Below are 50,730 nucleotides of genomic sequence, written 5' to 3'. Positions count from 1 at the left end.
AGGAGAGACTTGAACTCTCACACCTTGCGGCGCCAGAACCTAAATCTGGTGCGTCTACCAATTCCGCCACTTCCGCATCTATTCCTAACTGCTCTGATAAAAAGAACATTTAGGAATGGTGGCTACGACGGGATTCGAACCTGTGACCCCATCATTATGAGTGATGTGCTCTAACCAGCTGAGCTACGTAGCCAAAACCATATTTTTTGTTCTCAACGCTTTGTTGCCTTGTCGTTGGGAACGGCGCGCATTATGCGAAGTTGAGTGAGATCCGTCAACAGTTTTTTTTAATAAATTTCGGAAAAAACCTCGTTCGCTTCCTTTTTAAACAAAGAGGCGTGTTTATGATCTAAAACTGGAAATAAATTAGCTTGCAGTTGCGTAATTTATTTTTGTTCATTTACTTAAGGTATTAAAAAAGCCAGCTTAACAGCTGGCTTTTAGTGTAAATGAAGTGTTTAGAATTCATTCATTTAATTAAACATTGAAGCGGAAGTGTACAACATCGCCATCTTTTACGATGTAGTCTTTACCTTCTAGACGCCATTTACCTGCGTCTTTTGCGCCATTTTCACCATTGAATTGGATGAAATCGTCGTAACCAACTACTTCTGCACGAATAAAGCCTTTCTCGAAGTCAGTGTGGATCTTACCTGCCGCCTGAGGCGCAGTTGCACCAACAGGGATTGTCCAAGCACGTACTTCTTTAACACCTGCTGTGAAGTAGGTGTGTAGAGTCAGTAGTTCGTAACCAGAGCGAATTACACGGTTCAGGCCCGGCTCTTCGATCCCCATATCTGCTAGGAATTCTTCGCGATCTTCATCTTCTAGTTCAGATAGTTCAGATTCGATAGCTGCACATACAGGTACAACGACATTGTTTTCTTTTTCTGCGAACTCACGAACCGCATCTAGATATGGGTTATTTTCGAAGCCATCTTCGTTTACGTTTGCAATGTACATAGTTGGCTTCAGTGTTAGGAAGTTTAGGTAGCCGATTGCTGCTAACTCTTCTTTAGATAGCTCAACTGTGCGTGCCATGCCGCCTTCAGTTAGTACTGGTAACAGTTTTTCTAGTACGGTTAGTTCAAATTTTGCGTCTTTATCGCCGCCTTTTGCCTTCTTCGCGTTACGTTGAATCGCTCGCTCACAAGAATCAAGGTCAGCCATTGCAAGTTCAAGGTTGATCACTTCGATATCTTCGATAGGTGAAACTTTACCTGAAACGTGAACAATGTTTTCGTTTTCAAAACAGCGTACAACGTGGCCAATCGCGTCTGTTTCACGGATGTTAGCTAGGAATTTGTTACCTAAACCTTCACCACGTGATGCACCAGCAACAAGACCAGCGATGTCCACGAACTCCATCGTCGTTGGAAGAACTCTCTGTGGGTTAACGATCTTAGCTAGTGCGTCTAGACGTAGATCTGGCACAGGAACCACACCAGTGTTTGGTTCAATGGTACAGAACGGGAAGTTTGCTGCTTCGATACCCGCTTTAGTTAGTGCGTTGAACAGAGTTGATTTACCTACGTTAGGTAGACCAACGATGCCACATTTAAAACCCATGATAGTAACCTTATTCAGCTTTGAACGTGTGGAGGCGATTTTGTGCTTTAGATAGGCCATCCTTAATCAGGATATCTAGACAACGAACAGCCTCATCAGCTGCTGCATCTAAAAGCTCTTGCTCTTTAGCTGGCGCTTTACCTAATACAAAACCCGCCACTTTATCTTTGTGTCCCGGATGACCAATGCCAATACGAAGACGATAAAAATCTTTGTTATTGCCCAGTTTGCTAATGGTGTCACGCAGACCGTTGTGTCCACCGTGACCCCCACCTTTTTTAAACTTAGCGACACCTGGCGGTAAGTCTAGCTCGTCATGAGCAACCATGATCTCTTCAGGTTTAATTTGATAAAATTTCGCAAGCGCTGCGATCGATTTACCTGATAGATTCATGAAGGTGGTTGGGATAAGCAAACGGAGATCCTGGCCATTGACCATAATGCGTCCTGTTAGACCAAAAAACTTTGGTTCGTTCTTCAGTGTAACGTTGTGAACGCGTGCTAATTCTTCTACAACCCAAGCGCCCGCATTGTGACGAGTTCTGGCGTATTCTGGTCCTGGATTAGCAAGACCAACAAGAAGTTTGATTTGTTGACTCAAGGTTAGGATCTCTCTGGAATCTCAAAAAGCGCAGTATGATAGCACAGAAAACTCGCGGTGGGCGACCAAGGGATTTTCTAGTTATCAGTACAAATAAAAAAACACCCCAAAGAGGGGTGCTTTTGAAATCAGTGTAACTGAAATGTTCGTATTAGTTGAACATTGCAGAGATTGACTCTTCGTTACTGATACGACGAATCGCTTCAGCCAGCATGCGAGATAGGCTTAGTGTTGTCACTTTACCTGTTGCAGCCATCTCTTTAGACAGAGAGATAGAGTCAGTTACGATAACTTGGTCAAGAACTGAGTTCTTGATGTTATCCGCAGCGTTGCCTGAGAATACTGCGTGAGTAGCGTAAGCGAATACACGCTTAGCACCGCGCTCTTTTAGTGCTTCAGCTGCTTTACATAGTGTGCCACCTGTGTCGATCATGTCATCAACGATCACACAGTCACGACCTTCAACATCACCGATTAGGTTCATTACTTCAGAAACGTTTGCACGTGGACGACGCTTATCTACGATTGCGATGTCGATGTCGCCTAGTGCTTTTGCTGTTGCACGAGCACGAACAACGCCACCTAGGTCAGGAGATACCACTACAGGGTTATCTAGACCGCGAGCCTGCATATCTTCAAGTAGCACTGGCGTGCCGAAGATGTTGTCTACAGGTACATCGAAGAAGCCTTGAATTTGCTCTGCGTGTAGGTCGATAGTTAGAACGCGGTCAACACCAACGTTAGATAGGAAATCAGCAACAACTTTTGCAGTAATTGGCACACGCGCAGAACGTACACGACGGTCTTGGCGAGCGTAGCCGAAGTAAGGGATAACTGCAGTGATACGGCCTGCTGAAGCACGGCGCATTGCATCAATCATAACAACCAATTCCATTAGGTTGTCGTTAGTCGGTGCACAAGTGGATTGAATGATGAAAACATCGCTACCACGAACATTCTCATTGATTTGAACTGCAACTTCGCCATCAGAAAAGCGAGAAACAGATGCATCACCAAGAGAGATGTAAAGACGATCAGCAATACGTTGGGCTAGTTCAGGTGTTGCGTTACCAGCAAATAGCTTCATATCAGGCACGGTGGAAACCTCGGGTTTGCGTCCAGTTTAAATAGGTCGGTGTGAGGCTGATTGGTATTCAGCCAAAGTCTCTTTTAATGGCGAAATATTGCGCCCTTGAGCGACAAATGCCGAGACTTTATCAGAGAGTTGTGCAAGGATAGTTTCTGCTTCAGATTTGCTCGAAAATTCAGCAAAAACGCAAGATCCTGTCCCCGTCAATCTTGACGGCGCGTATTGTAGCAGCCAAGAAAGTTGCTTATCAACCTCTGGGTAGAGCATTCGTACAATTTTTTCGCAATCGTTTACGCTTGGCGTATTTGAAAGTGTTTCTAGATCTCGTTTTGGGGTGTTTCGCGTCAGATCTGGATGACAAAAAACGTCGACGGTTGCGATAGATACATTCGGTCTGACGACTAAATACCATTTTTCTTCGGGATAAGCAGGAGAGAGTTTTTCACCAACACCTTCAGCAAAAGCTGCAAATCCGCGCACAAATACGGGCACGTCTGCGCCTAGTTTTAAACCTATTTCAGCCAGTTCGTCGTCAGTTAGATTCAGTTGCCATAAGTAATTCAGTGCCACTAATGCTGTAGCTGCATTCGATGAGCCCCCACCAATGCCTCCACCCATAGGCAGCACTTTCTGTAGCTCAATATGCGCGCCAAAAGGGCAGTTTGAGTAAGTTTGAAGCGCGGTTGCAGCTTTCCAAATTAAATTGTCTTGAAGAGGCACACCTTCTATCTCTGGAGAAATCGTAATATCACCAGAATGGTTCGCTTGAATGGTGAGCTCATCGCCGTGATCGACGAATTGGAATAACGTTTGTAACTCGTGATAGCCATTCTCTGTACGGCCGTTGATATGTAGAAAGAGATTCAATTTCGCTGGTGATGGCCAGCGTGTTGAAAGTTCAATCATTGGGTGATGTTCCATTTTGTGATCACTAGATTTATTTTGACATCAGCAGTGGTGAGTTTCAGCTTATTTGGCAGAGGGAGAGACTGTTCATGCCATTGAACGTCGCCATATCGTTGATATGCAATACTCCAATCATTTAAACCAATTTGTTTGTTTAACGCTTGCAGTGTATTGGTTGGAGACAGTTGGAATTTGTCGGCATCGGTAGGTAGACCTAATAGCCAGTCAGGCATGTGATCGACGGGCATCATTAACCCTGTAAGACGGTAAATCAGCTGGTTAGCACTGCGAGAAGAAAGGACCTGATCGTCGTAAGTTTCTACTGTGGCGCCTTGTGGGGTGATGGTGAGCTTTAATGCCGTTTGTCCGAGAATCGTAGTTAAACGCAACTGGCTTAGTGCTGAAGAATGTTTCCAGTAGAAATTTAAATTTTGTCTTTGGTCTGGGCCGATATAACCAAGTTTTCCCGTTGCTTGAAAATCTTGGATGGTCTCGAGTCGTTGCTCATGAGCTTGCCATTCAACGCTGGTAACACTTTCAGGAACGGAGGAACAACCGGCGAGCAGTAAGCTCGACAAGAAAAAAAGAATAAAGGAGCGTAACGTCATGTTTGATGGCTTATTAATCAGTTTCGTCGGGAATCGCTCACAACTATAGCATTGAAAAGTCGCAGTTAGGAAAACAAATCCGGCTTACCCTTTCAATAAATGCGTGCTTACAGTAAAATTCTGGACCTATTTTATAACCTATCCCAGAGATACCACGTTAGATGTCCTTGCTTGCTATTGGAATTAATCACAATACAGCGTCTGTCGACTTGCGAGAGAAGGTGGCGTTTGGTCCGGATAAACTCGGCCCTGCACTCGAGCAACTTAGAGAGCACGAAGCGGTTAACGGCAGTGTGATTGTTTCAACCTGTAACCGAACCGAGTTGTACTGCGATGTTAAGCAAGGAGCGCGAAACAAGTTGATCGATTGGCTTGCTCAATTTCATCAAGTGAGCCGCGAAGATTTAATGCCGAGTTTGTATGTTCATGAAGAACAAGCTGCAATAAAGCATTTGATGCGCGTATCGTGCGGTCTTGACTCTCTGGTGTTGGGTGAGCCTCAAATTTTGGGGCAGGTAAAGCAAGCATTTTCTGACTCGCGAGATCATCAAGCTGTCGATGCCTCGATTGATAAACTGTTTCAAAAGACGTTCTCAGTCGCCAAACGGGTAAGAACAGAGACAGATATTGGTGGTAATGCCGTGTCCGTGGCTTATGCGGCATGTACACTGGCAAAACATATTTTTGAGTCGTTATCAGATTCAACCGTGCTTTTAGTTGGTGCGGGCGAGACGATTGAATTGGTCGCGAAGCATTTAGCGTCCAACGGTTGCACAAAAATGATTGTCGCGAACCGCACTAAAGAGCGCGCGCAAGGCTTAGCGGACCAATTTGGCGCAGAAGTGATCAGTTTGAACGAAATTCCTGAACATTTGGCGAAAGCGGATATTGTGATTAGCTCAACGGCGAGCCCATTGCCTATTATTGGCAAAGGTATGGTCGAAACGGCTCTAAAGCAGCGCCGACATCAACCTATCTTGTTAGTCGATATTGCGGTGCCGCGAGATGTAGAGTCGGAAGTCGGTGAACTGAACGACGCATATCTGTATTCTGTTGATGACTTGCAATCTATCATCGACAGCAACATTGAGCAGCGTAAAGTCGAAGCGATTCAAGCTGAAGCGATTGTTAGTGAAGAAAGCGCTGCATTTATGACATGGTTGCGTTCACTGCAAGCCGTCGATAGTATTCGCGACTATCGCAAATCAGCCAACGAAATTCGTGAAGAGTTACTAAGCAAAAGTTTGCAATCTTTAGCGGCAGGCGCAGATCCGGAGAAAGTGCTGCGCGAGCTGAGTAATAAACTCACCAACAAACTGATTCACGCTCCAACTCGCGCATTGCAAAGTGCAGCAGAGCAAGGCGAACCAGCAAAATTAACGATTATCCGCCAAACACTTGGCTTGGATGATCTATAACTCACGCTTTTTATTAAGAAAACGACACTATGAAAGCCTCTATTCTGACTAAGCTAGAAACGCTAGTAGAACGTTACGAAGAAGTTCAACATCTTCTTGGTGATCCTGATGTAATTGGAAATCAGGACAAATTCCGTGCTCTATCAAGAGAGTACTCTCAGCTAGAAGAAGTAACCAAGTGCTTCCAAGCTTATCAACAAGCACAAGAAGATCTTGTCGCCGCTGAAGAGATGGCAAACGAAGACGACGAAGAAATGCGTGAAATGGCGCAAGAAGAAATCAAAGAAGCGAAAGCGACGATTGAGCGTCTTACTGATGAGTTACAGATCCTTCTTCTGCCAAAAGATCCGAACGATGATCGTAACTGTTTCCTAGAAATTCGTGCAGGTGCGGGTGGCGACGAAGCGGGTATCTTCGCGGGTGATCTATTCCGTATGTACAGCAAGTACGCAGAAAAGCGTGGCTGGCGCATCGAAGTCATGTCTTCAAACGAGGCTGAGCACGGTGGTTACAAAGAGATGATCGCGAAAGTAAGCGGCGACGGTGCATACGGCGTGTTGAAATTTGAGTCAGGCGGTCACCGTGTACAGCGTGTTCCAGCAACAGAGTCTCAAGGCCGTGTGCATACTTCTGCTTGTACAGTAGCAGTAATGGCGGAAATCCCAGAAGCGGATCTGCCAGAAATCAAAGCAGCAGACCTGAAAATCGATACGTTCCGTGCATCTGGCGCGGGTGGTCAGCACGTTAACACCACGGATTCTGCAATCCGTATTACCCACTTACCAACGGGTACGGTAGTAGAGTGTCAGGATGAGCGTTCACAGCACAAGAACAAAGCGAAAGCAATGGCGGTTCTTGCTGCTCGTATCGTTCAAGCGGAAGAAGAGCGTCGTGCCGCAGAAGTGTCTGATACACGTCGTAACCTTCTAGGTTCTGGTGACCGTAGTGACCGTATTCGTACATACAACTACCCACAAGGTCGTGTGTCTGATCACCGTATCAACCTGACCATCTATCGTTTGAACGAAGTGATGGAAGGTGACCTGCAGAGCTTGATTGATCCTGTGATTCAAGAGCACCAAGCAGACCAACTTGCGGCGCTCGCAGAGAACGGCTAATCGATGAGCCAAGTTCAATCGATTGAGCAAGCACTGAAAAGTGCGACGGCGAAACTGGCAGAAGGCGGCAAAGAGTCGCCTTCTCTCGATGCAGCTGTACTCCTTTGCCATGTCCTTGGCAAACCACGAACTTACCTGCTGACCTGGCCAGAAAAAGCGTTAGAAGCAGAGCAAAAATCTCAGTTTGACGCTCTACTTGAACGACGTTTAACTGGTGAACCCGTCGCTTATATTATTGGTGAGCGAGAGTTTTGGTCTTTACCGTTTAAAGTTTCTCCTTCTACCCTGATACCTAGACCGGATACAGAACGTTTGGTCGAAGTTGCACTCGATAAGACCTACGAGCAAACTGGGCCTATTTTAGATCTTGGAACGGGGACGGGAGCTATCGCCATCGCGCTTGCATCTGAAATGCCAAAGCGTCAAGTGATGGGCGTAGACCTTAAGCAAGAAGCGAAAGCACTTGCAGAGTACAATGCTGAGCAGCTAAACATCAAAAATGTGACCTTTGCTCAAGGCAGTTGGTTTGAGCCTATTACAGAAGGTACGAAGTTTGCTTTAATTGTCTCCAACCCGCCATATATTGATGAAAAAGATCCACATTTATCCCAAGGCGATGTGCGCTTTGAGCCAAAATCTGCATTAGTTGCTAAAGAGAATGGCTTAGCTGATATTCGTCATATCTCGGATCTTGCTCGTCAGTATCTTGAAGTGGGCGGTTGGCTGGCATTTGAACATGGTTATGATCAAGGTGAGGCGGTGCGTGAGATAATGCGTGGCTTTGGTTACCAACAGGTCGCTACGGAAAAAGATTATGGCGGTAACGATCGAGTAACACTTGGTTGTCTGGCCAGTTAATCATGGAAGTCAGCAAACACTAACTAAAAAGAGAAGAAAAATGTACGTAGCTCTAAAACACATACACTTAGTGACGATCGCTCTCAGCGCGACGCTACTATCGATCCGATTCGTGTTAATGATGATGAACTCACCGAAGCGAAATAATCGCTTTTTGAAAGTGTTTCCCCACATCGTTGATACTGCATTGCTAGTGTCAGGTATCGCGCTTATTTTCATTACTGGTTTCATCCCGTTTACCGATGCCGCACCGTGGTTAACAAACAAAATCACCTGCGTACTGGCGTACATTGCGCTTGGCTTCTTCTCATTGAAACTTGCGAAAAACAACCTACTGAAGATATTTGGCTTTTTCGGCGCATTAGGTTGGTTGGTCATGGCTGCAAACATTGCTGTGTCTAAGAGCCCTACGTTATTTGGATAAGACGTCATGTTAGAGTTTTTTGACGAAGATTTTGACAATATACCGTTGGTGGAAGGTGCGCTTGAGCTCAACAAAGCGATTAACCCAGAAACCAAAGTACATTGGGCGAAACAAGAGTTAGAGCGTCTTTACAAAGATGCAGAAGCCACGCTTGTTCATGAAACCGATGAAGAGCAACGATTTGATGCATTCCTACGACTGTTTTTCCACGAGTGGGGATTCAAAGGCGACGAGCAGGAATACTTTATTTCGGACAACAGCTTCATCGATAAAGTGTTGGAGCGCAGAAAAGGTATTCCTGTGAGCTTAGGTTCGATTTTGTTATACCTAGGCAAAAAGCTGGGGTTCCCGTTGAAGGGAGTTACTTTCCCTACTCAGTTCCTGTTAAAAGTCGACTGGATGCATAAGAAGCCAGACTACATCAACCCATTTAATGGTGAGTATGTAGGTGAAAGGATTCTTCAAGCTTGGCTTATTGGCCAGGAAGGACCGCTAGCTCAGCTAAAGGCTGAACATTTTGAGGAAGCTGACAACCCAACAATTATTGGTCGCTGGTTGGCATTGATTAAAAGTGCGATGTTGCGTGAAGAGCATTATACGCTGGCATTACGTTGTACAAATCTTGCTCTAACGTTTGTGCCAGATGACCCATACGAAATTCGTGACCGTGGTTTTATTTTCCAACAGCTAGAGTGCCCTCAAGTAGCGGTATCAGATTTTCAGTACTTTATTGACCAATGCCCTGACGATCCGGCTTCCGAGCTACTAAAATCACAAGTTAATGTGATGAGTGAAACGCACGTCACACTTCACTAATTTTATCGATGTGCCGAACTGTGGCGTATCGTGGACAGAAAAAGAGAATCAAAATGGAACAGAAAATCGTTAATATCGGCGACATTCAGGTTGCTAACGACAAGCCATTCACCCTATTTGCAGGTATGAACGTTCTTGAGTCTCGTGATCTTGCGATGCAGATCTGTGAGCACTACGTAAAAGTAACGGAAAAACTTGGTATTCCTTACGTATTTAAGGCATCGTTTGACAAAGCAAACCGCAGTTCTGTTCATTCATACCGTGGTCCAGGTCTGGAAGAAGGTATGAAAATCTTTCAGGAGCTGAAAGACACTTTTGGTGTAAAGATCATCACGGACGTTCACACTGAAGCACAAGCTCAACCTGTTGCTGACGTGGTAGACGTTATTCAGCTTCCTGCATTCCTAGCTCGTCAAACTGACCTTGTTGAAGCTATGGCTAAAACAGGTGCGGTTATCAACGTGAAGAAACCTCAATTTATGAGCCCTGGTCAAGTGGGTAACATCGTTGAGAAGTTCGCAGAATGCGGTAACGACAAGATCATCCTATGTGAGCGCGGTTCTTGCCACGGTTACGATAACCTAGTTGTAGACATGCTTGGTTTTGGTGTGATGAAAAATGCTTCGAAAGGTAGCCCAATCATCTTTGACGTAACGCACTCACTACAAATGCGTGACCCATCAGGCGCAGCATCTGGCGGCCGTCGTGAGCAGACAGTTGAGCTTGCAAAAGCGGGTCTAGCGACAGGCATCGCAGGTCTATTTATCGAAGCGCACCCAAACCCAGACCAAGCGCGTTGTGATGGCCCATCTGCACTGCCTCTAGACAAGTTAGAGCCATTCTTAGCACAAATGAAATCGCTTGATGATCTGATCAAGAGCTTTGCAGATATAGATATCAAGTAAACGCCAGATGACTGGTGGTAACAAATACTATAGCCAACCGAGTGTTGGCTATTTTTTTATCTGAAAAGCCGTGAATTCTCAAACTTGTTACTGATGAATTTGTTATTGCTAAACAATGCATCATAATTATTAAATCAATGTGTTAGGGTGCACGTGGTTTTCAAATAGATCGAATGCTTAAAATGTGCTTCAGTAATCCCAATAAGAAAAAGGTAAATAAATGAATCAGCGTCTGATGATCAAAACTGTTTTGAGTGCCGCTATCTTGGCCTCGTTAGCTGGGTGTGCTACGCAACCTGCACCAGAATGGAATGCCGATACAACCTATAAATTGACCGTGTTGCACACTAACGATCATCATGGTCGCTTTTGGCAAAATCGATACGGTGAATATGGCATGGCGGCGCGTAAAACGTTAATCGATGATTTGCGCGAAGAAATACAGGCTGAGGGGGGCAGCGTGTTACTGCTTTCTGGTGGTGACATCAACACAGGAGTACCTGAGTCTGATTTACAAGATGCCGAGCCGGATTTTAAAGGCATGAGCAAAATTGGTTACGATGCGATGGCTCTAGGTAATCATGAGTTTGATAATCCATTGGACGTGCTATTCAAGCAGCAAGAGTGGGCAAACTTTCCGATGTTGTCTGCCAATATTTACGATAAAAATACTGGCAAGCGTTTATTCCAACCATATGCGATGTTTAAAAAGCAGGGCATTAAAATTGCGGTCATTGGCCTTACAACCGAAGACACAGCGAAACTTGGCAACCCTGAATTCATTGAACAAATTGACTTCCGTGACCCAAAAGAAGAAGCCAAGAAGCTGATTGCAGAACTGAAAGAAACAGAGTATCCAGATCTGATTTTTGCTGTCACGCATATGGGACACTATGAAAATGGTAATAGAGGCATCAATGCTCCTGGCGATGTGGCGTTAGCTCGTTATTTGAATGACGGCGATCTCGACATGATCGTTGGAGGACACTCACAAGAACCTGTGTGCATGGAAGGTCCAAACGTTATCAAAAAGAACTTTAAACCAGGTGATGAATGTCAGCCCGATAAACAAAATGGTACCTTTATTGTTCAGGCACATGAGTGGGGGAAATATGTGGGACGCGCCGATTACGAGTTTCGTAATGGCGAACTCTCGATGGTGAGCTACGATCTAATCCCTGTAAACTTGAAAAAGAAAGTTAAAGTTGATGGTCAGTCGCAACGAGTCTTGATCCAAGATGAGATTAAACAAGACGAAATGATGCTTGAGTTTCTTCGTCCTTATCAAGAAAAAGGTCAGGGCAAACTAAACGTGAAGATTGCAGAATCTAACGGTAAGCTTGAGGGTGACCGCAATGTGGTTCGTTACCAGCAAACAAACTTAGGTCGATTAATTGCAACGGCTCACATGGAACGTGCGAAAGCAGATTTCGCCGTAATGAATTCTGGCGGCGTTCGCGATTCGATTGCAGCAGGTGAGATTACCTACAAAGATGTGCTGACTGTTCAGCCATTTGGCAATATGGTCTCTTACGTTGATATGACGGGCAAAGAAGTATTGGATTACCTAAATGTCGTTGCAACTAAACCTGTCGACTCTGGAGCTTACGCGCAGTTTGCCGGCATTGCGATGAGTATCAATAATGGTGAGGTAACCAATGTGTTCATTGGTAATAAGCAACTTCGCTTAGATGGTAATTACCGCTTTACCGTACCAAGCTATAATGCTGCTGGTGGAGATGGTTACCCTAAAATCGACGATCATCCAGGGTATGTACATACAGGTTTTACCGATGCTGAGGTTTTGAAGGATTATTTAGAAACACATAGCCCTATTGATGTTAATGAGTATGCCCCTTCAGGTGAAATCACGTATTTAGTTGATACGGCGATTGATCAGTAACCCAACAGATAAAAAGCGATTGACTCAAACTCGCTGATATCATTAACTAAAAGCGCAGATCCAATTCAATCTGCGCTTTTTGTTTTTATGAGGAGAATCTTGATGACTCCGGCCATTAATCTTGCGAAAAAGAAAAAAATTCCACACACGATTCATCAGTATGAGCATGACCCTAGAGCCGATAGTTATGGCTTGGAGGCTGCTGAAGTACTGGGGCAGGATCCGAAAACAGTATTTAAAACCTTGCTGTTCTGCTTGAACGGGGAGCCAAAGAACCTTGCGGTTGCGATTATCCCTGTTGATCAAAAGCTGAACCTAAAACTGGCGGCGAAAGCAGCGAAGGGCAAAAAGGCCGATATGGCTGATCCGGAAATCGCCCAAAAGACCACAGGTTATGTCGTTGGTGGAATTAGCCCACTAGGGCAGAAGAAAGCCTTACCTACTTTTTTGCACGAAAGCGCAGCAGAGCAAGACACAATCTGTGTGAGTGCTGGTAAACGTGGTTTAGAAATTGAGTTAGCCCCGAGAGATTTGCTGAGCTTAACTCGCGGTCAGTTTGCACCTCTTTGTTTGTAAACTCATGACAAATAAAAAGGACGCTCATGAGCGTCCTTTTTTGATCTTGCCTGTCAGTGAAGCGTTACTTCTTCAGACTCAATGTACCACCAGTGCGTTTAGCTGGTTTACTTGGTTTCGCGGCATTTGGGTTCATGTAATGCTGCTTGGGCTTACTCGGTGATTGAGGCTTGTTTACTGAATGCGTATTGCTTGATGCATCTGGTTTACGGTGTGATTTACCATGCTCGCCTTGCGGTCTGCTGCGTTCACCTTGTGGTTTCGCTTTGTAATGTTCTTTAGCTGGACGTCCGCCTTCATCATCACACTGACGACGCTTTTGTTGACCTTTTTTCGAGTTTGGTGCATGACGGAATTCATCAGCATTGTTACCACGGAAAGTTCGTGTCTTCTGGTTACGACGAGCAGTAGAATCTTGGTTTTCTTCACGGCTATCAAACAGCTTCGCGTCGGTCGCTTTACGAATGTTGCGACCTCTAGAGTCTGTTTTTGATGCTTCTTCTGTACCTACCGAGCCTTCACACATTGCTAGGATCTCTGCCACTTCTTCGTCACTTAGATAACGCCATTTCCCATTGGGAATACCATCAAGAGAGATATTCATGATGCGTACGCGACGCAGCTTGAATACTTCATAGCCCAGCGCTTCACACATGCGACGGATCTGACGGTTAAGTCCTTGAGTGAGCACAATACGGAAAGAGAATTTAGTTTCTTTCGTTACCTTACAAGGTAGGGTGACTGTGTCGAGAATCTTAACGCCACTCGACATCTGTTTGAGAAACTCGCCTGTAATTGGCTTGTCCACGCGTACGACGTACTCTTTTTCGTGGCTGTTGCCTGCGCGAAGGATTTTGTTCACGATGTCGCCATCGTTGGTCAAAAAGATCAGACCATCAGAGGGTTTGTCTAAGCGGCCGATCGGAAAGATACGTTTTTGGTGGCCGATGAAATCAACGATGTTTCCAGGGACGTCTCTCTCAGTTGTACAGGTGATGCCTGTTGGTTTATTGAGAGCGATATAAATCGGCTTCTCTTTTGCTGCCACTGGCTTACCATCCACACAAACATCATCACCAGGTAGCACTTTTGTCCCCATTTCAGGTTTGTTGCCATTAATGGTGACACGGCCTTGCTCAATCAGTCTGTCTGCTTCACGGCGTGAGCAAAACCCCGTTTCACTGATGAATTTATTTAATCGTTTAGCGTTGTCTTGTGACATTTTGTCTCCTAACGTTTCACAACGGCGAATGAAGCTCCCTTCCTTTAAGGGGAAGGAAGAATAAGGGCGGGCATTCTAGCATTAGGGTGAAATTTAGCCTAACCGTTTTTGGTGACGTTCGCGGGTTTCTAATTTCTTTTCCGCACTTTTTCTAAGTAGGACGTAAACGGCTCCAGTTCCACCGTGAAAGCGTTGCGCACTATGGACGCATTGGACTTCCTTTATTTGTCGTAGCCAACTGCTAACAAAGCTTTTCATCATTGCAGGTGGATTTGAGCGTTCTCCTCGACCATGGACGATAACGACCGTTCTAATGTCCATTGATAGGCATTGCTTTAAAAACGTCACGACTTCATCGCGTGCTTCTTTCAATGTTTTACGGTGCAAATCCAAGCGAGCTTGGATTGGATACTTACCAAGGCGAAGTTTGCGGTAAACCCCGTCCTGTACACCATCACGTTTGAACTCAACAAAGTCCTCTGGCTTGAGCATTTCAGCGTGATCAAGTGATAGGTATTCTGGGTCATCTTCCGTTAACCAGATTGCTGCTTCGCGTTTTGCGAGCTGTGCTTCTGTTACTTGGTGTACTTTTTTGTGTTCGGTGGTGTCTTGAGTGATTGGCTTTACATCGCCCATCATCTGTTGAAATAGATCAAAATCGTCGTCGTGAGACATAGCAGTAATCTCATTAAGAACAGGGAAGAATAATAGGATTATATCAATGAGTGGTGCATTGAGATCAAATAAAAAACCGGAGTAGGCAAGTAACCGACTCCGGTGCAAAGCGTTTCTAGAGCTAAGCGAGATCTAGTGAGGAGATTTGTCGTTCATGATCTTGTATATGAAGAAACCGCCGTAAAATAACATCAGACCAATTGCCCCAAAAATTACTATCATTGACGATAGACCCACTGCATTACCAAATAGGAGATCAAGCCAAAAGTCCATACGTTTCCTCCAAGATGTTCCCGACAGGAATAAACTAAATGGCGGTGTCTTGTTGCACACTGATCTGGATCAATTATGTTGCTAAGGTTAATAAACTGTATTTTGTTGTGAGTTATCAGTCACATTTTACGTGCTAGTGTTCAGTTATTCATCAAACGAATTAAGACCTAAGGTTTTTTTGTAAAAAGCACTTGCGCCACAGTTCAGAATCCGTAATATACGCATTCGTTGACGGGGACAATTCCTCAGTTAAACATCTCGGTGAATAGCGCAGCTTGGTAGCGCATCTGGTTTGGGACCAGAGGGTCGGGGGTTCGAATCCCTCTTCACCGACCACTTTCAGAAAGCCTGCTCAATGAGCAGGCTTTCGTCGTTTTTAGTGCTAGTAATTTTAGACTTCAATAGTATCGAACCAAATGGGGTTCGCTTGAAGTTAGAACATGGCTCTTCACCGACACGTATTGAGAGGAAGGCTCTACAGAAATGTAGGGCCTTTTCATTTTTTAAGAGCGAGTAAATTTATTACTTGATGTCACACGAGATAGTATTGATAGGAGTTTCAGAAGTAGTGAAACAGACATAAGCGGTCTTTGGGTGATTTGGCCCAATCTTGACGTAACCCGCTTTTAAATCGTCTTCATCAAACGTTACTGAGTGAGATTTGCTTGTATTTCCATCATAGTAAACCGCTTCAAAGCCTTGGTTCATCATATGTGCAACGCGATTTCGAGTGTGGGCTGTTGAAAACGTGATGTTCGCGCAACGCATCATTGGTTTTTCGGTAATAAGAAATTGACCACTCTCTTTATCTAAAACACCGCCTTTTACTTCCGGAGTTATATCAATAGCTTGAAAAGCTTCTACGTTGCATGGCGGTTTAGCATAAGACAGCGAAGAAGTGAGCATAATTCCAATCGTGTATAGGAATAAATATTTAAATTTCATATGAGTTGTTTTGTATCCACTTAGCTTAACGGCGTTTTATAAGAAAGTTTGAATGAATTTTAAATGGTTGTATTTAAATAATTGTATTTAAATGGCATTTTTCAAACAATCACTAGATATCACAATTTGCTTGGCGCGTCTTACCCAGTGGTTTGATGTTAAATCCCCGATTTTTAAGCAGTTCAATCAGGTTATCTTTACCTACTAAATGCAAGCCACCAACAACAACGGTGTAACGACCCGATTGCTGAGGTAGAACACTGCCAGTGTCGAGTTTTTTAGCCCAATCTCGATTACGCTCGTATAAAAAGGCTTGGTTAAACTCTTCTGTTGTATGATCGGTCAAAGAGGCTTCGACCAACATGCTACCATCACCACTCTTCCAACTCTCTATCAAGCATTGAACCAACTCTTCTCCGCCATCATATTCTTCAATTGATGAGAGAAGTATCTCTTTACCGCCTTCTGATTGACCTGCGATTAAATCGATTTGGAATTGCACGGACTCTAGTGGAATGACCGGGATTTGCTTTTTATCAGCGAGTCCTATTAAGTGCATGTCGACCCCTTTATCAGAGACATACCCCAGTTTGTTGACTAAAGCGAGTTGGATGGTGAATGCGGCCATCCAAGGTGGGGAATTTAGGAGTTGAGTTTCTGGCAAACCTAAATCTTGGGCAATTTCAATTAAGTGGCGACGTTGAGCTCTGTCTAAAACATCTTTAGAAAGAATGGTTGTTTGTGGGTAAACCAAGCCTTCAGAATTCCTGACGTCTGCTTCAATAATCAACCCTGCGCTTTGGCTTAAATGCTGGATGACCGTTCTAGGGAGTGGGTACATCGTTTTATCCCCCACATGTACCGAGCCAATAATCATAAGTTCGGTTTCCCCTTTTTTTGCTAACCAATGCTGTGGCTCTGCATAAGATGAAAAAGGAGTCAAAGTAACAAGTAGAGATGATATGAGCGTCAAGAGACGAAACATAGAATGGTCCTCAGATAAGATACCTTTAAACTTTATACGCAAAATAGCGTGAGGTTAAGTGCAATTTCTCCAGTGGGGTATTCGACAAAATCGTCATTTCTAAAAATATTGACGAGTTTTGACGACGAATAAATGAGAGTCACTTCACGAAAGGTAAATAGGTAATTCGCTTACTAATGGCTCACAAAATAATTAGGCGTGATCCAAATCTTACAAAATCAGTCGTAACTCATGAATATAAGTGACCTAGATCGCAGCAAACTCGTCAAAACAAGTTGTTCGATTTTGACGTGTATTGTAACTCCATGAAAATTAGGTTTTTATTATTTTTTCTGAGTGTCATTTTTTGAACTGGATCACTTCCTATTTCTATTTATTTTACGCTTAGAAATAACAGGTTGTATGTTGAATGTAACGGTTAGGCACCTCGCATTTGAGGGGCCGAGATTTTTATCATTGTCGTTTTGAACCACTGACTTTTTTGGGGAAGTAAGATGTTTAAACCTAGTCTGATTGCTGTTTCTGTTATCACTACATTAGCAGGTTGCTCTGCGCTGCAAAGCTCTGAACAACAAGTTGTAAATTCGTTGGCTAATAATCTTGATATTCAATACCAAGTGTTGACTAACCACGGTGCAAACGAAGGTCTTGCTTGTCAGGACTTAGGGGCTGAGTGGGCGTCTTGTAACAAGGTAAACATGACGCTGGTTAACCAAGGTGAAGCGGTTGACTCAAAAGATTGGGCTATTTACTTCCATAGCATTCGTCTGATTCTGGATGTTGAAAACGAACAGTTTAAAATCTCTCGCGTAACGGGTGATCTACACAAACTAGAACCAACAGATAAGTTTGATGGTTTTGCTGCGGGTGAAGAGGTTGTGCTTCCTCTTGTTGCTGAATACTGGCAGCTATTTGAAACTGACTTCATGCCAGGCGCTTTCGTTGCTGCACCAAATGCAGAGCCTAAGATGATCGCTTCTCTTAACACAGAAGACGTTGCATCTTTCGTGACTGGCCTTGAGGGTAACAACCTAAAACGTACGCCAGATGACAACAACGTATTTGCGAGCGCTGTGTCTCGTTTCGAGAAGAACGAAGATCTAGCAAAACAAGACGTATCAACCACGTTACTACCAACGCCAATGTCTGTTGAAGCAGGTAAAGGTACGGTAGATATCGCGGCGGGTATTGCGCTGCCTAAAGACGCATTCGATGCGGCTCAATACGCAGCAATTCAAGGTCGTGCAGAAGTGGTAGGTGTGGATGTTCGTGGTGATCTTCCTGTAAGCATCACTGTTGTTCCTGCAGACTTCACCGGTGAATTGGCAAAATCTGGTGCTTACGAAATGAGCATCAAAGGCGACGGTATTGCGATTAAAGCGTTTGACCAAGCAGGTGCTTTCTACGCAGTACAATCTATCTTTGGCCTGGTAGATAGCCAAAATGCTGATTCTCTACCACAACTGTCTATTAAAGATGCGCCGCGTTTTGATTACCGTGGTGTGATGGTGGACGTGGCTCGTAACTTCCACTCTAAAGACGCAATTCTTGCAACGCTTGACCAAATGGCCGCGTACAAGATGAACAAACTACACCTTCACCTAACGGATGATGAAGGCTGGCGTTTAGAAATCCCGGGTCTGCCTGAGCTGACTGAAGTGGGTGCTAACCGTTGTTTCGATTTGGAAGAGAAAAGCTGTTTACTGCCTCAGCTTGGCTCAGGCGCAACGACAGACAACTTTGGCTCTGGCTTCTTCAGCAAAGCAGACTACGTGGACATCTTGAAGTACGCGAAAGCGCGTAACATCGAAGTGATTCCTGAAATCGATATGCCAGCGCACGCACGTGCAGCAGTGATATCAATGGAAGCACGTTACGACCGTCTGATGGAAGAAGGCAAAGAAGCCGAAGCGAACGAGTACCGCCTGATGGACCCTCAAGATACATCGAACGTAACGACGGTTCAGTTCTACAACAAGCAAAGCTTCATCAATCCATGTATGGAATCTTCCACTCGCTTTGTTGATAAAGTGATTTCAGAAGTAGCAGCAATGCACCAAGAAGCGGGCACGCCGCTAACAACATGGCACTTTGGTGGTGACGAAGCGAAGAACATCAAGCTAGGCGCTGGTCTGCAAGACATCAACGCAGAAGACAAAGTAAGCTGGAAGGGTAACATTGATTTGTCTAAGCAAGACAAGCCATTTGCACAATCTCCACAATGTCAGACGCTAATTGCAGACGGTACGGTAAGCGATTTTGCTCATCTACCAAGCCACTTTGCAGAAGAAGTGTCGAAGATGGTGGCAGAGAAAGGCATTCCAAACTTCCAAGCTTGGCAAGATGGCCTTAAGTACAGCGAAGGTGAGAAAGCGTTCGCAACAGAAAACACACGTGTTAACTTCTGGGACGTTCTTTACTGGGGGGGCACATCATCAGTGTACGAATGGTCTAAGAAAGGTTACGACGTTATCGTTTCTAACCCAGACTACGTGTACATGGACATGCCGTACGAAGTTGACCCGAAAGAGCGTGGTTACTACTGGGCAACACGTGCAACAGATACTCGTAAGATGTTTGGTTTTGCACCAGAGAACATGCCTCAAAACGCAGAAACTTCTGTAGACCGCGATGGTAACGGCTTCACTGGTAAAGGTGAAATCGAAGCGAAACCTTTCTACGGTCTATCAGCACAGCTTTGGTCTGAGACAGTACGTAACGATGAGCAATACGAGTACATGGTATTCCCTCGCGTACTAGCAGCCGCTGAGCGTGCATGGCACCGTGCTGATTGGGAAAACGACTACAAAGTGGGTGTTGAATACTCGCAAAACTCTAACCTAGTAGACAAAGCTGCGCTAAACCAAGACTACAACCGCTTTGCGAACGTTCTTGGTCAACGTGAACTGGCTAAGCTAGAAAAATCAGGTATCGACTACCGCCTGCCTGTACCAGGTGCGAAAGTAGAAGATGGCAAGCTAGCAATGAACGTTCAGTTCCCAGGGGTGAAGCTTCAATACTCTCTAGACGGCAAGAACTGGCTAACTTACGCAGATAATGCTCGTCCAAATGTGAAAGGTGAAGTGTTTATCCGTTCTGTGTCAGCAACCGGTGAGAAAGCAAGTCGAGTGACCAGCGTGAAATAACTCGATTCTTGTAAGTTAATTTTTTGGCAAAGCCTCAACATCATGTTGGGGCTTTCTTTATTTTTTTAGGAAATTAAGCGTGATCGATGTCTAATTATTTTTCATTGATAAATAAGTTTTGGGTTGTAATGGTCAAGGTTATTGTGAACCGGATCGACTTAATCTGATAAATATCAATAAATTATCTGTTTACGATCACACTTCTATTTTTTGATAATTTTATAAAAATACGGTAAGTGCCTGTATTTTCCATGTTTTTATCAGGGTTGTTGAGCTTCGTTTTGAACAAGATCACTTTTTAAAATGTTTTATTTTCCATCGCGAATTAATTGAAACAATATTGCGAACGCCAAGGAGGCACATTCCAAAGTTTGCGATAAAAGGGAAGAGATGCCCTCTAAAACTATCGCATAACGTGAATAAATAAAGGCAGTAATTATGAAAAACATTTTTGCACTGAGTGCTCTTTCTCTCGCTTTCGCTTCTAGCGCTTTTGCTGGTTCTTCTTACGTAACAGGTAATGTTCAATTCCACGATGATGGTCGAATTCATGGTTCGGACGTTACGTCTACACTGGAAGCTGGTCATACTTTTGATAACCAATTCGGCGGCTTTACGGTTTACACCGAATTTGATGGTATTCAGTTGGGTAAACTGGAAACAGAAAACGGTGGCGCAGGTAACACAACACCAGCAATCACTGTGGGTGGTGAGCAGTCATTTAATATTACCGATCATTTATGGGTTGCCGCGGGTTACCAACACCTGTTCTCTGCTGGCGAGAATGTACAGTACCGTCCATTGGTTAAGATCGGTTACAACTTCGATAACGGCATCTCCTTAAGTAACCGTACTCGTGCGCACATTGATGCGACAGACGCAGATGCGGATACAGATTACCGCATGGACAACCGCATCGGTTACGTGATGAATGAGGATGTGACGCTAAGCTACAACAACGTCTACATGATTGAAGCGGAAACCATGGACCACGAGCTTCGTGCAACGTGGACTCGTAAAGGTGTTCAACCTTACTTTGAGTTCCGTAGTCAAGCACACGGTGCAGAAAACGCGAGTGGTGACAGCCTAGTGAATAACGCTTTTGTATTTGGTGCCTCTTACGGCTTCTAATTTTATATTTGTCTTAATTGTCCATTAAGAAAAAGCCCAGCGGTTTGTCTCGCTGGGCTTTGTTTTTATTTGCCGTTGCCTTCGTGGTGGCTATATTCGAACACTTGTCCTTTTTCGTTAAAGGCGTAAACGGTGTAGCTGTCTTTTTTGTCGCCATATTCCATACCAGGGGAGCCTATTGGCATGCCCGGTACTGATAAGCCTTTTGCGTTACGTGGTGGATTTTTCAAAAACGCTTTAATGTCTTCGGCTGGAATGTGACCTTCAAACAGATAGCCGTTGATCTCTGCCGTGTGGCAAGAGTAAAGCTGTTCATTCTTGATGCCTAGATCGCGTTTGATGGCGTTCATGTCATCGTGCAATTTTTCTTCGACCGTAAAGCCGTTCTCTTCCATGTGTTTTGTCCATTCTCCACAACAGCCACAGTATGGCGATTTATGGTTAATGACATCGGCTGCCAATACGTTGGCGGACACGGTCGCAAGCATTGCAAAGGTCAATAGTTTCAACTTCATAATACCCTCAAAAAGAAGTGGTTATTTTACTGAAAACAGTCGTAGTCGATTTGCATTACTAACGACAGTAATTGAAGACAGTGCCATTGCCGCTCCTGCGACAACAGGACTGAGCAAAAATCCAAACGCTGGATAAAGCACACCAGCGGCAACTGGAATACCCAACGAGTTGTAAACAAAGGCACCAAATAGGTTTTGCTTCATGTTCTTAAGTGTAGCGCGAGAGAGTTCAATCGCATGTACTACCGCCATTGGTGACGTGTTCAGGATGGTCATTTGCGAACTTTCAATGGCGACATCACTGCCGCTACCCATAGCAATACCGAGGTTGGATAACGCGAGAGCAGGGGCGTCGTTAATGCCATCCCCCACCATTGCCACGACATGTCCTTGAGATTGAAGTTGCTCAATGTGCTGAGCTTTCTCATCTGGCATTACTTGGGCAATCACTTCATCAATACCAAGTTCTTGGCCGATAGCATTGGCAACGTGTTGGTTATCGCCTGTCAGCATTACCGTTTTGATGCCTTGCGATTTTAATGCAGAGAGCGCTTGTTTCGCATCTGATTTGATCGGGTCGGCAATGGCGATCAGACCGATCAGTTCGCCGTTCAATGCCACAGCTACCGGAGTCCACGCATTTTTTGCGCATTCATCGATGGCAGATTTTAGTGCGCTAGTCTCGACGTTCTCTGCTTGCATAAATTGAAGCGAACCAATGAGCAGCGGTTTATCTTGATACGTCGCCAAAATGCCGCGCCCGCGAACGTTCTCAAACTTGTCTAATGAGACATCCTTTGCGTCGTGTCGTTTGGCGTAATCACATACCGCTTTTGCCAGTGGGTGCTCAGACTGACGCTCTGCCGCATACGCTAAAGCCAATAGATCTTCTTGGCTGGTGGCGTGAGTAAACACTTGCTGAACGCTAGGTTTACCTTGGGTAAGCGTGCCAGTTTTGTCGAATACAACCGTGTCGACTTTGCTTGCCAATTGCAGGGCGTCGGCGTCTTTGATCAGAATGCCGAGCTCTGCGGCTTTACCCACTCCCACCGTGACAGAAAGTGGGGTTGCTAAGCCTAGAGCGCAAGGGCAGGCGATGATCAGGACGGTTGTGGTGACCACCAGCATATAACTCGCTTTTGGCTCTGGGCCAACGGCAAACCAAACGAGCGCGGCCAGTATTGCTATGCCAACAACGACAGGGACAAACACCGATGAAATCTGGTCTGCCAGTTTCGCGATGGCTGGCTTACTGCTTTGCGCTGTGCGCACCATGCGGATGATACGAGCCAGCATGGTATTTGCGCCAATGCCCGTTGCCTCAATGACTAATCCACCATCGGTATTTAATGTCCCGGCAGACACTTGAGCCTCTTGTGCTTTTAACACTGGTACTGGTTCACCAGTGAGCATCGACTCATCAATGTATGATTCACCTTGAATCACAACACCATCAACAGGCACTTTCTCGCCTGGTTTGATACGCAGCTTCATGCCTAGCGTGATTTGCTCAACCGTTATTTGTTGATCGCCTTGTTCCGTGATTACCGTAGCTTGCTGAGGTTGCAGGTTAATCAGAGCTTGCAATGAGCGTGTTGTGTTTGCTTTGGCTTTTGCTTCTATATAGTGACCAAGAGAAATTAAGCCGATGATCATTGCACTCGCTTCAAAGTACACGTGGCGTGAAGCAAGAGGGAACCAGTCTGGGAAAATCACCACAAGCATCGAATAGAACCACGCTGCGCCAGTACCGAGCGCGACTAACGTGTCCATGGTGGCTCGCTTGTGAGTAGCCGCTAACCAAGCGTTACTGAAGAAGTGTTTCCCTGCTGTGGCAAGAAGGAGTAAACATCCGATACCGATCGCGCCCCAAGCTAATTGGTCGTTGGTGCTGCGAATCATCATATTGCCGCCAGCAACGCCCCAAATCATTAAGGGGGCACCGACGACAAGGCCAACAATAGCATCCAGTTTAAAGCGTTTTTGTTGCTGACGTTGTTGCTGCGCTTGCTTTTCTTGCTGGGTTGCGGCGTCTTGTAGGATCTCTGCTTGGTAACCGGCTTGTTTTACCGATTCAACAATTGCGTTAAGGAGGTCATCAGAGTCTTGGCTTGCGAATACTAGTGCGCTTTGTTCTGCAAGGTTGACCTGTGCTTTCTCAACGCCTTCTACGTTAGTAAGTGCTTTCTCTACTGAAGATACGCAACTCGCACACGTCATGCCTTGAATCAGCATTTGCAATTGAATACTCGCTGGTGGCACCTGCGTATCTTTAATATTGCTTTGCTTTTCTACCTGTTCGGTCTCTGGTGAGCTTTCGTTCTCTACCTCAACAGAATCAAGGTTGGCGGTATAGCCAAGTGTTGCTATTAAGTCGATCACTTGTCGCTCGGAGAGGAGGGTACGAATCTCTAAGTGCGTTGTTGAAGCCTCAAAAGAAATAACGTCTTGATTAGATTCTAATAAAGATGAAAGTTTTTTGACGCAGCCGCCACAGCTTAAGCCTGAAAGGTTTAGTTCGTAGTGATTTCCTGCTTGGTAACCAAGAGATTCAATCGACGAGACGAGCTCTTTAAGAGAAGACTCGGTTTTGACCTCTACTTGCGTCGGGGACAAATTGAGGATCTCCACATCGTGATTCGCATGTAAAGCATTCTCAACTTTTCTCGCACAGCCCATGCAGTTGAGCCCTGATAAAGGTATAACTAACTGATACATAATCTGCACCTCAATAGTAGTGATGCTATGAGCTTAAACCTTCCTGCAAGGGTAAGGTCAATACCCATTTGCTACTCACAACAATTTCGTCAAAATCTCTCGAATCCCACAAGTGCACGGTCATTTTACTTGCGAGTGATCTCAAGGTTTTTTCTCTTTGAATATAAAGTTCCGTTAAAACACCTAAAAGATGAATGAAGTCGCTCACGTTTTTTAGATGCTCTCAATGTCAGTTCAGTGTCAAAACGTACTTTTAACGTTTTTTATTTTTTATATTTGATGTTAACTAATTGTTTTTTATTGATTTATTTTATTTTTGATCTTCTCATTTTGAAGTCGCTCAGATTGCTGTAGGGAAAGTTTTTTAGTGCGAAAAAAGTTTGTCATATTTGCCCCGTCCAAACACTGTTTCAAGTTCCTGCCATGTCCTAGTTAGTGAATTTGAAAATGGAAAAAACTAAAAATATAGGGGTTTATAATGTCTTACCTAAAGAAAAGCCTACTTGCCACGGCAATTACCGGCATGATGTTCAGTGGTGCTGCATTTGCTGATGGTGCAAACAGTGACGCAGCAAAAGAGTTTCTAACCAAAGATTCATTTTCTTATGAAGTTTACGGGATCATCGCGATGCAGGCCGCGTACCGCGATTACGATTCTGGCAGCAAAGCAACGGACGATGATTTGGGTGGCATGCAGCTAAACAACGAATCTCGTATCGGTTTCCGTGGTAAAAAACAATTTGCTAACTTCGACCCTACTTTTATTTGGCAAATCGAAGGCGGTTATGTAGACCCTAGCTTTGGTGGCGAGGGCGCAGGTCTTGGTGAACGTGACACATTCGTCGGTTTTGAAAGTGCATCTTGGGGTCAAATTCGTCTGGGTCGCGTTTTGACACCTATGTACGAATTGGTTGACTGGCCAGCATCTAACCCTGGTCTCGGCGATGTATACGACTGGGGTGGTGCTATTGGTGGTGCCAAGTACCAAGACCGTCAATCAAACACTATCCGCTGGGACTCTCCAATGTTTGCTGACAAATTCTCCCTAGATATCGCAGCTGGTGCAGGTGATAAAGCAGGTCTAGGTGAAGGGGATGACTACTGGGGTGGTATCGCAGCACACTACAAAATTGGTCCTATCCAGTTAGATGCGGCATATGAAGGTAACCGTAATATCAAGATGGAAAGCCAAACGTGGGAAAACAACACGTACTTGGTAGGGGCACAAGGCTGGTTTGATAACGGGATCTCTTTCTTTGCGCAATACAAATACATGGAAGCGGACGCAAGCAATGGTGTGAGTGAAAAGCAAGATGCAATGTCTGCCGCTATCATGTACACCACGGGTGATTGGCAATACAAACTGGCTTACGCCGCTAACTTTGATCTAGAGCGTGATGGTAAGAAAATTAACGATACAGCGGACGATGTGTTATCAGCACAAGTTATGTATTTCGTAGACCCATCGGCAGTGCTGTACGTACGTGCTCGTACTCTAGACTTTGGCGACGGTGCGTCTCAATTAGATAAACCAACAGAAGCACGTTGGAAGTCTGCTGACTACGACGAGTTCTCTGTAGGTGTTGAATACTACTTCTAATTAAAGAAGCAGCTAAAAGGGCGGAAACGCCCTTTTTATCTTGATACTTATTCAAATAAGCCTTTGAAATGACTGGCCTGTAAATTTTAGAGGCTTATCTAAATTGGTATAAAGTGAGAAACCATGATGAAAAAAACAACGACACTTCTCGGACTTTGCGCAATGCTTTCGGCGCCAGCTTTTGCTGCTCAACTCACTCTGCAATCTGAATTAGTTCCTCGCGTTCTCAACGGCGAGTTCGTCTACCCTGAGTGGATATCCAAGAACAACAGCATCGAGTTAAAAGATGGGGAAAACCAATTAGCGGTAACGGTTGGACAAATCGTATTTGAAGATGGAAAGCGCCGTAAATTCGATTCGCAGCCGCTGGTATTAGAGTTTGATGCAGAAAAAGACACCGAGCTTTCTCTGACTTATCAAACATTCCGTACTATTGAAGAGGCGAGAGCCTTCGAACTCGATCCTAAAGTGGTATTGAAAGACAAAAACGGAAAAGAAGTGGCATTCTCTATGGTTCAACTTCGTAAAGGTGGTTTGCAAGGTTTTCGTGATTACGAACGAGAAGTTGCCGACTATAATAACGCAATGAATAAAGAATCGACTAAGGCAAGCATTGCGTCTTCTCCAGCGGAAACCAAAACAATCAAAGCATCGTTTAATGAATTGAGCCGTGAAGAGCAGCAAGAATTTATGCAATGGGCAATGCGTAACCTGAAGTAATTTCGTCTCGTGCTTTAACAGTAAATAGCAGGGCTGTGCCTTTTTGGTTCTGCCCCGTTTTTATTTCTGTTGTCAAACCGATTGTAGAATTGACTTACGGTGGTAAAATGTCGCCACTTTTATCCTTGACATTACAACGAGAGATCTCTCGTTGCTCATTACCCCTAAGGAACTCAAATGACGGTTAAAACTCGTTTTGCTCCTAGCCCAACTGGCTATCTACACGTTGGTGGTGCGCGTACTGCACTTTACTCTTGGCTATACGCTAAAAACCAAGGTGGTGAATTCGTTCTACGTATCGAAGATACAGACCTTGAGCGTAACTCTCAGGAAGCGGTTGATGCAATTCTTGAAGGCATGGAATGGCTAGGCTTGGAGTGGGATGAAGGTCCTTACTACCAAACTCAACGTTTTGACCGTTACAACGAAATGGTTGATAAGCTTCTTGCTGAAGACAAAGCTTACAAATGTTACGCGTCTAAAGAGCTGCTAGATGAAATCCGTGCAGAGCAAGAAGCAAATAAAGAAATGCCTCGCTACGATGCTAACCATCCAAAAATCAAAGCAGCAAACGAAGCGGCAAAAGATGGCGATCCATGTGTTATCCGTTTCCGTAACCCGAAAGAAGGCAGCGTAGTATTTGATGATCAAATCCGTGGTCGCATTGAAATCCGCAACGATCAAATGGATGACCTAATCATTCGTCGTACTGACGGTTCACCTACTTACAACTTCTGTGTAGTAGTGGATGACTGGGACATGGGTATCACTCACGTTGTTCGTGGCGAAGACCACATCAACAACACCCCTCGTCAAATCAACATCTACGAAGCACTAGGTGCGCCAGTACCTACATTTGCACACTGTGCAATGATCCTGGGTGATGACGGCGCGAAACTGTCTAAACGTCACGGCGCTGTATCAGTCATGCAATACCGCGATATGGGTTACCTGCCTGCGGCACTAAACAACTACCTAGTGCGCCTTGGTTGGTCTCATGGTGACCAAGAAATCTTCTCTCAAGAAGAGATGATCAATCTATTTAGCCTAAACGCAGTATCTAAGTCAGCGTCTGCTTTTAACACTGATAAACTGCAATGGTTGAACAACCACTACATCAAGAACTCAGACCCTGCGTACGTTGCTGAGCATCTACAATGGCATCTAGATCAACAAAAACTAGACGTAACGAATGGTCCTGCTATCACTGACGTGATCAAGCTAGTGGGTGAGCGTTGCAACACGCTAGTTGAGCTAGCTGAGCAAATCCGTTACTTCTATGAAGATTTCTCTGAGTTTGAAGCGGGCGCAGCGAAGAAACATCTACGTGGCGTGGCTAAAGAGCCTCTAGAACTTGCATTAGCGAAAGTGGAAGCACTAACTGAGTGGACGACAGCTAACATCAAAGATGGCGTTATCGCAGCAGTATGTGAAGAGTTGGAAATCGGCATGGGCAAAATCGGTATGCCATTACGTGTTGCTGTAACAGGAGGCGGTCAGTCTCCTTCTGTCGATGCAGTCATGGAGCTGGTTGGAAAAGAGCGTTGTATTGCTCGCATTAAGATGGCGCTTGAGTTCATTGCTGAGCGTGAAGCAAACGCATAATTGCTTTGAACTGAACGTTCTTTTTGAATAAATAGTCACAAAGCCGCGGTGAGCAACCGCGGCTTTTTTGTATCTTCAATTTAGATAACGAGAAACTTTCTCTCATATTGGTGAATGAAGAGATGGTTTCACCTGTAATATTACCTCAATATGGATAAGATTTTTTAATCCAAACATCGTTGGCGTGAATAAAAAACGAGCGATTATATATCAAATATCTGATTGATTTTTATCCATGTTCCTTAAAGTTCCATTTTGTTTGTCTCATTTTTAAGAAAAACCTTTGCTTTAGCTATGTTGTTCCAAAAATTAAAGCAAACGTTTGCGTGGTGATTGCGTGGGGATTTTTTTGCTTAAGATCACATGTTGTCGAGATTTATGATGACAATAAATTGACAGAATTGGGATTTTTCTCGCGATTTCTTAGCGTTATAGTTCATCCCGTCAGCGATACCGAGATGGCGATATGTATCACTGAACAGGAAATGTACGTAAGTTGCTTCCATAAAAAAAATGCATGTGCATAAAAAGAAGCTGACTAAGTATCTCACTCAAGGAATGAATAAAAAGAATTGAAATACAACGTCAGTCAGACGGCGCATTTCGGCATCTAACAAAAGAACTTCTTTAGAGGAATCAATAATGAAAAAATTAGCAGCGGTAATTTCAGCGTCTCTACTTATGGCTTCAGCAGCACAAGCAGAAGTATACGTTGGTGGTAAGATGGGTAAGTCATGGATGGAAGACGCGTGTGTAGCGGGCCAGGCTTGTGACAAAGACGATTCTACTCTTGGCGCTTTTGTTGGTTACGAAATGAATAAATACTTCGCAGTAGAAGCGGGTTTCGACAACATCGGTGATTTTAACCAAACTTCTTTCGGTGGCCACGTAGAAGCAATCACTCTTGCTCCTAAATTTAGCCTACCAATCACTGAAGACATCGCACTTTACGGTAAAGTGGGTGGCGCTTACGTAATGTTTGATGGCAAAGATGATTACTCTTACCTAGGCGCGGCTGGTCTTGAATTCAACCTAAGCCAAAACGTAACAGCTCGTGCGGAATACCAAACACTGACTGACATCAGCAACGATGTAACTCGTGCGACAGGTAACACTGCAACACTAGGTGTTTCTTTCAAATTCGGCGGCAACGATGAGCCAGTAATCGTAGAAGAGCCAGTTGTTGTTGAAGAAGTGGTTGTAGAAGAAGTGGTAGAAGAGCCAGTTGTAGTTACGAAAACATTCGAAACTCAAACAATTGGCACAGGTAGCTTCGATCTAAACAGCACAACTCTAAAACCAGAGAGCGCTGCAAAACTTGATAACCTAGTTGCTTTCCTAAACGAGCACCCACAAGCGAACGTTGAAGTTGTAGGTTACACAGATACGTCTGGTCCAGCAGCTTACAACCTAAAGGTTTCTGAAAAACGTGCTGAGTCTGTTGCTAACGCGCTCGTTGAAAAAGGTATTGATTCATCACGTATCCAAGCTCGTGGCGAAGGTGAAAACAACCCAATCGCTTCAAACGACACTCGTGAAGGTCGTCAACAAAACCGTCGCGTAGAAATCGTTGTTCCAGAATTTGAATACCAAGTTCAGCAATAAGCTCCTATTCGACCGTAGTATAGAAGACTGAAGCTGAAAGCCCCAAAGAGTTCGCTCTTTGGGGCTTTTTATTTCTCTTTAAAAACTGACTGAAATGTTCAAAGTGGCTAGGTATTACTTAAGATCAATGCTGTTTAAACGCCCCATAAATGTCAGGATCTCCAAGTTATCTTTATGTGCTTCTAACAACGCTTTTTTGGTTTGCATGTAGGCGGCAAGTTTGCCGTACTTACTAATAGAGCGAACCACCGTTTTATATTTATACTCACCGTCATCATTGAACTCTCGCCACTTGGCGATGTAACACGTATCTCGGTTGTCAGGGTTTTCAAGAGTAGGGTTAGGCTTGTGAACGATTTTAGGCTCAACGCTATGTGGAAGCCTGGTCATTAAGTAAGGGTCTTTCAAAAGACGTCGCCAGAATTTGCCCCACATTTGCCGGCCTAACTCGTTTCTCAGCTTAATGGCTTTTTGTAAGCCTTTCTTTTCTCCAATACGAACAAATCCTACCGAGCGGTGTAGTACCGTATCCTCGGGGGTATGGATATGTATCTTAAAGGCTGTCTTGCCTTTAGAAATAAAGCGGTGTCCAGTGTTAGTTATTAAATTGCTCTTAGACATAGTGCTAACTAATAATTTTATTAATAGCTAAAAGGGTAAGCAAAACTCATAGATAATTAAAGTAATAAAATACAAAACTGTAAATAGGGCTTGTTGAAATGATTTCAAGGGGAAGAAGTCAGATCAGTAGAAGGGTTTATCCCGTAACCGAAACACCCGATCCGATCATATTGATTACTGGGAAGATTATCTAACACGGTGTACTAGGGGGAGCAGTGCGAGGCTTGAAATTGAAGATACAAAAAAGCCTTAGCTCAAGTGGGAGCTAAGGCTATGATATGGCGCCCCCAGTAGGATTCGAACCTACGACCTGTCCCTTAGGAGGGGACTGCGCTATCCAGCTGTGCCATGGGGGCGTAATACCAATAGTTGCAGTTCATTGCACTGTTTTACTGAGTTCAAATCTAGCAATCTACCAGATCTGTATCAGCATCACGTTGAACGATTCGCTACGGTCATTGGTATAATCAAATAAGATGCGCTGCCTATGATATTCAAAAGTGAGCATATCTCAAGACTTAATGTTTGCTTTTATAGGATCTTGTTCATTACGTCGCCAATTTGAACGCTAGATGCTAAATTTGGCTGATCAATCGTCAGTTCCGCTTCGTGTTCGTATATGCGTGATACCGTTAATGTAATTTCGCTTTGCGAGACTTTGTTTCTTGGCAATCCATTTTGGTCGATAAACGACGCGGTGTGCCAAAGCTGCAATTTGTCTCCCTCTTTTACGCCGTGCATACGGCCGAGATCCATCGTTACGGTATTACCGAAGACTGCCACAACCTCTGGCAATGTAATTTTGCAAGACAGCTCCGACTCCAGATCCAACATAATATTGCGACTAACGCGAAGCATCATCTCGCCATAGGTCGATGCCCAAAAACGTGCACTACGAGTGTCCACTTGACTCGTCTTAGCAAATGGCCAACGCGCGACCTCACGGTAGGCTTTGTTGAAGATTTCATGGCCAGTTTTACCATCAAATACTTTCATTTCTAACGCAAACTGACGATTGATGATGTCATCTTGCAATAGTTGAGATTCGACCGTTGCAGTGAGATCGGTTATGACCCCTCCAATGATGTATTGTGCGCCATTGTCTTGTGCGATCATTTGAGTGCGAGCAGGATAGTTGCTGCTTATTGAGTAGTCCGTTGTACCAACAGACACAAAGCTGCGTGAGGTTTGATCAAGTTGACGGTTCACTACGTGGCTAAAATCGTCACCAACTTGATAAATTTGTCCCATCACTGCTTGTTGTGGTGATGCGACCTCAATATTGCCGACCAGCATTGTCTTTTTGTATTGATCGGTGTGGCAACCCGTTGCCGATGGATAAATATCAACGCGGATTTTTACCTCGACTTTACCGCGACGTTTGCGTTCAGACTCGACCAAAATGTAACGGACTTCATGATTGGTAAACTGGTATTCGTTGCGGCTTTCTTCTAACAGCGGCATCAAGTTGCTAATACTGCCAATATCTGCGCCCGAAAAATTGACGGCTTTGAACAGCGCGTCTTCCAACGCATGGAGCCTTGCCGTCTCTTCTGAAGAAACGATGGTGGCAACGCCTGTGACTTCATACCAAGATGCCATTACCTTAAAAGGCACAAGCATCACTAAAGTGATTGAAAACAGACTGTTTAATATTTTTTTCATTGGTTACAACCGTTCGGGTATAAATATTGCTTTAACAAATTCAGTGAAGTTTGGTGGGTTTTTCTTCGTTAGGCAAACAAAGAAAAGCAAAGACTGTTCCAATATTCACTTTCTTGGAAAGGAATTAATAAAGAACGGTATCACCTAAGATTATCTGGAGAATCAAACCATGAAAAAGTGGCTTGTCGCCGCATCGATGATGACGCTTCTGACATCGTGCGCGTACTCACCGATTTACAATGGTAAAGAACCGTACTCGGGAAGCCAGTTCATGCTGATGGATAGTCCGCGTCATACGATGGACTTTTTCATTGAGAGCATGACAGAAGACCTGATGGTTTCTAATGTGGCAGTATCAGCGCGGACACCGATTGCGATTACCTCGTTTGTTGATCTACAAAATATGGATGCAACAAACTGGTTAGGTAACTCGGTCTCTGAAGGTTTTATCCATCAGTTTCAGCGCCGAGGGTTTAAAGTGGTTGATTTCAAAACTACGGGCTCTATTCAAGTGACGCAGCAGGGCGATTTTGCTTTAAGTCGTGATTGGCAAGATTTAGCTCAAGAGCAGCAAATTCAGTATGTACTGACCGGAACAATGCTGCGCCAAGAGGGCGGAGTGCTTGTCAATGCACGCGTGGTTGGCATGCAAAGCCGTGTAGTTGTAGCGACAGCGCAAGGTTTCCTTCCGGCTGACCGTATTGGGCGTGACTTAGATACGTTAAATAGCATCCGCACACAAGATGGTGTGTTGATTCGTTCTGACCCTACCATTCGTCAGCCGTACACTGTGATTCTCCGTCCATAGGATAGAAGCATGAAGAAGTTATTATTTATTGTTGCCACACTGATATTGGTTGGGTGTCAGCCATTACAACAGATGCGTCAAGATGAAATCTTAGTGGCGGTGGGTTATGCCAGCGTCAGTGAGCAAACAGGCCGCACAGTTGAAGAAAAGCGTGTACGAGCAATGCGCGCATCAAAAATTGATGCTTATCGTGAGCTAGCAGAGCAAGTTTATGGCATGCGTGTTAGTGGACGTGCAGAGCTGCAAGACCAGCGTTTGGGTATTGAAAGCACCACTGGTGCCGTCGATGGTGTAATTCGTGGTGCAGAAGTTGTGCGTAGTTATCTTGTTGAAGACAGTTATGTGACTGAGCTGCGCCTGGATATCCGTAAGATGGATAAGCTACGTGATTATGGAGAAGTTCAGCAGGTGCCTGAGAAGCGTCAGCAAACCTTGTTTTAAACCATTTCACTAGACAGATAATCTTTTTGAGCGGCTGATTGGTAACAATGAGTCGCTTTTTTATATCTACGTGAGCGCGGGAATTGAGGGTAAGAGTGACGTTTAAGCTTTTATATTGGTGCCAAGCGTCGAGATGGTGTGGGTTTTTCCGCCCGCATTGTAGGTCATGCCAACTTTGCCATGAGTTCGCTGAAGCATGTTGTTGAGTTTATTGAAGCTCAGCTGTGCACGACTAAGCGATTCGCCATTTACTTGGTTAACTTGTTGACAGTCGAGGACGATCGATTGGATCTGAGCAACAACCTGACTTAGGTGCTCATCTTCAGTAAGTTGATTGACGTGCGGGTGAGAGGCGATTCGCTGATCAGTTGTTCTGAGCTGATCAATGAGCGTCATCTTCTGTTTGGCAATGTTCTCAATCTCGGTAGAGACACGCGCCGTGATTGCTTGTGTTTCTTGGCGTAAAACAGCGGAAAGTGCCTTAGCATTTTCTAGCTGGAAATTAACGAGATCGACTAATGCTGCCATAAAATACTTACCTTCGGCCTAAGTCAGTTAGCTTTTGCCTTGCAATTCGTTTTCAAACTTAATCATGTTGTCAGCCAATTTTTCAGGATCGACTTTGTATGAACCGTTTGTGATAGCTTCTTTGATTGCTGCAACTTTGGCGCTGTCATATGCCGGAGAAGCTGCCATATCCTTCTGGAGTTTACTGACGGCTTTACTTTGCTGGCTGAGTGATACTGCGTCTTGTTGCGCTGGCGCCTTTTTTGATTCTGTCGTGCTGGTAGCATTGGAATCGTTACGTGCAGGTGCGCGACTTGTTGTCGTCATCATTTGCCCTGAACGTATATTATCTATACCTGCCATGTTTAACCTTTGCCTTGTATCGTAATACTGGTATCCAGACTATCGACCAGCGCAAAAATAACTTTAGTCATTTTTTGCATTTTTATTGATCAGTTTAAACACGCTACCAGTGGGTATTAAAAATTAACAGTGATTTCCGCAATGTCAGTCACTATGCCTTCTATTATACGTTGTGACTTATCATTTTTCACTCTTACTTGATCGCCAGCTGAACCATCCTGCAATGCTGTTCCTTGCGTTGTGATCGTCATGCCAGAATTCACCGCTTTGATAATGACCTTTTCATTTCGGCATACCACACAAACATCATTTCTCTCTACGACATCGCCTAAACGAACATTACGCTTTAGCTTTGCCCCAACCACTTGATCGTAGCTAGAAAATCCATCTTTACGAAAGCGCTGTAGCTCGATCATGGAAGTGGTAACATCCGATGCGCTGACGATTTCTCCTCTCCCTAATGTTCGTGTCGCGACGATCATTGGTACTGATACCGAGATCCTCACAGGGACATAGACTTTCCAGTCATCCGGTTGGCATTCCACTAACACATTGATGTTACTTCTCGTGCTGCTGGTGGAAGAGGCAGATGTATCTAACGGAACAGGGCAATCCGTTGCTTTTATTCTCGAGTCGATCTCTGCCGCATTAACAGATAGCTCGCCACCATCAGGCTGATCAACCGTAGCAAGAATATGTTGTTCTGCTGCTGTTTTTATTTGCTCGATCTGATTATCTGAAGCTGAATGAACAAAAAAGCTAAACATACTGAGCAAAATGCCGATAGACTTAGCGTACTTTGTAATTAGCGCTCTACATATTGTCATAGTCAATGGTGTCGAAGTGAAAGTGAAATACGCCATACTGTCTCCCTGGTATCGTGCTTGCCAGTGGTAGAGTATCATTTAAAAACAAAAAGTTTGAGATGGAGATGAGCATATGACGGGGATTCTTGACTCGGTGAATCAGCGTACGCAACTCGTCGGTCAGAACCGATTGGAATTATTGACCTTTCGACTGATGGGCCGACAGCGCTACGGCATTAACGTATTCAAAGTGAAAGAAGTACTACAGTGCCCTAAGCTGACTTCAATGCCAAATCTACACCCTCTGGTTAAAGGTATCGCTCATATCCGCGGCCATACCGTGTCCGTTATTGATTTGAGCCTGGCAATTGGTGGCCGCCCAACCACTGATTTAGATAAATGTTTTGTTGTTATTGCAGAATTTAACCGTACGATCCAAGCATTTTTGGTATCATCGGTTGAGCGTATTATCAATATGCATTGGGAAGCGATTTTGCCACCGCCAGACGGTGCAGGTAAAGCGCACTACTTGACTGCCGTGACAAACATTGACAATGAGCTGGTTGAAATCCTTGACGTTGAAAAAATCCTGGCAGAAATTGCGCCAGTTGATGAAACTATGGATTCCGCTATTGGCGAAGAAATCGCACAAGCAGAACAAGAAAAGCCTATTGTACGCCGTATACTGATTGCTGATGACTCGACGGTCGCGCGTAAACAGGTAGAGCGTGCGATTACATCCATCGGTTTTGAGGTCGTATCTGTCAAAGACGGCAAAGAAGCGTACAATAAGTTGATTGAAATGGCTCAAGAAGGCAATATCTACGATCAAATTTCGTTGGTTATTTCCGATATTGAAATGCCAGAAATGGACGGCTATACCTTAACGGCTGAAATTCGCAGACATGCCGATTTGAAAGACCTTTATGTTATCCTCCATTCTTCATTAAGTGGTGTATTCAACCAAGCTATGGTTGAGCGTGTAGGTGCCAACACCTTCATTGCGAAATTTAACCCAGATGAGTTGGGTAACGCGGTTAAATCTGCATTAACACAATAAAAGAGACATTAATGACTGCTATTACAATCAGTGATCAAGAGTATCGTGACTTTAGCCGTTTTCTAGAATCGCAATGTGGCATCGTGTTAGGTGATAGCAAGCAATACCTCGTGCGTAGCCGACTGAGTCCTTTAGTGACGAAGTTTAAGCTCGCATCGTTATCAGATTTGCTACGTGATGTTGTTACAGGGCGTAATCGAGAATTACGAGTCGCCGCTGTGGATGCGATGACGACTAACGAAACCTTGTGGTTTCGAGATACTTATCCGTTCACGGTTTTAGCTGACAAATTATTGCCAGAAGTAGCGGCAAGCAAGCGCCCAATTAAGATCTGGTCTGCTGCCAGTTCATCGGGCCAAGAACCGTATTCTATTGCAATGACGATCCTGGAAACGCAACAGCGCAAGCCGGGCTTGTTACCAAACGTGTCCATTACAGCCACAGATATTTCGGCAAGTATGCTCGAGATGTGTCGTGCAGGGGTGTACGACAACTTGGCTTTGGGTCGCGGGCTTTCACCAGAACGTCGTCGCACCTTCTTTGAAAATGCGGACGGTGGTCGCATGAAAGTCAAAGATAACGTCAAGCGTTTGGTGAACTTTCGTCCACAAAACTTGATGGACAGTTACGCACTGATGGGTAAGTTCGACATCATTTTCTGTCGTAACGTATTGATTTACTTTTCTCCAGAAATGAAATCTAAAGTGCTTAACCAAATGGCGAGCAGTTTAAACCCTGGTGGCTACTTGCTGTTAGGGGCATCAGAGTCGCTAACTGGTCTGACTGATAAATTTGAAATGGTGCGCTGTAATCCGGGCATCATTTACAAGCTTAAATAGCGGTATCTCTTCATTGATAGAAAAGCCTGACTTCGTGTCAGGCTTTTTTGTTTGTTACCTTTCTGCGCCGAGCGCTTCATGTATCACTCAATTAGTTGAAGCGCGTTTTTGCCTTGTGCCCTCAACACGGTGTATCTTTATTAAGTGAGCAAAGTGATACGACATGACATTCCAGTTACTTTGGCTCACTTATTGCTATTTCAATTCACGGTAACCACTAGGTTGGTGTAATGCTTTAGGTTTTGGCATGCTAATTGCTTTTTGGTTATCAATCACGGTCAGTTCTTAATTGTAGAGGCAAACATGGCTATATCTTTTGACAATGCACTAGGCATCCACCAGCACACGGTGGGCGTACGTGAGCGCAATGCAGAGGTGATTTCCACCAACATCGCACAAGCAAACACGCCTGGTTACAAAGCAAGAGGTTTAGACTTTGCGAAGGAATTGCAAGCGGCAACATCTGGGGCAAGCATTGGTCTTAGTCGCACAGATGGTCGGCATATTCCTGCCACTACGACGTTGGTTGGGGACAAGTTATATCGTCTTCCTACGCAACCAGATACGGGAGATGGCAACACGGTAGACTTGGATTTAGAGCGTAACTTGTTTATGCAAAACCAAATCAGACACCAAGCATCACTCGACTTTCTAGGCAGCAAATTCAAGAACTTAACCAAAGCAATCAAAGGGGAATAATTTAGATGAGCTTATTTAACGTTTTCAATGTGACAGGTTCCGCAATGAGCGCTGAATCCGTTCGTCTGAATACTACCTCAAGCAACTTGGCGAACGCCGACAGTGTCAGCAGCTCTGCGAAAGACACTTACAAAGCGCGTCATGCCGTGTTTGGTGCAGAGTTAAGTAACGCCATGCGTGGCGGTGATACGGTGCCAGTGAAAGTGATGGGTATTGTAGAAAGTGATAAACCGCTGAGTGCGGAGTACAACCCAGACCATCCCCTTGCAAACGAAGAAGGCTACATTTACAAGCCTAACGTCAATGTAATGGAAGAAATGGCAAACATGATTTCAGCTTCTCGTGCATACCAAACTAATGTACAGGTCGCTGATTCTAGTAAACAAATGCTGCTGCGTACGCTGCAGATGGGTCAATAAGGATAAGGGGGTAGCGTATGGCCGGAATTAACAACGTTGGTCAAAGCGGCTTGTCCTATATCGACCAGCTTAAAAGTCTACAAGAGAGTAACAAGAAAGCGGAAGAGAGCACGGGTAAGCAGGACCTAAAACAGGAAGACTTCTTATCATTACTCACGAAGCAACTGTCTCAGCAAGACCCTTTTAAGCCGGTAAGTAATGACCAGATGATTGCGCAAATGGCTTCATTTGCGACCGTTGATGGCATTGGCAAGATGAACACTCAGTTTGAGAGTTTGAATTCGTCAATGACATCAAATCAAGCGTTACAAGCTTCCTCTTTGGTAGGGCGTGACGTATTGGTCCCAGGAGCAGCAGGTGTGAAGCAGGACGACGCACCAATGGCGGCAATGGTTAAGCTTTCACAATCTATCGATAATCTGTTTGTTCGTGTAGAGGATGAAGCTGGCCAACTGGTTCGTACCTTTGAGGTAGGGGCGAAACCAGCCGGCGACACGCGTGTGCTTTGGGACGGTAAAGATGAAAGCGGAAATCCACTGCCAGCTGGCAAATACAAAGTGAAAGCGTCTGGCTTAGTTGAAGGGGAGTCGCAAGAGTTCCCAGTATCGACGTATGCCAACGTAAACAGCGTATTGCTTGGCAAAGGTGACGGAAACGTATTACTCAATCTGGCTGGTTTTGAATCGCCAGTTCGACTTGCAGAAGTATTGGAAGTCGGCAAAGCGTAGTCATAGCTCGCTAGATTAGGAGATTTTGGAATGTCATATGTATCTTTAAGCGGTTTGTCCGCCGCCCAACTGGATTTGAACACCACCAGTAACAACATTGCGAACGCCAACACGTACGGCTTTAAAGAATCCCGTGCTGAGTTTGCTGATGTTTACTCTAACTCTTTATTTACTAACGCAAAAACCACGCCGGGTGGTGGTGCGCAAGCAAGCCAAGTGGCGCAGCAGTTCCATGAAGGCTCAAGCATTTACACCAACAACCCAATGGATCTGCGTGTTTCGGGGACAGGTTTCTTCGCCGTGGCGAAGGAGCGTCTGACTCCACAACAGAATGAACTGACACGTAATGGTGCATTCCATTTAAATAAAGAAAACTACATGGTGACCGCGAACGATGAGTTCTTATTAGGTTACCAAGTGGATCCAAGCTCTGGTGAGGTTTCTTCATACGAGCCACAACCCATCAATATTCCTGCTGAATTTGGTAAGCCAAAACAAACAGCAAACATTGAAGTGGGTGTGAACTTGCCAGCGAACGGCGATTTGAAAGATCCAACGCAGTTTGATTTTTCAGACCCAGATACATACAACCGTTCAACCTCTTCGACAATTTATGACTCGATGGGTCAGTCTTACAAGCTAACGACGTATTACTTGAAAGATCAGACTCAGCCAAATACATGGAACACTTACTACACCGTGACAGATAAAGAAGGTGAAAAGCCTTTAAATGTTGCGGCTGGTGATGCGCAAACGCCAACAGGTCATGTGGGGCATACCATGAAGTTCAACAACGATGGTACGTTGGCGAGCTTGAACAATGGTCAGCCAATCACTTCTGTGGCTCTGGGCGATCCGGCGACGAACACGACACCAGTCGATATGAATGGTGCCGATCCTGCGCAGACGCTTAACTTCGGCTTAGGCTCAGCAACACAGTTTGCGGCTCCGTTCGAACTGACTAAGTTTGACGAAGACGGTGCAACGACGGGCTTCCTAACCAAAGTTGACTTCGATGAAAACGGCAGCGTATTGGGAACTTACTCAAACGGTGAAAACGTTACATTGGGTCGTGTTGCTCTCGTACGTGTTCCAAACGAGCAAGGTCTGGATAAGAAAGGCGGCACTCAATGGGATTCAACGCAGTTCTCTGGTGACAAGATCTGGGGTGAATCAAATAAAGGCTCTTTCGGCACCATCAATAACGGTATGCTGGAACAGTCAAACATTGATATGACGCAGGAGTTGGTGGACCTGATCTCTGCTCAGCGTAACTTCCAAGCAAACTCACGTTCGCTAGAAGTACACAACCAACTACAACAGAATATCTTACAGATCCGCTAGAGCACTAGCTGGGTCATTCGATACTCTGCTTGAGTAAGCAATGGCGTGTGATTGCTTCTTAGTAATTACCGCTTTGTTCATTTTCATCATGACATTCATCTGATGCTTAGCCTGAATACACCTCACTCAGGCTAAGCATGCTTTGATCTACGATTTGCCGCTGTTGCCGCCGTATGGATCAAAACCTTGCCTCTCGTTACAGTTTTCTGCCTCTATTGACCTCTTTTCATTGTTGATTTTTAATTCAAAGTATTGATTGATAAGTCTATTTTTGTTTTGGCATAACTATTGCTTTTTACTCCGTGTACAGAGAGATTTTTTGGAGTAATTTATGGATCGCGCACTGTTTCTCGCAATGAGTGGCGCCAAGCAAAATATGCAGGCACTACAATTGCGCGCTAATAACTTGGCTAACGTAAGCACGACCGGATTTCGGGCTGATTTAGCACAGGCTCGCTCAATGCAGGCTTATGGTGAAGGCCATCCTTCACGTGTATTCAGCATGACAGAGCGTCCAGGGCATAACTTTGCTCAAGGTAGCGTGATTACAACAGGGCGTGATCTGGATGTGACGATTGAAGGCAGCGGTTGGATATCGGTACTCGATCATACAGGGAAAGAAGGGTTGACCCGTAACGGCAACCTAAAAGTCGATCAAAATGGCATGCTTACCAACGCAAGTGGTCATTTGGTGCTGGGTGAAAACGACGCGCCGATTACTTTGCCTATCCCTCTCTCCAAAATTGAAATCGGTCGGGATGGCACCATCTCTGTACTTCCTCAAGGTGCCCCGGCAGAAGAATTCCAAGCGGTTGATCGCATTAAGCTCGTTAAGCCTAATGATCAAAGCTTGTTTAAAGACACCAATGGCTTATTTCGCCATAAAACTCCAAACCAACCTTACGAAGCAGACGCGACTGTTAGTCTCCAGACGGGAGCGATAGAAGGCAGTAACGTGAATGCCGTAGGTGAAATGACCGCATTGATTGACTTACAACGTCAGTTTGAAATGCAAGTCAAGATGATGAGCACAGCTGAAGAAATGGATAAATCTTCAGATTCACTGCTTCGTATGAGTTAACAGAGTTAGAGGTTCACTATGCATCCAGCACTATGGGTAAGTAAAACAGGTCTAGACGCCCAACAAACCAACATTGCCACGATTTCGAACAACTTGGCGAACGCTTCTACTGTCGGCTACAAAAAGAGCCGTGCAGTATTCGAAGATTTGTTCTATCAGAACATCAACCAACCTGGCGGCCAGTCATCTCAGAACACTGAACTGCCAAGTGGCTTGATGCTAGGTGCGGGTTCTAAAGTGGTTGCGACGCAAAAAGTGCACACGCACGGCAATGCGCAGACAACGACCAACGCACTGGACATGATGGTGGAAGGCGACGGTTTTTTCCAAGTGACATTGCCGGACGGCAACATCGGTTATACCCGTAACGGTCAGTTCACGCTCAATGGTGAAGGCACGTTAGTCACGTCGGGTTCTGGCTACCCTGTAGAGCCTGAAATTGTGATTCCAGAAGATGCGATTTCTATTACTGTCGGTACGGATGGTGAAGTGTCGGTTCGCGTCCGAGGTCAGCAAGACAACCAAGTCGTTGGTCAGCTAACCATTACAGACTTTGTTAACCCGGGCGGCCTAGAGCCAATTGGTCAGAACCTTTACTTACCAACGGGTGCCAGTGGCGATCCACAAGAGGGTGTTCCTGGTTTGGACGGTTTGGGGGAAATTCGTCAATCCATGCTGGAAGCGTCCAACGTGAATGTAACAGAAGAGTTGGTCAACATGATCGAAGCCCAGCGCGTTTACGAAATGAATTCAAAAGTGATCTCGTCAGTCGATAAGATGATGAGCTTCGTTAACCAGCAATTGTAACGATTAAGAGCAAGATTTGAGGAGCTCACGATGAAACGTATTTGCCTACTCGCTTTGATTGCTACGATGTCGGGCTGTGCCATGTTGGAACCGATTGAAACGGATGAAGTGACACAAGCAACCACTGTGGTCGACGCAGTAGAAGGCGATAAATCGAAAGAAGAGAGCAGCGGTATTGTAGATACTTTACGTGGTAGAAGTGATCCGGTTGCTGGCGACCCTGCTTGGGCTCCAATTCATCCGAAAAACAAGCCTGAGCATTACGCTGCTGCAACAGGTTCGTTGTTTAGCGCCGAGCACATTACCGACCTATACGACGATTCTAAACCACGTGGTATTGGCGATATTATTACCGTAACACTGGATGAGACAACCAGTGCGACGAAAAGCGCAAATGCCGATTTATCGAAAACCAATGAAGCGCAAATGGACCCGCTTCAAGTGGGCGGAGAAGAGCTGCAAATTGGCGGAAAATATAATTTCTCTTATGACTTAAACAACTCCAACTCATTTGCAGGTGACTCTTCTGCAAAGCAGAGCAACAGCATCAGTGGTTACATCACTGTTGAGGTGATCGAAGTACTGGCAAACGGCAACCTCGTGATCCGCGGTGAGAAGTGGATGACGCTAAATACGGGTGATGAGTACATACGTTTAAGTGGCACTATTCGTCCGGATGATATTAATTTCGACAACACCATTGCATCAAATCGCGTTTCTAACGCAAGAATTCAATACTCAGGGACTGGTTTGCAACAAGATATGCAAGAGCCAGGCTTCTTGGCACGATTCTTTAATGTAGCGCTATAACACGCCGTGCTGACGGCAATTTGACTGCAAGAGATAAGTAAGCATGAAAAAACTCCTTTTAGTACTGATGAGCGTTGCTCTGTTTTCTACCGTAGCCCAAGCCGCACGTATCAAAGACGTCGCGCAAGTGGCAGGTGTACGAAGCAACCAACTCGTGGGTTATGGTTTGGTTTCAGGCTTACCTGGTACGGGTGAAGCGAACCCGTTTACAGAGCAAAGTTTCGCCGCCATGCTGCAAAACTTCGGCATTCAAATGCCGCCAGGCACAAAGCCAAAAATTAAAAACGTTGCCGCAGTCATGGTTACGGCAGAATTGCCGCCTTTCTCTAAACCGGGTCAGCAAGTGGACGTGACTGTCTCTTCCATCGGAAGTGCTAAAAGTTTGCGTGGTGGCACCTTGCTACAAACGTTCCTCAAAGGTCTCGACGGTCAAGTTTACGCGGTGGCTCAAGGTAACTTAGTAGTGAGCGGCTTCAGTGCTGAAGGCGCTGACGGTTCTAAAATCGTAGGTAACAATCCAACCGTTGGTCTTATCTCTAGTGGTGCGACAGTAGAGCGAGAAATTCCAAACCCATTTGGTCGTGGTGATTACATCACGTTCAACTTGCTTGAGTCAGACTTCACAACGGCTCAACGTATGGCGGATGCTGTAAACAACTTCCTCGGCCCACAAATGGCGAGCGCTGTTGACGCGACATCAGTGCGCGTGCGTGCTCCTCGTGACGTCAGCCAGCGTGTTGCGTTCTTATCGGCAATCGAAAACCTAGAGTTTGACCCAGCAGATGGTGCAGCCAAAATCATCGTTAACTCTCGCACGGGCACCATTGTAGTTGGTAAGCATGTACGTCTTAAACCAGCAGCAGTAACGCATGGCGGCATGACGGTTGCGATCAAAGAAAACCTGAATGTTAGCCAACCTAACGGCTTTTCTGGTGGGCAAACCGTAGTCGTACCAGACTCGGATATCGAAGTCAGCGAAGAGCAAGGCAAAATGTTTAAGTTCGAACCAGGCTTAACGTTGGATGATTTGGTCCGTGCCGTGAACCAAGTCGGGGCTGCGCCTTCGGACTTGATGGCAATTTTACAAGCATTGAAGCAAGCTGGTGCCATTGAAGGCCAGTTGATCATCATTTAATGGTTAGGAGGTAGGTATAATGAACAATCCTAACGACATTGGTTTTATCCATGACATCAGTTCTCTGGACACTCTGCGTCAAAAAGCAGTGAAAGAGGGAAAAGATGGCGAGCAAGAAGCATTGCATGCGGCTGCTCGTCAGTTCGAATCGATCTTCACCTCCATGATGTTGAAATCCATGCGTGAAGCCAATGAGGGCTTTGAGTCCAACATGATGAACAGCCAAAACGAGAAGTTCTACCGACAAATGTTGGATGAACAGATGGCGAGTGAATTGAGTTCGTCTGGTTCAATGGGACTGGCCGATATGATTGTTAAGCAATTAACGGCTGGGCAAGGGAACGACAAAAAAGAAACGGCTATGCGTGATGCGGCAAACAATGCTGCGGAATATCGTCGTGTTGACCCGAAAAAAGCGCGCGAGATTGAACAGCGCTTGATTGAATCTGGTCAACTATCTCGACCAAGCAATGAACCCACTCGATTCGATTCACCAGAATCCTTTGTTAACTCGATGAAGCCATACGCGGAGAAAGCTGCGAAAGCCCTAGGTGTCGAGCCATCTTTGCTACTTGCGCAAGCCGCTTTGGAAACGGGGTGGGGACAAAAGGTCGTGAAGAACGCGCGTGGCAGCAGCAACAACTTATTTAATATCAAAGCAGATCGAAGCTGGCAGGGTGACAAAGTGACGACTCAAACTTTAGAGTTCCACGATAACACGCCAGTGAAAGAGACGGCAGCGTTTCGCTCCTACTCAAGTTACGAAGACAGCTTTAATGACTTTGTACGATTTTTGAATGACAACCCACGTTACGATACAGCATTGCAGCAACGCGGGAATTCAGAGTCGTTTATTCGCGGTATCCACAGTGCGGGTTACGCGACCGATCCGAATTACGCAGATAAAGTCCTGCAGGTGAAGGATAAAATCGAAAGTATGTAATGTCTCTGCGACAATTTATGACGTTCTCGAAGGCTTGCCATAGTGCAAGCCTTCACTTTATCTGAACATCTACGCCTTTCTATCACTTGGCACATCTTTTGCTTTTAATGTGTCTAGGTGATCGGTTTTGCCGATTTATATTTCGTTTTTGGGGGCATGTATGGCGTCAGATCTTCTGAATGTAGGTACTCAAAGTGTGCTTACTGCTCAGAGACAATTAAACACCACTGGTCATAACATTTCTAATGTTAATACAGAGGGTTATAGCCGTCAGTCTGTTATCCAAGGCACGAATGATCCGCGCATGTTCGGTGGTTCTACCTACGGCATGGGTGTGCATGTGGAAAATGTTCGCCGCTCGTGGGATCAGTTTGCCGTGAATGAACTGAACCTGTCGTCGACCAACAATGCCAACAAAACGGATACCCAAGATAATCTTGATATGCTTTCTAGCATGTTGAGCTCTGTGGCATCGAAGAAAATTCCCGAGAACCTGAATGAGTGGTTCGATGCGGTAAAAACCATGGCAGATACCCCGAACGATTTAGGGGCACGAAAAGTGGTATTGGAAAAGGCGAAAATCTTCTCTGATACATTAAATGATTTCCACGAAACCGTGCGACTGCAATCTGATGTCACCAATAAAAAATTGGATATGGGCATTGAGCGCGTTAATCAACTTGCGTTGGAAATTCGCGATATTCATCGACTGATGATGCGTACTCCCGGTCCACATAATGACCTGATGGATCAGCATGAAAAGCTGGTTACTGAGCTGTCAGAGTACACCAAAGTTACCGTAACCCCACGCAAAAATGCGGAAGGGTTTAATGTTCATATCGGCAATGGACACACTCTTGTTTCTGGCACGGAAGCAAGCCAGCTCAAAATGATCGATGGCTATCCGGATGTTCATCAAAGACGCTTAGCAATGGTGGAAGGGGATGGCATTAAAGCGATCAAGTCTGACGACATGGATGGCAAAATCGGCGCTTTGCTTGAAATGCGCGACAAACACATTCCACAACTGCAAGATGAAATGGGCCGTTTAGCGACGGGTTTCTCCTACAAAATTAATCAGCTGCAATCTCAAGGTCTGGATCTCAACGGCAAGATAGGTAAAGACGTATTTACCGACGTGAACTCTGAGCTGGTGGCAAAATCTCGAGTTTTTGCTGCGCCTGACTCACAAGCTGATGTTGCGGTTTACATCGAGGACATTTCCGCGATCAAAGGTGGTGAATATTCGCTGCGTTATGATGGCGACCAATACAGCGTGACAACACCGAAAGGTGAGCAAATGTCGTTGAACATCGACCGTTCGGATTCGTCGTTTGTTCTGGATGGTATGAAAGTGCAAATTGGTGAAGGCCTTGCCGCCGGTGAGCGCGTATTGCTCCGCCCAACGAGAAGTGGTGCAGCCATCATAAAGATGGAAACCAATGACGCAAAAGCTATTGCCGCACAAAGTTATGAAGCCTCAACCACTTTTGCCCAAGGTAACGCCAAGTTTAAAATTCGTGAGGCGGGGGATGTTAAAGAGTTTGAGGTTACCGTACAACCAGCCGATGAGAAGCATGATAAGCCGTGGTTAAAGATCACGGATAACAAGGGTAATTTACTATCGGACAAATACTCATACCCGTTAGATAAAGATAACCCGATGATTGAAATATCAGTGCCGAAAAGCCATCCGCTGTATAGAAACGGCGATGCAACCGTGTTTGAGTTGAGCGAAGGCGCTCTGATGAATGATAAATTCACCGCAAACTTGGTGCCTTCTGAAGGTGGTAACGGCAACTTGAGAAAAATGCAGAAGATCCAAACAGACAAGATGATGGATGGAAAATCCAGTACCTTGATCGATGTTTATCATAACCTCAATACTGAAGTTGGACTGAAGTCTTCTACAGCAAACCGTTTAGCCTCCGTCGCTCGTTTAGAGCATGAAGCGGCGCAAGAGCGCGTTGCTTCTATTTCTGGTGTTAACCTCGATGAAGAAGCGGCCAACATGATGAAGTTTCAACAAGCGTACATGGCTTCATCACGTGTGATGCAAGCGGCGAATGATACCTTCAATACCATTTTACAACTGAGGTAAGGAGAAGAGATAAGTGCTAACCCGAATTTCTAGTTTCCATAACTATCAGTCCGTACAAAATGATCTGCGTCGTCAAGAGAATAAGGTTCACCACAACCAAGAGCAGCTTGCTTCAGGAAAAAAGTTACTGAAACCTAGTGACGACCCCCTCGCTGCGCATTACATCCAAAACATTAGTCAGCAACAAGAACAGCTACAACAATATCTTAGCTCGATAGTGTTGGTACGTAATCGTCTAGAAAACCACGAAGTTAATATCGCCAATGCGGAGAATTTTGCCGACGAGTCGAAGCGCTTAACGATGGAGATGATTAACGGTGCCTTTTCTGCTGAAGACCGACAAGCAAAGAAGCGTGAGTTAGAAGAGATTGCGAACAACTTCCTTAACTTGGTGAACTCGCAAGATGAATCTGGTAACTACGTGTTTGCTGGCACTAAGCCAAAAAGCCAACCATTTTATCGCGATAAAGATGGTAGCGTGCAATACGCTGGGGACGATTATCAGCGCAAAATGAAAGTTTCTAGCATGCTTGAGATGCCAATGAACGATCCTGGCAGCAAGCTGTTTATGGAGATACCAAACCCATTTGGCGATTATCAGCCGAATTACGATCTACAAAACGGCTCTGAGCTGTTGCTAAACAAAGCCACTAACGTTGATACGAAGGATGATGCGGCGTATCGCGTGACATTTGTCGATATGAATAACGGCAAATTTGGTTACCAATTAGAGCGTAACGGCAAAGTAGTGGATGCCGATGAGTTTTCTCCAGAGAAAGGGATTGAATACAAAGGCCTGAAAGTGCACGTAAAAGGCCAAATTACGCCTGGTGACAGCATTGAGATCGAAAAGCGGGCAGAGTTCAGCATTTTCGATACCTTCAAGGATGCAATGGCATGGTCAGACAAATCGGTTTCGGATACGTCGGCGACTGCTAAATTGCACCAAATGACAGAAGAATTCCACGCTGCTTTTATCCATTTGAATAAAGCGCGTACAGATGCCGGTGCTCGATTGAGTACGCTGGATATCCAAGAGCAAAATCATGAAGACTTTAATTTGTCTCTGGCAAAAGCGAAGAGCAACTTTGAGGACTTGGATTACTCCAAAGCCGTGATCGAGTTCAGTGAAAACTCGCGAGCGTTACAGGCATCGCAACAAGCATTCGGTAAGACCAAAGATCTAACGTTGTTTAACTACATCTAGTATGACACTCATACACATTGTCTGATTTTGATGCCTTATGTGCAAAGCCTTAAGCGCGCTAAGTCGACGTAACCTGAGAGTCTGAGATGTCATGCGGCACGATTTTACCCAAAGCGGCAATGATGCGGGAGGCAAGTCGGGCGGCAACAGGGCAGCGTTCAATACCCTTGGGCTAAGATGAGTCTGACAAACCGGAAATAGCTTAGTGATAAAGCTAACTTATTGTTTATTTGATTCTTTTAAAAGTGGTTAAATAATTTACGAAAGTTGGCACACAAATTGTATTGAAAATATCAGAACAGATTTAGAGATTCTAAACCCTGCGTTTAAGGCAGATTTAGCAAGTAACTTTTACGGTCAGTGCTTATCCAAATGAGAGTAAAGCTGGCCGCTTCGCAAAAGCTTGCGAACTCAACAGGAGAGCAAAATGGCTGTAACAGTTAGTACTAACGTCTCCGCGATGACCGCGCAGCGTTACCTAAACAAAGCGACTGATGAATTAAACACGTCGATGGAGCGCTTATCTTCAGGACATAAGATTAACAGTGCAAAAGATGATGCGGCAGGTCTACAGATCTCTAACCGCTTAACTGCACAGTCTCGTGGCCTAGATGTCGCAATGCGTAACGCGAACGATGGTATCTCGATTGCACAAACCGCTGAAGGTGCGATGAATGAGGCAACCTCTGTCATGCAACGAATGCGTGACCTTGCGATTCAATCATCGAACGGTACTAACTCTCCAGCTGAGCGTCAGGCGATCAACGAAGAGTCAATGGCATTGATTGACGAGCTAAACCGTATTGCAGAAACCACTTCATTTGGTGGTCGTCGTCTATTGAACGGCTCATTCGGTGAAGCAGCATTCCAGATTGGTGCGAGCTCAGGTGAAGCCATGATCATGGGACTCACCAGCATTCGTGCGGACGATACTCGCATGGGCGGTGTGACCTTCTTATCTGAGAACGGTAAAGATAAAAACTGGAGTGTTGACCCAGCTAAATCTGACTTGAAGATCACGCTACCAGGTATGGGTGAAGACGAAGACGGCAATGTTGATGATCTAGAAATCAACATTAATGCCAAAGCGGGCGACGACATCGAAGAGCTTGCCACTTACATTAATGGTCAGTCTGATATGATTAATGCGTCTGTAAGTGAAGATGGCAAGTTGCAAGTTTTTGTCGCGCATCCAAACGTTCAGGGTGAGATTTCTATTTCTGGTGGATTAGCATCTGAGCTTGGCCTGAGTGATGAACCTATCAGAACGTCAGTACAAGATATTGATATGACCACGGTACAAGGTTCTCAAAACGCGATTTCTGTGCTGGATTCGGCACTGAAATACGTAGACTCGCAACGTGCAGACTTAGGTGCGAAGCAAAACCGTTTGAGTCACAGCATCAACAACTTGGCGAATATCCAAGAAAACGTTGACGCATCGAACAGCCGAATTAAAGATACAGATTTTGCGAAAGAAACCACGCAAATGACCAAAGCACAAATTTTGCAACAAGCAGGAACATCTATTCTTGCTCAAGCGAAACAGTTGCCAAACTCTGCAATGTCACTATTGCAGTAGTTTACTTAGCCTGTGCTCAATACATTCAGACGTGGATGGGAATGCAGGCTTTTGGCAAGCAACTTTACAATAGAATGAGCGGCTCTCTCATCTCTCACCTGCCAATCATTTTCAATGTAAAGTTGCACTCGGTATGCCGGAAATGTGTTCATTTCTCTTGATCTCCACATAGGCTCTGGCGACCAACCTAGCCCCAGTTCTCTCAAAGGAAAAGGGGCTTTTTCTTTTCTAATTCTTACGTCTATCGTCTGCGAACTTATCTTCAATTGTTTCCTTTCGCTGGTTTTCTATACAATTTGGCCCTCTCGGCTCGATTTGTGGAAACTTGAGCACTTTTTCTTACTTTTCTTCAATTTTATTAGCTAAATCTCGCAATGTTATTTTTTTAAACTTTTTTCTAAAGCTTCTGAATTTGGTGTCGTTAATAGAGGTAACTTTGAGAGAACTACTTGGTTTTCCGAGACGTCGGAAACCGCTACATCGGAAAATCAATTGGAGAAATCACCATGGCAGTGAATGTAAACACAAACGTATCAGCGATGACCGCTCAGCGTTACCTAAACAACGCAAACTCAGCACAACAAACTTCTATGGAACGTTTGTCTTCAGGTTTCAAAATCAACAGCGCGAAAGACGACGCTGCGGGTCTTCAAATCTCGAACCGCTTGAACGTACAAAGCCGTGGCCTGGATGTGGCTGTTCGTAACGCGAACGACGGTATCTCGATTGCACAAACTGCTGAAGGTGCAATGAACGAGACCACTAACATTCTTCAACGTATGCGTGATTTGTCTCTACAATCAGCAAACGGTTCAAACTCGAAAGCAGAACG

The 50,730-nt window shown here is 45.0% G+C and carries 47 protein-coding genes, 3 tRNA genes and 1 pseudogene; 32 read left to right on the top strand and 19 right to left on the bottom strand.

Features of this window, described 5'->3' with window-relative positions; all coding sequences use genetic code 11:
• Positions 1–116: 116 nt before the first annotated feature.
• From R8O70_RS07350 to lolB, 6 genes are all read right to left on the bottom strand, one after another.
• Positions 117–193: transfer RNA gene (locus R8O70_RS07350), tRNA-Met, on the bottom strand.
• A gap of 284 nt (positions 194–477) precedes the next feature.
• Positions 478–1,569, bottom strand: a complete 1,092-nt coding sequence (gene ychF, locus R8O70_RS07345; protein WP_005393178.1) for a redox-regulated ATPase YchF — start codon at positions 1,567–1,569, stop codon at positions 478–480.
• 10 nt (positions 1,570–1,579) lie between these two features.
• Positions 1,580–2,170, bottom strand: a complete 591-nt coding sequence (gene pth / locus R8O70_RS07340; RefSeq protein ID WP_005384112.1) for an aminoacyl-tRNA hydrolase — start codon at positions 2,168–2,170, stop codon at positions 1,580–1,582.
• Between the two features lie 151 nt (positions 2,171–2,321).
• Positions 2,322–3,266 (bottom strand): ribose-phosphate pyrophosphokinase, encoded by a 945-nt coding sequence (locus R8O70_RS07335; protein ID WP_005393176.1) that lies wholly within the window; start codon positions 3,264–3,266, stop codon positions 2,322–2,324.
• A 27-nt stretch (positions 3,267–3,293) separates the two neighbouring features.
• Complete coding sequence (gene ispE / locus R8O70_RS07330) at positions 3,294–4,166, bottom strand: 4-(cytidine 5'-diphospho)-2-C-methyl-D-erythritol kinase (protein WP_258623756.1); 873 nt, start codon at positions 4,164–4,166, stop codon at positions 3,294–3,296.
• The gene (lolB, locus tag R8O70_RS07325) at positions 4,163–4,774 is read right to left on the bottom strand and encodes a lipoprotein insertase outer membrane protein LolB (protein ID WP_031812838.1); all 612 of its coding nucleotides are present in this window, start codon (positions 4,772–4,774) and stop codon (positions 4,163–4,165) included. Before lolB ends, ispE begins: the two co-directional genes overlap by 4 nt.
• Positions 4,775–4,935: 161 nt before the next feature.
• Here lolB and hemA point away from each other — a divergent pair, with 161 nt between their 5' ends.
• The 8 genes from hemA (at position 4,936) to ybaK (ending at position 12,792) form a co-directional block, all read left to right on the top strand.
• Complete coding sequence (hemA, locus tag R8O70_RS07320) at positions 4,936–6,192, top strand: glutamyl-tRNA reductase (protein WP_005384104.1); 1,257 nt, start codon at positions 4,936–4,938, stop codon at positions 6,190–6,192.
• A gap of 29 nt (positions 6,193–6,221) precedes the next feature.
• Positions 6,222–7,310 carry a peptide chain release factor 1 gene (gene prfA, locus R8O70_RS07315; RefSeq protein WP_005382222.1) on the top strand — a complete coding sequence of 363 codons (1,089 nt, stop codon included), beginning with the start codon at positions 6,222–6,224 and terminating at the stop codon, positions 7,308–7,310.
• A 3-nt stretch (positions 7,311–7,313) separates the two neighbouring features.
• Positions 7,314–8,168 carry a peptide chain release factor N(5)-glutamine methyltransferase gene (prmC, locus tag R8O70_RS07310; protein ID WP_017634841.1) on the top strand — a complete coding sequence of 285 codons (855 nt, stop codon included), beginning with the start codon at positions 7,314–7,316 and terminating at the stop codon, positions 8,166–8,168.
• A gap of 40 nt (positions 8,169–8,208) precedes the next feature.
• Positions 8,209–8,592, top strand: coding sequence for a SirB2 family protein (locus R8O70_RS07305; protein ID WP_005382225.1), 384 nt, complete (start codon positions 8,209–8,211; stop codon positions 8,590–8,592).
• Positions 8,593–8,598: 6 nt separating this feature from the next.
• Positions 8,599–9,408, top strand: a complete 810-nt coding sequence (locus R8O70_RS07300) for a SirB1 family protein (RefSeq protein ID WP_042524122.1) — start codon at positions 8,599–8,601, stop codon at positions 9,406–9,408.
• Positions 9,409–9,461: 53 nt separating this feature from the next.
• The gene (kdsA, locus tag R8O70_RS07295; protein WP_005384095.1) at positions 9,462–10,313 is read left to right on the top strand and encodes a 3-deoxy-8-phosphooctulonate synthase; all 852 of its coding nucleotides are present in this window, start codon (positions 9,462–9,464) and stop codon (positions 10,311–10,313) included.
• Between the two features lie 220 nt (positions 10,314–10,533).
• Positions 10,534–12,216 (top strand): bifunctional UDP-sugar hydrolase/5'-nucleotidase UshA, encoded by a 1,683-nt coding sequence (gene ushA / locus R8O70_RS07290; RefSeq protein WP_318184110.1) that lies wholly within the window; start codon positions 10,534–10,536, stop codon positions 12,214–12,216.
• A 102-nt stretch (positions 12,217–12,318) separates the two neighbouring features.
• Positions 12,319–12,792: a Cys-tRNA(Pro) deacylase gene (gene ybaK / locus R8O70_RS07285; protein WP_005382231.1), complete on the top strand. Its 474-nt coding sequence runs from the start codon at positions 12,319–12,321 to the stop codon at positions 12,790–12,792.
• A gap of 64 nt (positions 12,793–12,856) precedes the next feature.
• Here ybaK and rluF read toward each other — a convergent pair whose 3' ends face one another.
• From rluF to R8O70_RS07270, 3 genes are all read right to left on the bottom strand, one after another.
• Positions 12,857–14,014: a 23S rRNA pseudouridine(2604) synthase RluF gene (gene rluF, locus R8O70_RS07280; protein ID WP_213908009.1), complete on the bottom strand. Its 1,158-nt coding sequence runs from the start codon at positions 14,012–14,014 to the stop codon at positions 12,857–12,859.
• A gap of 93 nt (positions 14,015–14,107) precedes the next feature.
• Positions 14,108–14,689 (bottom strand): DNA endonuclease SmrA, encoded by a 582-nt coding sequence (smrA, locus tag R8O70_RS07275; RefSeq protein WP_005382233.1) that lies wholly within the window; start codon positions 14,687–14,689, stop codon positions 14,108–14,110.
• Between the two features lie 132 nt (positions 14,690–14,821).
• Complete coding sequence (locus tag R8O70_RS07270) at positions 14,822–14,962, bottom strand: DUF3149 domain-containing protein (RefSeq protein ID WP_005382236.1); 141 nt, start codon at positions 14,960–14,962, stop codon at positions 14,822–14,824.
• 259 nt (positions 14,963–15,221) lie between these two features.
• Here R8O70_RS07270 and R8O70_RS07265 point away from each other — a divergent pair.
• A tRNA-Pro gene (locus tag R8O70_RS07265) sits at positions 15,222–15,298 on the top strand.
• Positions 15,299–15,484: 186 nt separating this feature from the next.
• Here the strand turns inward: R8O70_RS07265 and R8O70_RS07260 are convergent.
• Together R8O70_RS07260 and R8O70_RS07255 are read right to left on the bottom strand one after the other, a co-directional pair.
• Positions 15,485–15,868, bottom strand: a complete 384-nt coding sequence (locus R8O70_RS07260) for a hypothetical protein (protein WP_005384085.1) — start codon at positions 15,866–15,868, stop codon at positions 15,485–15,487.
• 151 nt (positions 15,869–16,019) lie between these two features.
• A complete protein-coding gene (locus R8O70_RS07255; protein WP_005382001.1) occupies positions 16,020–16,892 on the bottom strand; it encodes a TraB/GumN family protein in 873 nt (290 codons plus the stop codon).
• A gap of 494 nt (positions 16,893–17,386) precedes the next feature.
• Here R8O70_RS07255 and R8O70_RS07250 point away from each other — a divergent pair, with 494 nt between their 5' ends.
• Both R8O70_RS07250 and R8O70_RS07245 read left to right on the top strand, forming a co-directional pair.
• Positions 17,387–20,038, top strand: a complete 2,652-nt coding sequence (locus R8O70_RS07250; RefSeq protein ID WP_258623750.1) for a beta-N-acetylhexosaminidase — start codon at positions 17,387–17,389, stop codon at positions 20,036–20,038.
• Between the two features lie 438 nt (positions 20,039–20,476).
• Positions 20,477–21,169 (top strand): oligogalacturonate-specific porin KdgM family protein, encoded by a 693-nt coding sequence (locus R8O70_RS07245; RefSeq protein ID WP_005382004.1) that lies wholly within the window; start codon positions 20,477–20,479, stop codon positions 21,167–21,169.
• Positions 21,170–21,234: 65 nt separating this feature from the next.
• On the opposite strand, the gene R8O70_RS07240 is transcribed toward R8O70_RS07245, so the two are convergent.
• Together R8O70_RS07240 and R8O70_RS07235 are read right to left on the bottom strand one after the other, a co-directional pair.
• Positions 21,235–21,684: a DUF411 domain-containing protein gene (locus tag R8O70_RS07240; protein ID WP_115385799.1), complete on the bottom strand. Its 450-nt coding sequence runs from the start codon at positions 21,682–21,684 to the stop codon at positions 21,235–21,237.
• Positions 21,685–21,705: 21 nt separating this feature from the next.
• Complete coding sequence (locus R8O70_RS07235; RefSeq protein WP_258623749.1) at positions 21,706–24,402, bottom strand: heavy metal translocating P-type ATPase; 2,697 nt, start codon at positions 24,400–24,402, stop codon at positions 21,706–21,708.
• A gap of 478 nt (positions 24,403–24,880) precedes the next feature.
• On the opposite strand from R8O70_RS07235, the gene chiP reads away from it, so the two are divergent.
• From chiP to R8O70_RS07215, 4 genes are all read left to right on the top strand, one after another.
• On the top strand, positions 24,881–26,002 hold the full coding sequence (chiP, locus tag R8O70_RS07230) for a chitoporin (RefSeq protein ID WP_005382007.1): 1,122 nt from the start codon (positions 24,881–24,883) through the stop codon (positions 26,000–26,002).
• Positions 26,003–26,125: 123 nt separating this feature from the next.
• Positions 26,126–26,722, top strand: coding sequence for a DUF2057 domain-containing protein (locus R8O70_RS07225; RefSeq protein ID WP_005382008.1), 597 nt, complete (start codon positions 26,126–26,128; stop codon positions 26,720–26,722).
• 177 nt (positions 26,723–26,899) lie between these two features.
• Positions 26,900–28,327, top strand: a complete 1,428-nt coding sequence (gene gltX, locus R8O70_RS07220; protein WP_005384075.1) for a glutamate--tRNA ligase — start codon at positions 26,900–26,902, stop codon at positions 28,325–28,327.
• Between the two features lie 642 nt (positions 28,328–28,969).
• Positions 28,970–29,932, top strand: coding sequence for an OmpA family protein (locus R8O70_RS07215; protein WP_006743033.1), 963 nt, complete (start codon positions 28,970–28,972; stop codon positions 29,930–29,932).
• Between the two features lie 114 nt (positions 29,933–30,046).
• Here R8O70_RS07215 and R8O70_RS07210 read toward each other — a convergent pair whose 3' ends face one another.
• From R8O70_RS07210 to R8O70_RS07200, 3 genes are all read right to left on the bottom strand, one after another.
• Complete coding sequence (locus tag R8O70_RS07210; protein WP_005382011.1) at positions 30,047–30,553, bottom strand: hypothetical protein; 507 nt, start codon at positions 30,551–30,553, stop codon at positions 30,047–30,049.
• Positions 30,554–30,832: 279 nt separating this feature from the next.
• Positions 30,833–30,909, bottom strand: a tRNA-Arg gene (locus tag R8O70_RS07205).
• A 175-nt stretch (positions 30,910–31,084) separates the two neighbouring features.
• Positions 31,085–32,218 (bottom strand): flagellar assembly protein FlgT, encoded by a 1,134-nt coding sequence (locus R8O70_RS07200; RefSeq protein ID WP_005382012.1) that lies wholly within the window; start codon positions 32,216–32,218, stop codon positions 31,085–31,087.
• A gap of 169 nt (positions 32,219–32,387) precedes the next feature.
• Here R8O70_RS07200 and R8O70_RS07195 point away from each other — a divergent pair, with 169 nt between their 5' ends.
• Together R8O70_RS07195 and flgP are read left to right on the top strand one after the other, a co-directional pair.
• A complete protein-coding gene (locus tag R8O70_RS07195; protein WP_005382013.1) occupies positions 32,388–33,026 on the top strand; it encodes a FlgO family outer membrane protein in 639 nt (212 codons plus the stop codon).
• 9 nt (positions 33,027–33,035) lie between these two features.
• Positions 33,036–33,467, top strand: a complete 432-nt coding sequence (gene flgP, locus R8O70_RS07190; protein ID WP_005382014.1) for a flagellar assembly lipoprotein FlgP — start codon at positions 33,036–33,038, stop codon at positions 33,465–33,467.
• 102 nt (positions 33,468–33,569) lie between these two features.
• On the opposite strand, the gene R8O70_RS07185 is transcribed toward flgP, so the two are convergent.
• From R8O70_RS07185 to flgA, 3 genes are all read right to left on the bottom strand, one after another.
• Complete coding sequence (locus R8O70_RS07185; protein WP_005382015.1) at positions 33,570–33,995, bottom strand: flagella synthesis protein FlgN; 426 nt, start codon at positions 33,993–33,995, stop codon at positions 33,570–33,572.
• Between the two features lie 27 nt (positions 33,996–34,022).
• Positions 34,023–34,337 carry a flagellar biosynthesis anti-sigma factor FlgM gene (gene flgM, locus R8O70_RS07180; RefSeq protein ID WP_005382018.1) on the bottom strand — a complete coding sequence of 105 codons (315 nt, stop codon included), beginning with the start codon at positions 34,335–34,337 and terminating at the stop codon, positions 34,023–34,025.
• Between the two features lie 116 nt (positions 34,338–34,453).
• Entirely contained in the window at positions 34,454–35,200 is a 747-nt protein-coding gene (flgA, locus tag R8O70_RS07175) for a flagellar basal body P-ring formation chaperone FlgA (RefSeq protein WP_005382020.1), read from the bottom strand.
• 76 nt (positions 35,201–35,276) lie between these two features.
• On the opposite strand from flgA, the gene R8O70_RS07170 reads away from it, so the two are divergent.
• From R8O70_RS07170 to R8O70_RS07100, 15 genes and pseudogenes are all read left to right on the top strand, one after another.
• Positions 35,277–36,203: a chemotaxis protein CheV gene (locus R8O70_RS07170; RefSeq protein ID WP_005382022.1), complete on the top strand. Its 927-nt coding sequence runs from the start codon at positions 35,277–35,279 to the stop codon at positions 36,201–36,203.
• A gap of 11 nt (positions 36,204–36,214) precedes the next feature.
• Complete coding sequence (locus tag R8O70_RS07165) at positions 36,215–37,042, top strand: CheR family methyltransferase (protein ID WP_005382024.1); 828 nt, start codon at positions 36,215–36,217, stop codon at positions 37,040–37,042.
• A 303-nt stretch (positions 37,043–37,345) separates the two neighbouring features.
• On the top strand, positions 37,346–37,741 hold the full coding sequence (gene flgB / locus R8O70_RS07160) for a flagellar basal body rod protein FlgB (RefSeq protein WP_005382026.1): 396 nt from the start codon (positions 37,346–37,348) through the stop codon (positions 37,739–37,741).
• A gap of 5 nt (positions 37,742–37,746) precedes the next feature.
• On the top strand, positions 37,747–38,160 hold the full coding sequence (gene flgC, locus R8O70_RS07155; protein ID WP_005393132.1) for a flagellar basal body rod protein FlgC: 414 nt from the start codon (positions 37,747–37,749) through the stop codon (positions 38,158–38,160).
• Between the two features lie 17 nt (positions 38,161–38,177).
• Positions 38,178–38,888: a flagellar hook assembly protein FlgD gene (gene flgD, locus R8O70_RS07150; protein WP_005382029.1), complete on the top strand. Its 711-nt coding sequence runs from the start codon at positions 38,178–38,180 to the stop codon at positions 38,886–38,888.
• A 30-nt stretch (positions 38,889–38,918) separates the two neighbouring features.
• Positions 38,919–40,232: a flagellar hook protein FlgE gene (gene flgE, locus R8O70_RS07145; RefSeq protein WP_005382030.1), complete on the top strand. Its 1,314-nt coding sequence runs from the start codon at positions 38,919–38,921 to the stop codon at positions 40,230–40,232.
• 331 nt (positions 40,233–40,563) lie between these two features.
• Positions 40,564–41,313, top strand: a complete 750-nt coding sequence (flgF, locus tag R8O70_RS07140) for a flagellar basal-body rod protein FlgF (protein ID WP_005382031.1) — start codon at positions 40,564–40,566, stop codon at positions 41,311–41,313.
• 18 nt (positions 41,314–41,331) lie between these two features.
• Positions 41,332–42,120: a flagellar basal-body rod protein FlgG gene (gene flgG / locus R8O70_RS07135; RefSeq protein ID WP_005382032.1), complete on the top strand. Its 789-nt coding sequence runs from the start codon at positions 41,332–41,334 to the stop codon at positions 42,118–42,120.
• Between the two features lie 30 nt (positions 42,121–42,150).
• Entirely contained in the window at positions 42,151–42,930 is a 780-nt protein-coding gene (gene flgH / locus R8O70_RS07130; protein ID WP_005382033.1) for a flagellar basal body L-ring protein FlgH, read from the top strand.
• Between the two features lie 43 nt (positions 42,931–42,973).
• The gene (locus R8O70_RS07125; protein WP_005393118.1) at positions 42,974–44,065 is read left to right on the top strand and encodes a flagellar basal body P-ring protein FlgI; all 1,092 of its coding nucleotides are present in this window, start codon (positions 42,974–42,976) and stop codon (positions 44,063–44,065) included.
• A gap of 16 nt (positions 44,066–44,081) precedes the next feature.
• Positions 44,082–45,008 carry a flagellar assembly peptidoglycan hydrolase FlgJ gene (gene flgJ, locus R8O70_RS07120; RefSeq protein WP_053807678.1) on the top strand — a complete coding sequence of 309 codons (927 nt, stop codon included), beginning with the start codon at positions 44,082–44,084 and terminating at the stop codon, positions 45,006–45,008.
• A 160-nt stretch (positions 45,009–45,168) separates the two neighbouring features.
• On the top strand, positions 45,169–47,109 hold the full coding sequence (flgK, locus tag R8O70_RS07115; RefSeq protein WP_258623748.1) for a flagellar hook-associated protein FlgK: 1,941 nt from the start codon (positions 45,169–45,171) through the stop codon (positions 47,107–47,109).
• A 13-nt stretch (positions 47,110–47,122) separates the two neighbouring features.
• Positions 47,123–48,316 carry a flagellar hook-associated protein FlgL gene (gene flgL / locus R8O70_RS07110; protein WP_017634832.1) on the top strand — a complete coding sequence of 398 codons (1,194 nt, stop codon included), beginning with the start codon at positions 47,123–47,125 and terminating at the stop codon, positions 48,314–48,316.
• A gap of 427 nt (positions 48,317–48,743) precedes the next feature.
• Entirely contained in the window at positions 48,744–49,898 is a 1,155-nt protein-coding gene (locus R8O70_RS07105; RefSeq protein WP_005382038.1) for a flagellin, read from the top strand.
• A 506-nt stretch (positions 49,899–50,404) separates the two neighbouring features.
• Positions 50,405–50,730, top strand: a pseudogene (locus R8O70_RS07100) (flagellin); the annotation flags it as partial.

The sequence above is a fragment of the Vibrio sp. 779(2023) genome (assembly GCF_033344285.1).
GTDB lineage: Bacteria > Pseudomonadota > Gammaproteobacteria > Enterobacterales > Vibrionaceae > Vibrio > Vibrio alginolyticus.
The sequence above is the reverse complement of the archived record's forward strand: the minus strand, read 5'-3'. Positions and strand labels throughout refer to the sequence as shown.

Bases quoted from the DNA above. Each gene is read 5' to 3' on its own strand.
- flgK (WP_258623748.1), top strand. From the start codon at position 45,169: ATGGCGTCAGATCTTCTGAATGTAGGTACTCAAAGTGTGCTTACTGCT.
- flgE (WP_005382030.1), top strand. From the start codon at position 38,919: ATGTCATATGTATCTTTAAGCGGTTTGTCCGCCGCCCAACTGGATTTG.
- R8O70_RS07270 (WP_005382236.1), bottom strand. From the start codon at position 14,962: ATGGACTTTTGGCTTGATCTCCTATTTGGTAATGCAGTGGGTCTATCG.
- R8O70_RS07200 (WP_005382012.1), bottom strand. From the start codon at position 32,218: ATGAAAAAAATATTAAACAGTCTGTTTTCAATCACTTTAGTGATGCTT.
- R8O70_RS07235 (WP_258623749.1), bottom strand. From the start codon at position 24,402: ATGTATCAGTTAGTTATACCTTTATCAGGGCTCAACTGCATGGGCTGT.
- lolB (WP_031812838.1), bottom strand. From the start codon at position 4,774: ATGACGTTACGCTCCTTTATTCTTTTTTTCTTGTCGAGCTTACTGCTC.
- ychF (WP_005393178.1), bottom strand. From the start codon at position 1,569: ATGGGTTTTAAATGTGGCATCGTTGGTCTACCTAACGTAGGTAAATCA.
- R8O70_RS07165 (WP_005382024.1), top strand. From the start codon at position 36,215: ATGACTGCTATTACAATCAGTGATCAAGAGTATCGTGACTTTAGCCGT.
- flgH (WP_005382033.1), top strand. From the start codon at position 42,151: ATGAAACGTATTTGCCTACTCGCTTTGATTGCTACGATGTCGGGCTGT.
- R8O70_RS07105 (WP_005382038.1), top strand. From the start codon at position 48,744: ATGGCTGTAACAGTTAGTACTAACGTCTCCGCGATGACCGCGCAGCGT.
- prmC (WP_017634841.1), top strand. From the start codon at position 7,314: ATGAGCCAAGTTCAATCGATTGAGCAAGCACTGAAAAGTGCGACGGCG.
- R8O70_RS07185 (WP_005382015.1), bottom strand. From the start codon at position 33,995: ATGGCAGCATTAGTCGATCTCGTTAATTTCCAGCTAGAAAATGCTAAG.
- R8O70_RS07125 (WP_005393118.1), top strand. From the start codon at position 42,974: ATGAAAAAACTCCTTTTAGTACTGATGAGCGTTGCTCTGTTTTCTACC.
- flgG (WP_005382032.1), top strand. From the start codon at position 41,332: ATGCATCCAGCACTATGGGTAAGTAAAACAGGTCTAGACGCCCAACAA.
- flgF (WP_005382031.1), top strand. From the start codon at position 40,564: ATGGATCGCGCACTGTTTCTCGCAATGAGTGGCGCCAAGCAAAATATG.
- R8O70_RS07195 (WP_005382013.1), top strand. From the start codon at position 32,388: ATGAAAAAGTGGCTTGTCGCCGCATCGATGATGACGCTTCTGACATCG.
- flgB (WP_005382026.1), top strand. From the start codon at position 37,346: ATGGCTATATCTTTTGACAATGCACTAGGCATCCACCAGCACACGGTG.
- smrA (WP_005382233.1), bottom strand. From the start codon at position 14,689: ATGTCTCACGACGACGATTTTGATCTATTTCAACAGATGATGGGCGAT.
- chiP (WP_005382007.1), top strand. From the start codon at position 24,881: ATGTCTTACCTAAAGAAAAGCCTACTTGCCACGGCAATTACCGGCATG.
- rluF (WP_213908009.1), bottom strand. From the start codon at position 14,014: ATGTCACAAGACAACGCTAAACGATTAAATAAATTCATCAGTGAAACG.
- R8O70_RS07225 (WP_005382008.1), top strand. From the start codon at position 26,126: ATGATGAAAAAAACAACGACACTTCTCGGACTTTGCGCAATGCTTTCG.
- gltX (WP_005384075.1), top strand. From the start codon at position 26,900: ATGACGGTTAAAACTCGTTTTGCTCCTAGCCCAACTGGCTATCTACAC.
- R8O70_RS07210 (WP_005382011.1), bottom strand. From the start codon at position 30,553: ATGTCTAAGAGCAATTTAATAACTAACACTGGACACCGCTTTATTTCT.
- R8O70_RS07255 (WP_005382001.1), bottom strand. From the start codon at position 16,892: ATGTTTCGTCTCTTGACGCTCATATCATCTCTACTTGTTACTTTGACT.
- R8O70_RS07245 (WP_005382004.1), top strand. From the start codon at position 20,477: ATGAAAAACATTTTTGCACTGAGTGCTCTTTCTCTCGCTTTCGCTTCT.
- flgD (WP_005382029.1), top strand. From the start codon at position 38,178: ATGGCCGGAATTAACAACGTTGGTCAAAGCGGCTTGTCCTATATCGAC.
- kdsA (WP_005384095.1), top strand. From the start codon at position 9,462: ATGGAACAGAAAATCGTTAATATCGGCGACATTCAGGTTGCTAACGAC.
- flgC (WP_005393132.1), top strand. From the start codon at position 37,747: ATGAGCTTATTTAACGTTTTCAATGTGACAGGTTCCGCAATGAGCGCT.
- R8O70_RS07250 (WP_258623750.1), top strand. From the start codon at position 17,387: ATGTTTAAACCTAGTCTGATTGCTGTTTCTGTTATCACTACATTAGCA.
- R8O70_RS07240 (WP_115385799.1), bottom strand. From the start codon at position 21,684: ATGAAGTTGAAACTATTGACCTTTGCAATGCTTGCGACCGTGTCCGCC.
- flgA (WP_005382020.1), bottom strand. From the start codon at position 35,200: ATGGCGTATTTCACTTTCACTTCGACACCATTGACTATGACAATATGT.
- hemA (WP_005384104.1), top strand. From the start codon at position 4,936: ATGTCCTTGCTTGCTATTGGAATTAATCACAATACAGCGTCTGTCGAC.
- R8O70_RS07260 (WP_005384085.1), bottom strand. From the start codon at position 15,868: ATGCTCACTTCTTCGCTGTCTTATGCTAAACCGCCATGCAACGTAGAA.
- ushA (WP_318184110.1), top strand. From the start codon at position 10,534: ATGAATCAGCGTCTGATGATCAAAACTGTTTTGAGTGCCGCTATCTTG.
- R8O70_RS07170 (WP_005382022.1), top strand. From the start codon at position 35,277: ATGACGGGGATTCTTGACTCGGTGAATCAGCGTACGCAACTCGTCGGT.
- flgP (WP_005382014.1), top strand. From the start codon at position 33,036: ATGAAGAAGTTATTATTTATTGTTGCCACACTGATATTGGTTGGGTGT.
- prfA (WP_005382222.1), top strand. From the start codon at position 6,222: ATGAAAGCCTCTATTCTGACTAAGCTAGAAACGCTAGTAGAACGTTAC.
- ispE (WP_258623756.1), bottom strand. From the start codon at position 4,166: ATGATTGAACTTTCAACACGCTGGCCATCACCAGCGAAATTGAATCTC.
- R8O70_RS07305 (WP_005382225.1), top strand. From the start codon at position 8,209: ATGTACGTAGCTCTAAAACACATACACTTAGTGACGATCGCTCTCAGC.
- flgM (WP_005382018.1), bottom strand. From the start codon at position 34,337: ATGGCAGGTATAGATAATATACGTTCAGGGCAAATGATGACGACAACA.
- R8O70_RS07300 (WP_042524122.1), top strand. From the start codon at position 8,599: ATGTTAGAGTTTTTTGACGAAGATTTTGACAATATACCGTTGGTGGAA.
- R8O70_RS07215 (WP_006743033.1), top strand. From the start codon at position 28,970: ATGAAAAAATTAGCAGCGGTAATTTCAGCGTCTCTACTTATGGCTTCA.
- ybaK (WP_005382231.1), top strand. From the start codon at position 12,319: ATGACTCCGGCCATTAATCTTGCGAAAAAGAAAAAAATTCCACACACG.